The organism is Pseudobdellovibrionaceae bacterium (assembly GCA_019637875.1).
Classification (GTDB): Bacteria; Bdellovibrionota; Bdellovibrionia; order Bdellovibrionales; family Bdellovibrionaceae; genus JAHBUW01.
Genome location: JAHBUW010000017.1, coordinates 1 through 56557, shown reverse-complemented (window position 1 = coordinate 56557; position 56557 = coordinate 1). Strand labels below are relative to the sequence as shown.

Here is a 56557-nt window from a genome sequence, read left to right as displayed (position 1 = left end):
GGTCCTTGGGCAGCTCGATGCGGGTGACATTTTCAGTTTTAAGATCGACGCGGACGTGGGTCGCTTGTGCCAGATCCGTCGTGCGCAGTTCGAATTTGTGCGTGCGCTCGCCGAGGTCGTTTTTGATCGGCACCAAAACGCCCACGGATTTCACCGGGATCGCGAGGACGGGCAGAAGTTTTTGACCTTTATCGACCTGGATCAGGTCTTTCTCAAGAGCGGTGAGTTCGTCGTTCGCTTGAACGAGGCGATGAACGAACAGGGTCTTCGGCTCGATCTGAAAACGGACGTTCAGCGTCGCGCCGGGTTTGCCTTGAACGATTTGTCCCTGCAAGAGGGGATTCAGCTTCGAAGGCAACTTCGATCCGGCGATGGCCAGGGCACGGATGCCCGAACCTTCTCCTCTGGCTTTTTCTTCGGCCGTGGCCGAAGCGAGTTGCATTTGGAAACCCTCGCCTTGCAGTTCGCTGATCGCCATCAACTCGTGATCGAGTTCTTCGTCGGCGATCTGGTTGTCGCGGGGTTTCGTGCACGCCGATGTTATTGCCATGGTCAGGATCAGCGCGCTGAGGGCGATCTTCTGGATGAGGCTGTTTGTTTTCATGGCGTGCTCCTAAAAAATGAGGGTGCTTTGTAAGTAAACGATCGAGTCCTGATCGCTGTTCATTCTTAAATTCAAGTCTTGTCCGTTGGCGGTCCGGATCGAGGAACCGAGCTGGTGTCCCAGACTCAATCCCCATTTGGCCGTGACCTGCGCGTAAACTTCCTCGGCGTGGGTGAGCGATTCGCTCCAGTTCCCTTGCATCGAGCGGCGCAGGCCGTGGCTCCCGAACAGAACCAGATACACGCGGTCGCTGAGCGCCCAGGTGAACTCCAGTCCTTGCGACACCCGCCAGGGTTGGTTGATCGCGCCGCTGGTCGCGGTCTCGTACTCGTAGATCGCGTGCGAGACCGAAGCCAGGTAGGCCACCGAGGCCCGCGTCCAACCCATCTTCTCCGAGTTGACGTCGAAGCGGTTCGAGAAGCCCAGAACCCCGCGCATCGAAGCCGCATGGTTCACGCGCGAGGCGGGCAGCTGTCCCGAAATCGACGGCGTCCACAGCAGAGACTCGTTCAGAATCGGGATCTGCGACTGCGACAAACTCAGCGCCGCCTGCGTGAAATCCGACTCTTCATATTTATTGTCGTAACTCGCGGCCACGCTCGCGCTGAGCAAAGTCTTCGGTGCCAGGCGAAAGCGCAGGCTGCCCGAAAAATCGGTCGCCGCCTGCTCGCGGCCGGAGTTCGTGATGTACAAGTTCTGACTCTGTCCCAGGCCCGCGATCACCGACCAGCGCTTCGCCACCGGAACTTGATCCTCGGGCTTCACGGACTGCGCACGGGCGAGATCGGCGATCATCAGGACAACGGCAAGAGCCAAGGCCGCTGCGGCCGGGCTCAACACACCCGGTTTTTTTTCAGCTTGGCTAACGGCCTTGGCTCCCACACATTCCCCCTTCAACCCCATGTCCGCACCCCTGATCAGGGCCGGACGAGTTCCGGTTAAAGCGAAAAGGGGGCCAACTTTCGTCACGCCTTGCCGGTGTCGTTGCGCGACCGGAAAGCAGGACGGAGGGCGGTTTTGGGCCGTGGGTGCGGGTCGCGCTTATGGGTGACTCACGAGAGTTCTTTGCTTGGGGCGAGGTATAAGCGGGACTGCGGGGTCAATGTGACCACGCAAGGCCGGTTAGAAAATCCGGGCGCCCCAGATGACGCCCAGGCTCCAGATGCGCGCGTCGCCGTTCAAAAGACGCGTGCGCATCACCACGGGGATCTGGTTGTCGTCGGCGATGCTTTTTTCGCGGCGAAGAGTTTGGACGCTCAAAGAGGCTTCGATGAAAGAGGTCTCCGCCAGCGCACCGGGGGACCAGCCGACCGAGGCGCCCAGCACTTCCCCGTCGAAAACGAGGCGATCCACGTCCGTGCCGAGGGAGGTCGTCATTTTCGCGCGGTCGCGGACTTCGAGCACTGAGGGGGCGACGCCCGCGAAGACGCGCACGAAAGGTCCCGCGTGATCGTCCGCGAAGTGATGGCGCAGGCCCGCGGTCAGCAGCGTATCCCACAGGATCAGCTCTTGGACGGCATTGAATTTCAGCGATGAGCCCAGGTCGAAGGCCCAGCGCTCACCGAACTCGAAGCCGAGGTCGGTTTTCAGATTGAAGCCCGTGCCGATCTCTCCGCCCAAGAACCGTGACGAGTAGCTACTGAAGTTCACCCCGCCACCCGCGAGCAGATGCAGACCATCGGTCCATGTCGGCCCGTCGGTCTGAGTCGCGCCGTCAGCGGCGGGGGCCGGGGTTTCGATGATTTCAATCGCGCGTTGGGCGTGGGCGACCATCGGTCCCAAGGCGAGGCTCAGAAAGAGTGCGAAGAGGGAGGCCATCTTAGTACTCCGCCCGCAAGGTGAGTCCCGTCACGCTGTCGCTGACCTTCGCGCTTTCGCCGAAGGAGATGACCGGGATCACGCTCACGCGGTAGGCGCTGCCGCCCGGCCACGCCGCGAAGGGGTTGAAGACGTAGCCCAGAAAACGCAGAAAACCCGAATCGGTGCGCAGAAGCTCCCGCGAGAGATGCTCGCTGCCCAGGCCCAGGATCGTACCCAGCACGGGGGTGTGGTACATGTCCTGAAAGCTGGGGCGTTCGGTCAAAGTTTCGATGGCGAATTCAAAGGCCATGGACGAGGCGAAGCTCCACAGAAAGGCCGCCTTCACGTCGTGACCTCGCGACCGATAGTACAAAAAGTAGTAGTTCCCGGTCACCGCGTGGCGGAAGACGTTGTAGTCGTAAGTGTCATTGTCGAGGTGGGGACGAAAAGGGTAGGTCCCCATGTTTTCGAAGCGTCCGGTCCGGCGGATGATGTCCGCCTGGGTGACGAGATAGCCCACCCACTGAAAGCCGTACATCAAAGCGAAGTCGTTGATGAGCTCGTCGCGGGTGAACTCGGACCGCGGCTCGTGAAAAACCGATGGTCCGCCAATGCCCGCGACCGATGGTCGACGTCCCACTTCCGCGACCGAAGGTCGCGAGCACCCCAAAAGCGCGAGGATGAGGGCCGTCAGGACGGCCGACCCCGGGCGTGGCATCAGTTTTTGAGTTTGTAGCCCGTGCGGAAGATGACCCAGATCGCGACCAGGCAGATCAGCATGAACAGCGCGACCATGGAGAGGGACAAGCCCACGCCGACGTCCGAGACGCCGTAGAAACTCCAGCGGAATCCGCTGACCAGGTACACGATGGGGTTCAGAAGCGCGATGTCCTTCCAGATTCCGGGGAGCATATGAATCGAATAGAAGCTTCCGCCCAGGAAGGTCAGCGGCATGATGATCATCATGGGGATGATCTGCAACTTTTCGAAACCGTCCGCCCACAGACCGATGATGAAGCCGAAGAGCGAAAACGTGACCGAGGTCAAAAGCAGAAAGCCCAGCATCCACAGCGGGTGCTGAATTTCGTAGGCCACGAAGAACCGCGCGGTGATCAGGATGATCGCGCCGATGATCATCGACTTCGTCGCCGCCGCGCCCACGAAACCCAGGATGATCTCGAAGGCCGAAATCGGCGCGGAGAGCAGTTCGTAAATCGTGCCCGAGAACTTCGGCATGTAGATCCCGAACGACGAATTCGACACGCTTTCGGTCAGGATCGTCATCAAGGCCAGACCCGGCACGATGAACGCGCCGTAGGACAGACCGTCGATGTCCTGCATGCGGTTCCCGATCGCGGAACCGAAGACGATAAAGTAAAGCGAAGTCGAAATCACCGGCGAGGCGATGCTTTGACCGATGGTGCGGAAGAACCGCGCGAGCTCGTAACGGTAGATGGCTTTCACCGCTTGGAAATTCATCGCCGTCCCCCTTTGACGAGTTCCACGAAGATGTCTTCGAGCGAACTCTGGCTGGTTTTCAGATCGTTGAAGTCCACGCCGTGGTCGCCCAGGCGCTTCAAGAGCGGCGCGATGCCGGTTTCTCTGGCGTGGCTATCGAAGGTGTAGATCAATTGATGGCCGTCGCCTCCCAGCGACAAGGCATATTCGCCGAAACCCGCCGGGATTTCGCCGAGGGGTTTGGTCAGCTCCAGCGTGAGCTGCTTTTTGCCCAGCTTTTTCATCAGGACTTTTTTGTCCTCGACGAGGGAGATTTCGCCCTTGTTGATGATGCCGATCCGGTCGGCCATCTCTTCGGCCTCTTGGATGTAGTGCGTGGTCAGAATGATCGTGACGCCGCTTTCGCGCAGGACCTTCACCATGTCCCACATCTCGCGACGAAGCGAAACGTCGACGCCCGCCGTGGGCTCGTCCAGGAACAGCACCTCGGGCTCGTGCGACAGGGCCTTTGCGATCATCACCCGGCGCTTCATGCCGCCCGAAAGCGTCATGATCTTGTTCTGGCGTTTGTCCAAGAGCGCCAGGTCCTTCAGGACTTTTTCGAGATAGGCGTCGTTGCGGGTTTTGCCGAAAAGACCGCGGCTGTAAGAAACCGTGTTCCACACCTTTTCGAACATATCCGTCACGATCTCTTGCGGCACGAGGCCGATCTTCGTGCGCGCCTGGCGCGCCTCGCGAAGGATGTCGTGGCCGTCGGCTTCCACGCGACCCGATGTCGGATTGACGATCCCGCAGATGATGTTGATGAGCGTGGTTTTACCCGCGCCGTTGGGACCGAGCAGGGCGAAGATTTCGCCGCGCCGGATATTCAGGTTCACGTTTTTCAGGGCCTCGAACGGCTGACCGGAACCCTTGGCCGAGTACGTTTTATTGAGGTTTTCGACTTTGATGATATCCACGCCGCCATTCTAACGCCGTGGGGAAGGGCGGGGTCAAAGCGAATTATTCAGTCCCGATGAATCCGCCCGTCCCGGAATTGGGACGGGCGGGGGATGGATCAAAGCGAGCGGAACTCGTCGCTCGAGCGGATGCTCTGCCGGATCGACTCGATGCTGGCCCCTTCCTCGATCTTCTCCAAATAGTAAAGCAGGCCCATGAGGTCGGGTTCGCGCAGGAGCAGTTCCCGATAGAGGCCCCGCAGCCGGGCCTCGACGGAGTTTTGGATACTCGAATCGATTTGCGCGCGCGACATTCCGCCCTCGGCGAGCTTCAGGTAGTACTCAAGTCCCGCCAGGTCCGCCGCCCGGTTCAGATGGAGTGCGTAGGAGGCTCCGATGATCTCTTGACGTTCACGGCGCAACTCCAATTCGACTTCGGCGCGGCTCATGCCGAGCAGGATGCGATTCGTGACCGCGTTACGATCCGCCGTGAGGTCACCGCCGAAATGGCGCGCGAGAATGGCTTTCATCTGAGCTTGGCCGTCGATCGTCGAGAGCAAACGTGTGCGCAAGGTCGATGCGGACAATCCCGTGTATTGCGTGACTTCGCTGACGGTGGGAAAACGCCCGGTCACGCCGAGGAATTCGTCGCGCACGATATTTTGCGCCGCCACCACCGAGGCCGAAGCCGGTGCCTGACCGCGCGCTTCGGCTGAAGCCTGGATGCTGGAGCGAATATCGCTGAGGCTGACGCCCGCCGCCCGGCGATCCAACCAGTAGCGAAAGCCACCCGCGTCGGGTTCGCGTCGCAAAATTTGCAGATAGAACCCACGCAGCTGGGCTTCGTCCGATTGGCTCATCGAGCGTCCGATGTCCGAAAGCGTGCGACCGTTGCGACCTTGATTCAGGTAGTAGCTCAGACCTTCGAAGTCCGCGCGACGTCCCAGATGTTGGCGGTAAAGCGCTTCGATGGCTTTCACCATTTCGACCTCGACCTGTTGATGAAGTTTCACGAGGCTCGCACCATTCGCGAGGCGGCTCGCGAAGTCTTCCGTCAGGCTTTGCTGGTTGCAGGAGTTGAAGAAGCGGCAGCTCAGTGCGCGGTAGTTGCGCAGCGCCTCGGTCGAAGTCGTCAATTCGACATGCAAGGCTTCCGCCGAGCCGAGCTGATCCCGGCGTGTGCGCAGATATTCAAGTTCGCCGCGCGTGGGGAAGCGCGAAAGCACGGACAGCATCGCGGCGCGAATGTCGTCGTCGTTTTGAACGGCGTTGTTTATGCCGTTGGAAGAGTCGTTTTCTTCGCCGCTTTGATCGGTGAGCAGCGCAGATGCTCGATCTTCCTCGATTTGAAGACCGTCGGCGCGTATTGCCATACGACCCGCGGCCACATCCGAAACCACGAGGCCCGGGCCGCAGCCGGCCAAAAAGAGTGAGCTCAAAACGAGAACTTTTGAAAGACCTTTCACCGAGACCCCCTGAGTTAAGGAGTCACAGCTTCCCCCGGTCCGATGCACGATCTCATTTGCAAACACGAAACCAGCGCGGGCGCGCGTTCTATTTCTTTTCACGGTTTCGCGACTGTCGAAGCGTCAAGTTTCAAGACGATTTCCATCGTCTCAAAACGATCAAATTTTACGCGCGAGGATCAGGTAGTGCCGGCACCACAAAGCGCGCAGCGGGTAAAGTCGACGGATGAAGTCCGAACTGAAGCGCGGGTTTTTCCCGCCGGCCGCCGCCGCGACCGCCAGACCCTGCAAGGTCCAAAGAACGATCGCGAAAGGCACCCACAGATAGTCTTCGAAACGCGCCGAGGTGTAACGCACGTCTTCGACTTTGAAGCCGGCCTTTTCGAGCGCGTCGACGGTCGTCATGATGGTGGTCGCTTGGGTGTTCCCCTCGGACGGTCGGTAAACGAGCGGGAAACGTTTGTAGGTGCCGAAAAGCAGAAAGTGCATACGGTCACGGAGCGTCCAGTGGTTGTCGTTCGTGACCAGAAATTTTCCGCCGGGTTTGAGCGCGCGGTGCGCTTCGCGGAAAAACCGCAAATGGTTGCCGAAGCAGACGATGCCGCTGATGCTGGTGACGAGATCGAGTTCTTTCCACGGCAGATCTTCGCGGGTCACGTCGAGCGACAAGAATTCGAAGTCGAAATTCGGAAGATCCGCGCGCAAGTCCGCGCCGATGTACTTCGAACGGGGGTGCGCGGATTTCAAGAAGCCGAGCCACTCGCCCTCGCCGCAAGGCAGATCCAAAACGCGCTGACCCTCGCCGAGCGAAGGCCGGAGCATTTCGTAAGCGGTCTCATTGACCTGCAATGCAGTGTTTCCTTTGGGAATTTCGACTGTCGTCATGCAAAGGACTTCCCCTATCCCGTGCGCTAAGGCAAGAATTCCCGTGCATGGATTTGACGAACCTTCTACGTGATCACATTTTGATCTATACGGACGGCGCCTGCTCGGGAAACCCCGGTCCCGGGGGCTGGGGCGCCATCGTGGCCACGCCCGAGGGGCACGTCCGCGAGTTGGGGGACCAAGGCTTCGATACGACGAACAACCGCATGGAGCTGGCGGGCGTCATTCATGCCTTGAAATTCATCAAAGACGATCCCCGCCCGGTCTTGTTGTACACGGATAGCACTTACGTCATCCGGGGGATCACCCAGTGGATTTTCGGTTGGCGCCGTCGTGGTTGGAAAAACGCCGAGGGGCAGGCCGTGTTGAATCGCGAACACTGGGAAGAGCTGGATCTGCTGGTGCGCGGGCGCGCGAAAGACTCGATCAATTGGCAGTACTGTCGCGGTCACCGCGGGACGCCCGGCAACGAACGTTGCGACGTCATCGCGGTGAAGATGTCGGCCCGCCAGCGCGTGGATTTGTACGATGGTCCGCTGACCCGCTATCCGCACGCGATCCACGATCTGCCGCCCTACGAGGCGCTTCCGGAAATGCGCCCAAATGAGCCGAAAAAAGCCGCGCATTCATATTTGAGTTTGTTGGATGGCAAAGTCTTGCGTCACCGTGATTGGTCCTCTTGCGAGCGTCGCGTGAAGGGGCGTGCGGGCGCGAAGTTCAAAAAGGCGATGGCCGCGGACGACGAAACGGAAATCTTGAAAGGATGGGGGCTCTCCGCGACGACCTCCATTCACGAAGACTAGCCAAAGGCTAGCCCAAGAAATCAGAGACGGAGTATAAAGATGGAAATCCGCGAACGTAATTTTTGGGTCACGGGCGGCAGCCGCGGGATCGGCAAGGCCCTCTGCGAGATGCTCGCGGACAACGGAGCGCACCTCACGCTGATCAACCGCAGCTTCGAACCCGAGCTGATGGATGAGCTGAAAAAACGCGGCGCGGGCTCGGTCCGCACGATCGCGACCGATCTCGGAAAACGCGAGGACATCGAAAAGCTGCTCGCCGAAACGGACGGCGAGGTCGTCGATTGCCTCATCAACAACGCCGGTCAGCTGACCGGGGGGCAGCTCGAAACCCAAAGCGTCGACGAGATCTACCAGGTCGTGGCGGTGAATTTGACCGCGATGATGCATCTGACCCGGGCGATTTTGCCGCGAATGTTGCGTCAGGAAAACGGCGGCAAGATCGTGAACAACGCGAGCGTTTCGGCGTTCATGAACTTTCCGTGCGCGAGCACCTACTCCGCGACCAAGGCGGGGGTTGTGGGCTTCACGCGTTCGTTGCATGCCGAACTCAAAGACACGAAAGTGACGACGCTCACGCTTTTCACCCCCGGGGTCGAAACGAAGATGTTCGACGACATCAGCAAAAAGTACGGCAAAAATTTCGACCTGAGTTTCCTGCGCGGCATGCCGCCGGCGAAGTACGCGAAGATCGTCCGCGAGGCGATCCTTGAAGACCTGAAAGAGCTGCGTCCACAGGGGTTCGAGGGGCTGGGGCTCAATCTCGCACAACACTTGCCCTCGACCTTCGAAAAGCTCATCTCGTTCCGCTTCAAGCGGGAAGGCGCCTCGAAGTAGGTCGTCGCCGTCTCACTCTCGTACGCCCCGGGCGCGGCGCGCCCGCACGGGCGTATTTCTTTCTTTTAACCGTCTTAGAAATGACCAAGTGTCCACGCGTTTTTCGACGTGGCGGCCCCTTCGCGATATCCTGAAAGTCATTGGAATCGTTCGGCAAACGGATTTGCATCGCTGAAGGAACATCATGAATCGGACGAAGCTTCTTTTCCAAATTCCGAGCCTCGGCCTTTTGGTCGTGACCGTGCTGTTCTTCCAGAACTGCTCGGGCCGCATGTTCGCGGACGGACAACTCAACTCGGGCGAGTTCGCCAGCGTCGATCCGCAAAAACTTTTCGAAGGCCAGAAACTTTACGCGCAAAACTGCGCGCTTTGCCACGGCGACGTGAATACGTCGGAGAAGCGGGGACGTTCGGCTTCGCAAATCAAAACCGCGATGGGTTCGGTTGCCAATATGCTGAGTCTGCGTCTGACCGACGACGAGGTCAGCTCCATCGCGCTCGCGCTGCGCTCGAACTTTTCGGGACCGGCGATGTGCGCGAACCCCACGGACGTCGGCCGCGTGGTCGCGCACCGTCTGAACAAACGTGAATTGAGCAATTCGTTGCGGGACCTTTTCGGTTTCCCCTTCGCGACCGAATTCGCGAAGGACATGCCGGACGACAATTCGGGTGAAACTTTCGACAACGACGCGATGTCTTTGTTTTCGGACGTCTCGTATGCCGACAAACTCCTGCAGACGGCCTATTACGTCGTCGATCAAGCGCTCAGCACGCGTCGTTCTTCGGTCGTGAGCGCCTGCACCGCCACGACCGACAACTGCGCGCGCCAGATTCTGCGCGGCTACTCTTACCGCGCTTACCGTCGGCCCGTGACGGCCGCGGACGACAACCGAGTTTTCAACATTTATAAACAAGCCCGCGACGAAGGCGACAGCTACGATGAAGGTCTTCGGCAAGGGTTGGTCGCGATCATCGTTTCGCCGCAGTTCATGTTCCGCGTGGTCGAACATCCGAATCACCGCGATCCGGGTTTGACCGTGGCTTTGAACGGTCATGACATGGCGTCGCGTTTGGCCTACTTCATCTGGGGTTCATTGCCGGACGGCGCGCTCTTGACGGCGGCGCAGGGCGATCAGCTTCGCAGCGGCGAACAGATCGCGGCGCAGGTGAAGCGGATGATGGCGGACGAACGCGCGGTTCACGTCGTACAGGCTTTGGCCGATCAATGGCTCGAGATGAAAAAGCTGAAGACGAAAAGTATTTCCTACGCCGGGTTTTCCGAGGCGTTGCGCACGGACATGGGGAACGAAACCCGTATGGCCGTGCAGAAAATTTTCGCGCAGGACCTTCCGCTCAGCACCTTGCTGACCGCGAATACGAGCTTCGTGAACGCGCGTCTGGCGGCCCACTACGGCGTGTCCGGTTTCTCGGGAACTAATTCCACCTTCCGCGAGACGAACCTGGGGCCGCTGCGCCAAGGGATTCTGAGTCACGCCTCGGTCCTGACGTTGACCTCGCATTCGACCGAGACTTCGATCGTGGGACGCGGAAAGTACGTCCTGAAAAACATCCTGTGCGATATGCCGCCGCCGCCGCCCGCCGGGGTCATCAATCCCCCGGGTTCCGAGCAGGATCGGTCCAATTTGCGCATGACGAACCCGACCTGCGTGGCCTGCCATTCGCGCATCGATCCGATCGGTATCGGACTGCAGAACTACGACGCCATCGGCGGTTACCGCACGACGGACGAGTACGGCGCTTCGATCAACGCGTCCGGCACGCTGCCGGGCGGGCAGACGTTCAGCGGCGCGATTCAGCTGGCCGGGATGATCGCGAACGACGATCGGGCCAAGGTCTGCGCGACCCGCAAAATCATGAATTTGGCGCTCGGCCGTTCGCTGCAAAGCGCGGACGACTGCGTGGTCAACCGCATCGCGATCAAAGAGGACGCCTTCGGGCAACCGGTTTCGAAACTGATCGAGGCGATCGCGCTCAGCGACGAGTTCCGCCATCAAAGAGGGGAGGCGCCATGAGTGGACGCCATATGTCTCGGCGCACGGTGATCCGCGGTCTGGGGACCGCGCTGTCCCTGCCGCTGCTGGATGCGATGATTCCGCTTTCGAGCGCCCTGGCGCAAGGGGTGGTCGCGTCGCCGCGGCTCGTGTTTTTGTATAAACCGAACGGCGAAGCGCGCGGCACCTGGAATTATTCAGGATCGGGCAGCTTGCCCAGCGTCCTGAGTCCGTTGCAAAATTTGAAATCCGATTTCACGCTCATCCACGGTCTGCGCAACCGCGCCTCCGAGATCTACGCCGACGGGCACGCGCCGCGCCTGAGCTGCTGGCTTTCGGGCGGTCCCTTGCCGGCGACCGATCGTTGGGAAACCACGATCAACGTCGGCCGCACGCTCGATCACCGCGTGGCGGATCATCTGGGCGGGCAGGTCATGTATCTCGTCGGCCCGAACGATCACCCCACGGACAACAAATTCAACGGTGCTTATTTCAGTAACCTTTCGTGGACGGGGCCGTCACCGGCGCCGCGGATTCGCGGTCCGCGCGCGTTGTTCAACGAAATCTACGGCAGCGGCTCGGCGCCCGAAAGCGCGCAGCTCGCGGCCCGGCAGAAAAAGTACAAGAACAGCATTCTGGATTACGCGCAGGATTCCACGTCGGCTTTGATGAGTAAGCTCGGCAAAAGCGATCAGGCGAAGCTGAACGAGTATCTGGAATCCGTCCGCGAAGCCGAAAAGCGCGTGAACAGTGAACCCGTCGTCGCTTGTACGACCGGGGCCGGTCAGCCTTCGAATCCCACGGATTTCTACGCCTACACCGATCTGATGTTGGAGCTTTTGGCGCAGGCCATGATCTGCGGGAAGAACCAGGTCACCAGCTATCTGCTCGACTGCGAAGTCTCGTTCGGCGCCGAGGGGCACCACGGCTATTCGCATCAGGAGTCAGCGGCGGACAAGGCGAAGTTCCTCGACATCAATCAGAAGTACGTGACGCGTCTGCAGAAGTTCCTCGCGCGGTTGAAGGCGCAGAACGAAGGCGGCGCTTCGGTCCTTTCGAAGTCGATCGTGGTTTACGGCTGCGGCATCGGCGACGGTCGGGATCACTCCACCGACAATTTGCCGATGATCGTGGCGGGCGGGGGCGCGGGAAAACTGCGTCCGGGCCGCGTGATCACGGCCCAAGACTCGTCACTGAACAATTTGATGTACACGATCGCCCGCAAGATGGGCCTGACGATCTCCAAGTTCGGGACCGACGGCAATCAAACCATCGATATTTAAAACGAAGGCTCGGCTTTAGGGTTCGCCTTCGCTGGGCGCGGGATCGCTGCCGATGGGGCCGGGCTCGGTCACGGGCAACGCGGGCGCGGGCATTCCCGAAGGTTTGAACTCCATATTGACGGTCCCGATGGGGCCGGTCAGCGTCAGCTTCGATACGGTGTTTTCGACTTCGCGGGTGGGCACGGGGAACGTCACTTTATAAGGAGTGCCCCAACGCGTGTGGTGTGCGTAGAAGCTCTTCACTTCGACGAGCTGCGATTTCCAGAGCTTCGCTTTGCCCTCGTAGCGGCGTCCGTTCGCGTCCAGAAAGATCTTCCACTTCGATTGCGATTTGGCCAGGTCGTCCCATTTGCGTTCGGGCACGAAGAAACTCAAGAACACTTCGGTTTCGGTCGCGCGCTGGGATTCGGCCTTGGACTTTTCGTTCGCGTAGGCGCTTGGGTCCCATTGGTAGATGCGCGCGCCTTGATCCAGAAGGGCGCGACCCACCGCTTCGGTGGTGAGGGTCGCGCTGACGTCCAGATTGTTCATGAAGCCGTCGTAGAGCTTACGATTCTGCGTCTGGCTTTCGACGGCGTCGATGATCTGGCTTTCGCTCATCGTTTGAAAGTGCGGGTTCTCGGGAGTCGAAGCGCATGCGCTTGCAAACGCCGCGAAAGTCGCGAGCAAGATAAGACGAAGGTCGAGCTGCCATTGCGGGATGTTTTCACGGCGCATGGGCCCAGTGTGTGCCGGGCCGTGGCAGCTGTCAAATAGGCGCTAGGCAGAGGCGAATTTCAACCCGAAATGCCGGAGCCCTGGGCGGACGACCTCTTCGACCACTTCACGCATGATGCCGAGCGCCTCGGTGCGGGGCAAGATCCCCCACTCGCTCAGGTCCGGTGTATAGCCACGGTCCACGACGAGGGGATCGATCTCTTCATTGAGCGCGACCTGGATCATTTTTGTGACGTGCGGGGCAAGCCACTGAATATCGTCTTCACCGGCGGCGCGTGCGAGCTGCGCCCAGCCGATCCGGCTGTGATTCACTTCGTCGACCGCGATTTCGTGGACGGTGTCGTGGATCACGCCGCGGGCCGCGCGTTTTTTCATCTCGATCAACAGCGCGGTCGAGAGGCTTTCGGTCACGCAGCCCATCGCGACGGCATTGTACAGCGCTTGGCGGACGAGGAGTTTGCGCTCAGGCCCCAGACGTAATTCCGCGAGGGCATCGCCTTGAAACTCGTGGTCGGGATCGTGACTCAAGATCCGGCGGCACAGATCGGCGTGGCGAATTTCGTCCGCGGCGGCTTCAAGGGAAAGCTGCGCGACGGGATCGTTTTCGCCGTACAGACTTTGCAGATCCCGCGCGAGGGCGCGAAACGCGGCGGCCGCGTCGAATTCGATCTTCAGGCGGTGGCGCCAGACGCGAAAGACCGCGTCCGGCGCCGTAAGCAGACTTTCTTGCCGCTCAACCACAGCTCGTGCCCCAGCAGCACTCGATGCCGGCTTGCGGACGGGCTTCGCCGTTTTCGTCGACCTCGCAAGAGCGTTCGTCGTCGCGGCTGCAGAAAGCGAGTTGATCCTCGGGCAGGGCGAGCATCGCCTCCACTGCGGAGGTGGGGTTTTTCGCTTCGCTGCGGACTTCGGATTGCGCCCGCGCGGGGCCCGCGATCAGCGCGCCGCCCAGGACCAGAACTCGGAACAGGTTTTCGGTTTTCGACATAAATCCTCCTGGCTCGCGAAGCTAGCCGAGAGGGATTGATTCGTAAAATCAAGGTGATCCATCTTCGTGATAAACGAAATTTATGGCTTGAGAACGGTGTCTTTCGCGACGCTTTCAGAGGAAGCCCACGGATAGTCCAGACTGTAGTGGATGCCGCGGGACTCGCGACGCTCGAGCGCGCATTTGATCGTGAGATCCGCGACGATGGCGATGTTGCGAAGTTCCAGCAGATCGCCGTGTACGCGCGACTCCGAGTAATACTCTTTCACTTCGGCCAGGATGTTTTCCAGCCGGTGCGAAGCGCGCATCAAACGTTTGTTCGAGCGCACGATCCCCACATAGTTCCACATCAAACGGCGGATCTCTTCCCACATATGGGTCACGACGATCATCTCATCGGCGTCGGTGGGCGGGGGATAGGTCCAGTCGCGGGCCGAAGTCGCGGCGGGCGGCGCGATTTCGCGTGCCGTGGTTTCCGCGCAGTTATGGGCCATGGCCAGGCACTCGAGTAAGGAATTGGAGGCCAGTCGGTTCGCGCCGTGCAGTCCCGTGCAGGCGGTTTCGCCCAAAGCGAAAAGGCCCGGCAGCTCCGTGCGTCCGTCGACATCTGTCACGACGCCGCCGCACAGATAGTGCGCGGCCGGAACGACGGGGATGGGTTGGGTCGCGATGTCGATACCCAGGCGTTCGCAGTTTTTATAGATGACGGGGAAACGCGCGGCCAAAAATTCGCGCGGTTTCGCGGTCATGTCCAAGTACACGCAAGGCGCGCCCGTGCGTTTCATCTCGGCATCGATCGAGCGCGCGACGATGTCCCGGGGCGCGAGCGAGCCGCGCTCGTCGTACTTTTTCATGAAGGCTTCGCCCGCCGAGTTGATGAGCTCGCCGCCTTCGCCGCGCAGGGCTTCGCTGATTAGGAAGTTGCGCGTGTCTTGGTGGTAAAGCGCGGTGGGGTGGAACTGCATGAACTCCATGTTCGCGACCTTCGCGCCCGCACGCCAAGCCATGGCGATGCCGTCGCCCGAGGCGCCGCTCCAGTTCGATGTGTACAAATACACTTTGCCCGCGCCGCCGGTGGAAAGAATCGTGCAGCCCGCGGTCAGGCTTTTCACTTCGCCGCTGTCGCGGTCGAGCACGTAGGCGCCGTAAACGCGGCCGTCATCGGGGACCGAGGTCTCCATATGTCGCGCTTGCAAAAGGTCCACCGCGAAGTGATTTTCCAGAACCGTGATGTTCGGATGGGCCAGCACTTGCGCGAGCAGCGCGCGGTGAATCTCTGAACCCGTATGATCTTCGAAGTGCAGAATGCGGCGGTGACTGTGGCCACCCTCGAGCGTGAGGTCGACTTCGTCATTTCCCAGGCGATCGAATTTCACGCCCCAATTCATCAAATCCCGAATGCGATCAGGGGCTTGTTCCACAATGTTTCGCACGGCGTCGACGCGGCAGAGGCCCGCTCCTGCTCGCAGAGTGTCATGAATATGGGATTCGAAACTGTCGTCCTTCGAGATGACCGCGGCGATTCCACCTTGCGCCCACGGCGTGTTCGCGCCGGTGACTTTGTCTTTGCTGAGGATCGTGACAGTCCCTCTGTGAGCGACTTTCAGGGCGAACGCCAGACCCGCAAGTCCCGAACCGATCACCAAAAAATCGCAGCGCGTGGAATTCATGGCCTAGGGTTTGTCGCATTTTTCAGAAAACGTAAAGGAGTCTCGCTTGATTCTTAGACGCGCGTAAAACTACAATATTATCCAGCAGGTAACGCAGGATGCGCGCACAAGCGATTGCCATATTTTTGACCGTCGTTGTCGCCTTGGTGGGGGTTTCCTATTACCAAGTCGGCGCCGGTGTCTCGAGCGACGCCAAAGCTCTCGGCGAGGCCGCCGCACGTTCGCAGATCGCGGCCCTGATTCCCGCGTTTTTGTCCGAGTTCAAAATCATCAACGAGCAGTTCGACATCGTCGCGCCCCGCGTGCTCGGTCAACCCACGGATTTCAACGACAGCATCTCCAATCGTTTCGAAATGGTCGCGCGACTGCAGCTGGGCGCGAACGGCGTCTGGAGTATCCAGCAGCGGGCCTTCCACGACAAAACGCGCGTGAAGTCCTGGGCCGAAAACTATACGCAGATCGCGCTGAAGGGACTGAAGCCCCGGGACATTCCTTTGGGCGGCACCGCGCTGACCGCGCTGCTGGATCCGCAACGTCGTCCGTTCTTTTTGTGGATCATGCGCGGGAACGCGAACGGCGACTGGTCGGCGGTCATCACGAAGACCGACGTCTTCCAAGCCATTATCGACCGTCAGCGTGGACAAAATGTTTCGGTGATCTTGGTGAACAAACAAGGTCAGGCCCTCGGTCACACGACCGCGGACTACGTCGGCACCACGCTGAAGGACGATCCCATCGTCACCGAAATCACCCGCGCCGGAAAAGCTCAGGGCGTTGGCACCTTCCGCACGAACGCGGGCGTCGAGCTGCAAGGTCTTTACGAGCAAGTTCCCGGTTCGAACTCCTACGTTGTGCTCGCACGTCCCCTGACCGCTTTGAACGAACGTGTCTCGAGCCTGCGCCTGCAAATTCTTTTGTTCGGTGGCGGCTTCGCCCTTTTGGGTGTGGCGGTCATGATGTTGGCGCTCAAGAGCGTGCCCCCGCGTGCGGGTGCGGCCACGGGGCTCTCGACCGGTGGCGGCTATTCGCCGACCGCGCCCGCGTCGCCGATGTCGCCCTCTTCGCCCGCGATGCCGGCTCCGGCCGCGGCGGTCGCGACACCGGCCGCGGATCTCGCGCGCGAGAAAATGAAAGCCTATACGACGAGCGCGTCGGCGCTCGCGCGGGAAATGCACGGTCCTTTGACCCGGATCCTGTCGCAGGCTCAGCTGCTGAAAGCGAAGTCCGTGAACGAAGAGGAAGTGACGCGCATCGAAGAGCTCGCGCGCGAAGGTCGCGGCATCGTCTTGAAACTTCTTTCGTTCGCGGGTGAAGAAGAGTTCCGCGCCGAGCCGACCTCGGTGAATGAAGTTTTGAACCGCGCCTTGGGCGCCTTCGAAAGCAAACTGCAGATCAAAGGCATCAAGCTTGAAAAAAATCTGAAGCGGATGCCCGAAGTCAGCGCGCATCCGCTCGCGCTGATGAAGATCGTCGAGGCTTTGTTCAATAACGCGATCGAAGCCATGGAACGTATGCCGAAAAAAGAACTGACGGTCAGCCTTGAGAGTGAAGGCACCGATGTTCTTTTGCGTATTAAGGATACCGGCGAAGGCATCGCGCCCGATCGCGCGGGGCAAGTCTTCGATCCCTTCTTCACGACGAAAAATGCTTCGCAGCATTCGGGCTTGGGATTGTCCACCGCGTTTGGTCTGGCGCGGGAGTTCGGCGGGGATCTGCTGTTCTCGAGTGTCGCGGGTCAAGGGACGACCGTGACCTTGAAGTTCCCCGTGGGCGTCGCGGCGAGCGCACCGATCGCCACCGCGCCGTCACCGGTCGCGCCGAGCTCTGCGGCACCGAGTGGATTGGGCGCGCCGTCCGCGGGATTGGGTCGCAGTCTGCCGAATCTCGACGATCTGCCGCCCGCGCCATCGAAGCCGGCCGCGCCTCCGCCGATGGCACCGCCCGCGCCCTCCGCTCTCAGCTCCTTCATGAAGCCTGAGTCGACGCCTCAGCCGGCCGCGCCTCCACCCGCGCGTGAAACTTCGTCGCCGACTTTGGGTGAGTTGCCGGAGCTCGATTTGAATTTCGAATTGGGTCTTTCGCCAAGCAAAGCCGAAGCGCCCTCCGCTCCGCCGCCCGTCGCGCCGAAAAAAGCGGTCGAGCACGCGGCTCCGCTATCGGGAATCGGCGCGAACTTGCCGCCGAATCCCACGGGCCGGGCTCCCGCCGCTCCCGCGACCTCGGCGCCGCTGCGTTCCGTGCCGATGCCCGCGGGCCCGGGAGGGCAGCCTCCGCCGGCGGGGACCGCGGTCGCGCAAAAGCCGCCGACGGCGGCGCCGCTTCCGCCGCGGCAAACGGGCGCGACGCCGCAGGCTCCGCTGACGGTGACGCCTTCGGTTCCGCTCGGCGTGGGCCTCGAGCTTTCCGGAGAGCTCGCCGGAACTCCGCCGGAAGAGGCGGGCTCGTCGTCCGTCATTCAAGAGCGGGCGATCAACGAAACGCTGGCGCTGATCGATCAAGTCGAGAATGGACCGCTGACGCCCATCGGGGGCGCTCCGGGCGACAGCCCCGCCCCTTCGGCGGAGGTGCCGTCGGTGAGTCCCGAAAACACGGGCTTCGGCAAAATCGACAAACCCACTTTCGCCGCGAAAAAGCCGACCGCGAAAGTCGCCGGGGCGAGCGTCGCCATCCGTAAGCCCGGGGAGCGCAAGTGATCCTGACGAACGAAGTGCGCGCACAGTTCACGATCTTCTGCTTCTTCCACGACATCGAGGTGGGAAGTCAGATGCGCACGGCGCTCGCCATGGAGGGCTACGAGTCCTTCGCGTTCATGGACTACGACACCTGCATCGAGCGCATCCGCCAAAGTTCACCCCATATGGTCGTCTTCAATTTGGAAGCGATCATGGGGAACCTCAGCGGCTTCGTTGAAACGGTTCTGGAAATCAATCCCGAGGTCATGTTCGTGCCGGTCGTCGATGCGGCTCAGGCCAAGGCGCTCGAGCCCTACCGCGAGTACAATTTCGTCGACTTGATTCCGTCCGGACCGGAGCTTGAAACGCGTCTGAAGTGGACCGTGGATCAGGTCGCGTCCGAGCTTTTTCTGACCTACCAGAACGAACAGTTCGCGGCGGCAGAGACCTTGAAAGACGAAGAGATTTCGGCCGCAAACCAACGCGCGGACGAACTGCAGGCGAATCTCAACGAAGTTCAAGAACGCTGGGATTCGCAAAAATCCGTGCAGACCTTCTTCGTGCGCGAGGCGCAGCAGTCCTACATCGGGATGAGCTCGAAAGAAGACATCGTCGGTACGTTCTTCCAGCGTTTGGGGCGCGCGTTCCCGGAAGGCGATCTGCACGCGCTTTATCTGAAGTATCTGCCGACCGTGCACAATCTGGTCGCGACCCAGGCGATGGGTCTGGAGATCGAAAAACTCAAAGGCGTCGGGGCGAAACTGACGACCGACGAAATCCAGAATCTGCATCTGAGCCTGGCGCGCAACGAAGCGCCGCAAAGCGTGCAGGAGCTGATGCGCCAAGGTTTCCACGTGCAGGATTACCTGGCCCGCGGGCTGCTCGTGCACCGCGGATGCGATGGACTCTTCCTGTTCTGGAGCAAATCGGGTTTCGATCCGGATCTGCTCGACAACGAGTTTTTGGTTTTCGCGCAGGCCTACGCGCAGTTCGACATCGCGAAAAAATTCGACGCGATCAACTTCGACGATCCCACGACGGAAGTGCCGAACCGCGAATTCTATTTCATGAAGCTCGAAGAAGAGGTCGCGCGTTCGCGCCGTCTGCAAAAGGCCGTGTCGGTCGTGAAGGTCGCCTTCGACGACTGGGAGCGGATCCTGCGGGAGGGCAGCGTGGTGCGCGATACGGCGCTCCGGACGCTCGCGATTTTGATCAAAAAATCGTCACGGGTAAATGATGTCGTTTGCCGCACTTTGGATAACGAATTCGCACTCATTTTGCCCCATTCCGCCCGCAAAGGGGCGGCGATCCGGGCCGAACGCCTGCGCCGGATGATCGAAACCCACGTTTTTCAGTACGCGGAACGCCCATTAAGCATTAGCTGCGGAATCAGCGAGTATCCGACCTTCTGCGCGAGCGCGGCCGAGCTGGATCACTCGGCGGGGCAAGCCCTCAGCTATATTCGCACTCGCGGCGGCAACAAAGTTTGCTTGTTCCGCCCGACGCAAAGCTTTAAACCCGACTTCGACGTTCCGCCGATCTGAGTCTTTTGCGAGAGGTTTCCCGTGCGCATCCGGCCCACCGTCGCAGAGATCAACTTGAATCATCTGCGCAACAATTTTCGTAAACTGAAGGGACTGCTTCCCGGCGGCGTGCCTTGGTATCCGATGATCAAAGCGGATGCTTACGGTCACGGCGCGGTCGAGTGCGCGCGCGTGCTGCGTGAAGAAGGCGCGACGGCCTTGGGCGTCAGCCTCGTGGAAGAGGCGATCGAATTGCGCGAGGCCGGCGACGAAGGGCAGGTCCTGGTTTTCGGCATGTTCGAAACCCACGGCGAGAAACTCGTGGCGCATAAACTCACGCCCGTGCTCAGTACGCTCAAGCAGGTCGAAGCCCTGCATCCCCATCTGCAAAACGACTTCCGCGCGCATCTGAAAATCAATACCGGCATGAACCGACTGGGCTTCATGAAGGAAGAATTCGAAGAGCTCAAGAAACTGCTGCGCTTAACGCCGCAGCTGAAGATCGACGCGGTCCTGACCCACTTGCACAGCGGCGAGGACGCGGACACCGGCAACTCCCACACGCAGGCGCAGTTTCTGGAGTTCCAGAAGCGGGCCGAAGAGTTCCAACCCGACAGCGCGCGCTGGCACATCTGGAGCACGAGCGCGCTTTTGAAGCGCACGGGCATGAAAAACCGGATGGGCGCGGCCTGGCCCGCGGCTTGGGAAAAGATGGGCGCGCGTCCCGGGCTTTGCCTCTACGGGGCGACCCCTTTCGAAACGGATTTTGAGCTCGATCCCGTGATGACTGTCAAATCGCAGATCGCGAAGATCAACCACCTGAAACCCGGCGAGACCGCGGGTTACGGCGCGGCCTTCACGGCGCGCGGGGAGTGCGTTCTGGGCGTCGTGCCCGTCGGCTACGCCGACGGCTATCACCGCGCGCTTTCGAACGCGGGCATCGTGCTCGTGAACGGCGAGCGTTGCCACGTCGTCGGTCGCGTCAGCATGGATTTTCTTCTCGTGGAATTGACCCATCTTTACGTTAACGCCCCCGCGCCGGTCGAGATCGGCGCCGAGGTCGTCCTGTTCGGCGAGTCGAGCTTCGGCCCGCGTCTGGACGTCCGCGAAGTCGGCGATCTCGCGAACATCATCCCGTGGGAGATGTTGACCAGCGTGTCCCGGCGCGTGCCCCGGGAGTACCTCGGATGAGTCAAACCACTCAAACCTACGTGCCGAAAGGGAAGCCCTCGCTGCGCGACCGGATCAACACCTGGCCCGATCGCGCGCAGGCGTCGCTCGTGAGTTTCGTTTCCGAAACCGGCGGCATCATGAAGTTCATGCTGAGCTCGCTGCGGCTTAGCCTGCAGCCGCCGTTCCGGTATCTGGAAATCGTGCGCCATATGGAGTTCGTCGGGAACCAATCGCTGATCATCATCTCGTTGACCGGGGTGTTCACGGGTTTGGCGCTGTCGATGCAGATCTATCTCGGCTTCAAAATGTTCAACGCGACCAACATGGTCGGCCCCGTGGTCGCGCTCGGGATCGCGCGTGAGCTCGGCCCCGTCTTGACGGGTTTGATCGTCGCCGCGCGGGCGGGCGGCGCCATGGCCGCGCGTTTGGGAACGATGCGGGTCAATGAACAGATCGACGCGCTCGACGTGATGGGCGTGAATGCGAAACAGTATTTGATCGCCCCCCGGATCATCGCGGCGGTGATCTGCATGCCGCTTCTGACGGCGGTTTTTGACTTTGTCGCCATGCTCGGCAGCTGGATCCTTTGCGTGCATTTGGTCGGTCTTGACGAGGCCGTCTTCTGGGACAAAATTCGCGGGATGCTCGAGGTCCGTCACATCAACGAGGGCCTTTTCAAAGCCGCGCTGTTCGGACTCGTGTTTTCGACGATCTGCACCTATCGCGGTTATCATACCAAAGGCGGCGCGAAGGGCGTGGGCGATGCCACGAACCAAGGCGTCGTGCAGAGCATGGTCATGATCATCATCCTGGATTACTTCGCGACCAACATCATCCGGATCTTCTACGCGCTCACGGGGGTCGGTAAATTATGACGACGACGACCGACCCGCAGACGAACCCAAAACCCGAGACGGCGATCCGTCTGGTCGACGTCCGCAAGACCTTCGACGGGAAAGAGTTCGTCGTGAACGGGATGAACCTCGAGATCCCGAAGGGCTCGCTGACCGCGGTCATCGGCTTTTCGGGGACGGGGAAGTCCGTCATTCTGAAACATATTCTTGGATTGTTCCGTCCGACGTCGGGGTCCATCGAAGTTTTGGGTCGCGATCTGAATTCGATGAGCGACGATCAGCTGATCGAGTTTCGCCGCAACTTCGGCGTGCTTTTTCAAGGCTCGGCGCTTTTCGACGATATGACGGTCATCGAAAACGTCTGTTTCCCTTTGGTCGAGCACCGACGCGATCTTTCCATCGAAAAAGTGTTACAGATCGCGAGCGAAAAGTTGCGTCAGGTGGGCCTCGACCCGAAGCATTTTGAGAAATTGCCCTCGCAAATTTCGGGCGGAATGCAGAAAAGAACGGGGCTGGCGCGGGCCATAGCCCTAGATCCAGAAATTTTATTTTATGATGAGCCAACTACTGGATTGGACCCAATTTTAACCGAAATGGTAGATAATCTAATTCTCGACACCCATCGTGCGCATCCCGGAAGGACGTCCGTGATGGTGTCCCATGACTTGGCCGCGGCTTTCCGTATCGCCGACTACGTCGCGATGTTGAACGCGGGCCAGGTGTTGCTCTTCGGAAAACCGGAAGTGTTTTTCGAAACCGACATCGAGCTTGTGCGCAAGTTCGTGTCGAAAGGAATGCGTAAGGAATGAATCTGCTGCGAGCGGGTGAATTCAAAGTCGGAATCTTGGTGCTCGGCGTGTCCGCGTTGATCGCCTATATGTCCATGCAAGTGAGTGAAGACCCCACTTTCTTCGGCCGTAACAACGAAGCCTGGTTTCTGATTCCCGACGCCGGCGGGCTCGTGAAGGGGTCGGCGATCAAGACCGCGGGCATCCCCATCGGCACGATCAAGGACATCCGTCTGCAGGACGGGATGGCGCGGGTGGATCTGGGCTTGAAGCCCGACGTGCAACTGTACCAAAGCGCTTCGGTGGAAATCCGCACGCAAGGGATCCTGGGCGACAAGTACATCAACGTTCTGTCCGGTTCGCCGACCGATCCGCCGTTGCCGAAGGGCGCGCAGATTTTGAACATCAAAGACCGTGGCTCGTTGGAAGGGGTGGTCACGCAGATCACCGACATCGGGGCTTCGCTGAAGGACACCGCGCGCATCCTGCAAGAGTCCATCGCGGCGGACGGCAGCCGTCAGCACGTGCTTGGCCGCATCGTCTTGAACATCGAAAAGCTGACCGCCGACGTGGCGGATATGACGACCGCGAACCGCGAAAAGGTGAACGACATCGTCGACAACGTCCGCAACGTGACCCAGACGCTGGACGAACTTTTGAACGACGAATCGGCCGAGGGCTTCAAGGCGAAGTTCAAGGATTCGATGGCGCGTTTGGACAACTCGCTCAAAAACATCGACGAGATCACCGGCAAGATCAATCGCGGGGAAGGCACCATCGGGAAACTCGTCAACGACGACGAGACCGCCGAAGAGCTCAACACCGCGATCCAGGGCGTGAACAACATGCTCGATACCGCCGGTAAACTTCAGACGGGCATCGAATTTCAGTCCTACTACCTGGGCGAGGCCGCCGCGGCCCGCACGAGCGTGAACGTGAAGGTCCAACCCGGGTTGGATCGGTACTACCTGATTGGCGTCGTCGACGACCCGTTCGGCGTGGTCGAGGGGATCGACACCACCACGACGACCAACGGAACCACGACCGAAGTTTCCGAGCGCAAGACCCGCCGGAACGAGTTCAAATTCAACGCGCAATTTGCTAAGAATTTCTACAATTTTACGGTGCGCGGCGGGATCATCGAGAACGCGGGCGGCGTGGGCTTCGACTATATGCTCTTCCGCAATCGCGCGAAGCTCAGTCTCGAGGCCTTCCAGTTCAGCCAGCTGAACATTCGCGCCCAGCTGCAGTACAATCTGTATAAAGGCATCTACCTCGTTGGCGGCGGCAATGATATGCTCGGCAACGCGGGCAAACGTTCGGGATACTTGGGGGCGGGACTGTTCCTGACCAACGACGACCTGAAGTTGCTCGCCGGAAGCCTACTTTGAGCTGAATCTGCGAGTTGAGGACCACCATGTTCAAAAACGCCCTCGTCAGTGTCTCGGATAAAACGGGCCTGGTCGAATTCCTGAAGCCTTTGGCCGAACAAGGTCTGCGCATCGTTTCGACGGGCGGGACCGCCCAGCACCTGAAACAAGCGGGACTGAAGGTCGTCGACGTCTCCGAACAAACGGGTTTCCCCGAGGTCATGAACGGTCGCGTGAAGACGCTCCATCCGAAAGTCCACATGGGGCTCTTGGCCCGCGACATTCCGGAAGACCTGGCGGTGCTGAAGCAAAACGGCATCGACGCCTTCGACCTCGTGATCGTGAATCTGTATCCGTTCGAAAAGACCCTCATCGAAAAATGGAAGGGCGCGAATTTGTCCGACGCCGACATGATCGAAAAGATCGACGTCGGCGGCCCTTCGATGATCCGCGCCGCCGCGAAGAGCTTTCAGCGCATCTCGGTCGTCAGTGATCCCCGCGATTACCAGTGGCTTGCGGCGAAAGAAAAAGTGACTGACGAAGATCGTCGTATCCTTGCGGCCAAGGCTTTCGCCCACTGCGCGCGCTACGACTCGTTGATTTCCCATTATATGGGGGCGTTCTGGGGTGACGAAACCTCGTTCGGCGGAACGAAGGTTCAGGATCTACGTTACGGTGAAAATCCGCAACAGCGCGCGACTTGGTATCAGTTCTCGGGCGATATCGAAGGCCTGCACACCGCCGAAATCCTGCAAGGCAAGACCCTTTCGTATAACAACATCCTCGATCTGGACGCCGCGAGCTTCCTGCTCCAGAACTTGGACGAGAAATCCGCCGTCGTCGTGAAACACAACAATCCCTGCGGCGCGGGGACCGGCGACACTTTGACCGAGGGGTTGAAGCGCGCGCTCGACGCCGATCCCGTCAGCGCCTTTGGCGGCATCGTCGCTTTGGGCGGTCAGGTGACCGCGCTCGAAGCGGATCTGCTGAAAAACCTGTTCCTGGAGTGCATCGTCGCGCCGTCGTTCGCGCCCGAAGCGCTCGAGATCTTCAAAACCAAAAAGAACCTGCGTCTGCTGTCGTGGCCCCAGATCTTCAAGGCGAAACGTTTCTTCGAGCTGAAGTCGGTGGCGGGCGGTTTTCTGGTGCAGAGCGCGGACAACTTGCAGATGGGCACCGACGGTTGGCAGTTCCTGGGCGAGCAGCCCTCGCCCGAGATTTTGCGGGATCTGATCTTCGCCGAAAAGGTCTGCGCGTCTTTGAAGTCGAACGCGATCGCGATCGTCTCGCAAGGGCAGACGCTGGGCCTCGGCATGGGACAAGTGAACCGGGTGGACGCCGTCGCGCAAGCGATCGAGCGCATGCGGACGCATCACGCGGGCAAAGGAACGCCGGTGCTGGCGAGCGACGCGTTCTTCCCGTTTCCGGACTCGATTGAAAAACTGGCCCAGGCGGGAATCCGCTGGGTGATTCAACCCGGGGGCTCCGTGAAAGACCAGGACGTCTTTCAAGCGGCCCGCGACTTAAAAGTGAATTTGGTGATCACGGGACGGCGGCATTTCCGTCACTGACGGGGATGACGTACGCGCTGATCGGACAGGGATGTTATGTCAGAAGCGAAGTGGATCGTAAAAAGTTCGGGCCGGATCATCGGCCCCATGACGATCGAAAATATCGTGGAGGCGATGCGCGCGAAGACCTTTTCGGTCCTCGATGAGGTTCGTGAGCCGCAAACGCGGTGGACCTTCCTGCGCGAACATCCCCTTTTGATGCCGGTGGTCCGCCAGATCCGCGACGAACAGTCCAGCGGGATGGAAAACACCCAGTCGACCTTCGTCACCAGCGGCCGTACCGTGACCTCTTCCGTCACCGAACGCATCATGGAAGAGGCCGAACTGACGCCGAATCCGACCGCGACCGCCCAGCCCCAGATGAAGTCCATCGCGGCGGTCGAGAAAAACGTCACGCCTTCGGCCAGCGGCGCGAAGTCCTTCGGCGTCCTCAGCGATCAAAAAGTTCAGCAGCAACTGCAAAAGCAAACCAGCCAGTGGCGCAACGTCCTTTATGGCCTGGGGGCGTTGGCCCTCGTCGGTGCCGGCGTCTATTACAAGATGCAAGCGGGCAGCGGAATGTCGAACGTGGTCGCGGCCGAAAAGGTGAAGTTCGCGACCGACCGGGCGAAACGCGGCGATTTCGCGCTCGCGATCCGTACCGTGCAAGAGATCGAGGTCGCCAAGGGTTTATCTCCCGAAGAGAAACTCCTGAAAGCGAAGCTTCTGCTGTCGCAAGAGCCCGGCAATCCCATCGAGCTGAAGAAAACCGTGGATGAGCTCGCGCAAGAAGGCGTCGGCGGCGCCGACGTCTCGGTCGAGATGCTGCAAGGTTTGGTGCAAACCAAACTGGACAACTTCCCCGAAGCCGTTCGTCATTTCGAGGCGGTCGTCGCGAAAAACCCCCACGACGAGAAGGGCCTTTTGAACTTGGCCGCGGCGGCATGGAAGGGACGGATGCTGGCGAAAGCGTCCAAACTGATGTCGGATCATGACTCGGAAAAGTCGAAACCCAACGATGTTTCCAACCGCGAGCGCAGCTCGGGACTGATTCAGCAAAATATCGCTTACTTCCAACTGCTGCGCGGCCTGGTCGCATTGGGTTTCGGCGCGGAAAAGGGCGGCGAGCTTGTCCAGCAAAGCGCGTACACCGAGCTGGAAAACTTCACGCGCGGGATGCAACCCCTGTCGCGCTCGCTTCGCAGCAATAAGACGCTCGACGAATACGCGCGGGATGCCGGAAGCGGCGACACCGGGATTTCGCGGGGCGCGGACAGCTCGTGTTTGAAGTCCTTGAATGGCGAAGCGAACGTCGACTGCGGTCGCGAGCTGCGTTTTGAACGCATGCTCGTGCGTTCCCTGCTGGCGCGCCGTTTGGGAAAAACCGACGAGTACATGAATCACTTGAAAGAGCTCGTGCAAACCAGCCCCTTCGAGTCGGCACGCTACATGAAAAACCCGCTGCTCTTCTGGGGCGCCTTCGAGTGGCGCACGGCGATTCGTCCTTTGTGCAATCAGCTGGGGAACCGCTCGGATTCGCTGGTGCAGGCGGCTTACGCGCTTTGCATCGCGCCGACCGACGGCGTGGGCGCGTTGACCGAAATCAACGCGGCCATGGCGAAATCTCCGGGCGTGAACCTCGTGACCGGCGCGCGTTTCATGATCTACCTCGAAAACAAACGTCTGAACGAAGTCGGCGACGCCGCTTTGAAATACACCTTCCAGGACGAACTTTCGATCCTGTGGGTGAAGGCGATGGTGCAAGAGCAGCGGAACGATTGGCCCGGCGCCGAGCGGACGTGGCAGGACTACATCGCGATCGACCGCGGCGAGCCCCGCGCCTATTACGGGCTCGCGTTGGCGGCGAACGGCCTTTCGAAACTCGCGCTGCAAGAGAAGGCGGTCAATCAAGGCTACCGTTTCGCTTCGAACTACGCGCCGCTGATGGAATTCCGGGAGATGGATGAGAAGTACTAAACTCATCGTCGGCATTTTGAGTTTCGCGTGCCTCGCTTGGGCCTCGGACCCCGCGGCGGCGCCTCACGCCGAAACGCCCGCGACCACTGCGGCACCGGCGGGACCGGCGGCGAAAGTCGTCGTCGTCAAAGAGGTCCCTTCGGATTTTCAACTGCCGCCCTCGCTATGGGATCAGCTTTTAAGCCATAGCCAAATCAAAGAAGTGAAGGCCAGTGTCGAAGGGCAAGAAGACGAAGTGCAAGGCTCTTCGGTTTTGTTCCATGAGCTGACCGTGCGCCTTTCCGAAAAAAATCCCGGCGTTTTGAAACAACCCGTCATCGAATACCAATTCCCCAAAGGCGGGGGCCAGATCGACTTGAGCGAAGTGACGACCGGAAATCCCGGCACCTTCTTCGTGAAGTTCGAAACGGGAGGGACGGACAATCCCACTTTCGAAGGATTTCATTTGTCCAAGGCGCGTAAACGCAAAGTCGATGATCGCATCTTCGGCGGGGGCTGCAAAAGCTTCACCAAAATCACGAAGCTGGTGAAGTCGGGTGGACAGGGCACGGGCCTGCCTTTTAATACGACCCGTGACCTGCACGTCAGCGCGCTCGGCGGTCACTTTCTGTTCAGCTGGAGCGACGGAGATGCGACCACGGTGACCCAAGTGAAGTTCTTCGATTCGACCAAACCCCAGTACTCTTGCCAGTCCGCGAGCGGGGCCACCGAATGAGTTTTTTCGCCAACATCCGCGAGCTCGTGCGCGCCTACCGTAGCTACGATCCGGCGGCGAAGTCGGACTTCGAGATTTTGCTTCTGTATCCCGGGCCGAAAGCCATCTTCTTTCACCGGATCGCCAATTTTTTCTACCGCCATCATTGGTACTTTCCCGCGCGTTTTTTCGGTGAGCTCAGCCGCTGGTTGACGGGCATCGAAATCCATCCGGGCGCGAAGCTCGGTCGCCGCGTCGTGATCGACCACGGTATGGGACTCGTCATCGGCGAAACCGCCGAGGTCGGCGACGACTGCATCCTTTTTCACGGAGTCACTTTGGGGGGGCTCAAGTTCGATCCCGTGAAACGCCACCCGACGGTCGGTCACCGCGTCTTGATCGGCGCGGGGGCGAAGGTCTTGGGCCCGGTAGTCCTCGGCGACGATTGCCGCGTGGGCGCGAACGCGGTCGTCACCAAAGACGTCCCGCCCGGCAAAACCGCCGTCGGCAATCCTATGCATATTCTGTAGGGGAGCTCTTCCCTGACGGGATATGAGTTCCGACTTCTCGATCCCCGGTTCCTCCGGGGTCAGTGATTCTGAAGTGGCCGCGCGAACACATGCCGGTTGTGGGGACCACAAAGCACGCGCAGATTTTCCGGCGCGCGGGTCCCACCGTCACTGACGGGGTGAGTGTGATCGATCTGTATATAGCGACGTGACCCACAGATTTTCCCGGTTCGGGGATCGCGGAAGCAGCATCCCGCAGCTTGGAGAAGTGTTTTGCGAGTTCGAGGCAGGATTTGCCGCGGGTTCCGTTTTGAGTTTCGTGAGAGTCTCACCCCGAATCTTCGTGCGACGAGCGATCTCCTTTTTCGCGAGGTAAGCCGCGAGCTCCGAAGCCTTGCCTCCGGATGTGATATGCGATGTGAGTTCCGCGACCCGCAACCAGTCCGCATACTGCTCGCGGGACAGCGTCATCGTGATCGTCACCGAGCCGTCGCCGTGATGCTGGGGGCGGTCAGAAAAGGGAATGTCCACCTTGAGCTCTTGGCTTAGGATCCGTTGAGTTTCGGAGAAATTTTTGCTTTCCAACTTTTCGAGAAGCTCAAGTTTCGCTTCGCCCTCCATCTTCGCCGCGAACCGCTTTTCGGCTGCTTTGATGGTCTGTGCGGCGAGCGCGATCTGGGACAGATTGATCCGTCCCTCTTCGATCTTCAAAGCGACTTCAGGGATTTCCCCCAGAAGCCGCGCGGCCGAGATCCGTCGCTGGGCCGATCCCGCCGAATAGCCGTGGGCTTGGGTGAGGTACTCAAAAAGATTCGGGTAGGCTTGGTCGAGATAGAGCTTGCGACGGTCGATCTCGAGAATGCATTCAAGCACTAAGTGCGTGATCTTGCGTTCGGTGCGCACGAGTTTTACGAAACGAGCCAGAAGATTGACGTCGGTGAGATTCGCGAGATTCATAAACAGATCCTTTCTGCGACAAGACAGGATCTGTGTATCACGGGTTTTTAAAACACGATTTCGAGGCTTTTTGCGAAACGTCTCTGTGACCGAACAAGGTGAAAAGTCCCCCGTGAAGCTCCCATCACGGCTCCGTGTGCGCTCGATTTTGCGAAGGTGTGTCCGGCCTTGTATCCGGAAATCTCTCATCCCATGCGCTCTCGAAAGAGGCGCGAAACCCCGTCAAGGAAAACGATTTCGTCATGTCGCAGCTTTGAAACCTCTCCTTCTCGGGGTGAGGTTTCCCCTCACTTCCGATCCGGAAGAGGGACCTCGGTCCGGCAGAAATTTGAATGAAGCAAAATCACTTCTTGCCGGACGCTTGGTCCATCATCCAGAAGGCCATGGCGAAGGTCTTCATCTGTTTGATCATGGAGTTCAGACCGTTCGCCCGCGAGGGGCTGAGGTTGGATTCAAAACCGAGCTCTTTCAAAAACTCCGGCGGATTTTTAAGAATCACTTCCGGCGCAAGTCCCGAATAAAGACCCAGCAGCAAAGCGACCAGGCCCTTCACCAGAAAAGCGTCGCTATCGCCCTGGAATTCGACGCCGCCATCGGCTGCGCGTCGGGCGTGAAGCCACACCTGGCTCTGGCAGCCCTTCACCTTGGCCTCTTCGGTTTTCATATTTTCGGGAAGATCGGGCCACGCCTTTCCTAAGGCGATGATCTTTTTGTAGCGGCTCTCCCAGTCCGGGAGAGCCTTGAAGTCTTCGATCAGCTTCAATTTGCGGGTTTCGAAATCCGTGATCATGATTTGAACGTTACAGCGTCGCGTGAACGCGGTGAGTGTCGTCGTGGTCGTCGATTTCCGACAACAGATCCGCGACCTCTTCCATTTGTTCGGGGGTCAGTGTCGTTTTGTTCTTCGCTTTGAACGAGAGCTCGGCGGTTTCCACTTTCCATCCGCGCGCGGTCAATGCCTGCTTGATCGCGTCCATGTTTTCCATGTCGCCGTAGAAGGAATAACCTTCGTCGGTTTTTTCGACCTCGTTCGCGCCGGCCTCGATGGCCTCCTCTTCGGGATCGAAGCTGCCTTCTTTGGTGCCTTCGATCAAAGAGACGCGTTCGAACATCCACGCGACCGAGTTCATCTCACCCAGTGCGCCGCCGCCTTTTTTGAAGAGCGAGCGCATATCGGGCGCGGTGCGGTTGCGGTTGTCGGTTTGGGTTTCCACCAAGATGCCGACGCCGTGGGGGCCGTAGCCTTCGTAGACGATCTCTTCGATGACTTGGCCCTCAAGTTGTCCCGAGCCTTTTTTGATCGCGCGTTCAATGGTGTCGTTGGGGCAAGAGGCTTTGCGGGCGGCGTCGATGGCCATCCGCAGGCGGGCGTTCATGGATGGGTCAGGACCGCCGGCTTTTGCGGAGACTTGGATCTCCCGCGCAAGTTTGGTGAAGATGGCTCCCTTTTTAGCCGCATTCGCGGTTTTACCGGCGTTTTTCCAGGACTTACCCATAGACTCTCCTGCTGATTTTGAGGGAGTCAGTTTAGACCCGTGTGCGCACCTCTGGCAACGCCCGGCTCCCGGAGTTTGCCACAGAGGGCAAAGGGGGTTAAGTTTCACCCCGTATGCTTCATCTTGCGGCAGCCCGCGACAAACTCGCCTTCGTGCGAGGCTTAAAACAAATCCCGGAAGGGGGCGCCGTTCCAGAGCTTCCCGCGCGGGACGTCCGCATCGTTAACGCCAAAGAGATGCCGGAGCGGGCGGGCCTTTCGACGAATGCCGGGCAGCGCCGGATGCTGCATGATCTCGCCAATATCGAACTTCAGGCCATGGAGCTCTGCTACCGCAGCCTCATCGAATATCCCGACGCGGACAAAGCCTTTCGCGATGAGCTGATGGGGCTTCTGGAAAGCGAAAGCCAACATTTCGAGATGTGTCTTAATTCCCTCCAAGAGCTGGGCGGCGAATGGGGCGAGTATCCGGTGCACATCGGACTGTGGGCGGCGGTGCGCGCGGAGGATTCGATTTTGGATCGGATCTTGATCGTGCACCGGTATCTGGAGGGGAACGGGCTGGATGCGGGTGAAACCTTGATCCGACGGATGTCGGCGGTGCCGCGCTCCTCCGCGCACGCGACGCTCGAGCGCATCGCGCGCGAAGAGCTCGATCACGTCGCTTTCGGTAGCCGCTGGTACCAGCGCTTCTGCGTGGAGCGGAAGCTGGATCCGACTCACGATTTTAAAACGCGTTTCGCGAAGCTTCTGCCGCAGATGCCTCGCCGGATCGAACATATCCAGCGCGATCTGCGCCGTCAGGCGGGATTCTCGGAAGACGAGATCGATTTTTTGGTGGAGCAGCGGGACTCTTGGGTTCGTTTCAAGCCCGAGAAGTAGGCGCTGGTTAAAACTCTTCGCCGTCGTCCAGAAAACGCCACTGGCCTTCGGGAAGTTTTCCCAAACGGAGTTGGCCGATCCGCACGCGTTTGAGCGCGCGCACCTGAAGTCCGACGAGTTCGCACATGCGGCGCACCTGACGTTTCTTCCCTTCGGTCAGCACGATCTTCAGCTGATCTTCGTTGATCCACTCCGCGCGGGCGCGTTTCAGGCGCTGACCGTCAAGCTCCAGCGAGCCGTTCGTCAGCATGCGAATTTGATCGGGGTGTTTTTCCCCACTCACGCGCACGAGGTATTCCTTCTCGGTGCCGGAGTCTTTTTCGATGAGCTGTTTGGCGATGCGTCCGTCTTGAGTGAAAATCAAAAGGCCCTGCGAGTCGATGTCGAGTCGGCCCGCGACCGCGAGGTTTTTAAGGCCGCGGGGGTTCGGGACGCGGGGGACGCCTTCTCCGCCGTAGTTCTGCACTTCCAGAAGTTCGATGGCGGGACGGTAGTGGCCCTCGGGTTGCGCCGAGACCCAGCCCACGGGTTTATTCAGGATCACCGTGATCAGGCGCTGTTGTTCGCGACGGGCGTGTTCCGAGATCTCGATGCGGGCGTCGGGATCGATGCGCGTGCCCAGTTCCTTGATCTGTTCTCCGTTGACGAAGACCCAACCTTTTTCGATCCAGGCATCGGCTTCGCGGCGCGAGCAAAGGCCGCGTTCCGACATGATTTTCGAGAGGCGCACTTTATCCATACCCTTCCTTGACACCGTGAATGGGTCGGGATGTCAATAGAGAGGCTTCAACGACTTCAGACGAAAGGATTCGATCGATGAAAGCTATGAAAATGACACAAAAGTCCCCCGTCTTGACCGGCCTTTTCACCTCGACCGCGCGGGGCTTGGCGGCCCTCCTTCTGATCGCGCTGCCGCTGGGGGCGTGGGCTCAGCCGGCCCTGAATTATGGTGCCGAGGTCTTCGACCTCGACAAAAAGGCGAAGCTGGCGGACTTCAAAGTGGAAGGCACCGATACGGACGGGCAAAATCAATACGTCGCGCGCTTCACCGAGGCGGGCACGGGCAAAGTTCTGGTGGAAGAGCGCGCGACGCTGAAATCCGAGAACGGCCAAGTCGTGAAAGTCGAGATCGACCAAAACCAAACGGGCGGTAAAGGCGTCATCACCTTCGACGGTAAAAAGGCGACCTTCTCGAAAACCGAAGATGGCAAAACCAAGACCTCGGATGAAAACGTGAAGGGCGATTTCGTCGTCTCGGGGAATTTTCAGCGTTACGTTCATTCGAAGTGGGCGGATTTGCAGGCCGGTAAAACCGTCTCCTTCCGTTACGGCGTCTGGGAACGGATGGAAACCGTCGGTTTTCAGGTCAGCAAAATGAAAGACGAGGACAAGGACGGGGCGAAGACGACGCTCTTGAAAATGAAACCGTCGAGTTTCATCATCGCGGCGCTCGTGAATCCGATCGAATTCCGTTTCAACGAGGACGGTTCGCGCCTGCTTGAAATGAAAGGTCGCATCCAAGTGAAAGCGAAGGACGGGTCGAAGTTCAAAGATCAAGACGGCGTCGTCGTCTATAAGTACTAAAGGGCAAGAGGTCTAAAGACCGTCGCCGAAACGCGCGAGGGAAACTCCGCTCCACTGCGCGTTCCACAGCAGAAATTCGGCGCGCCCTTTCAGTTGGGCGCGTTTCACGAAACCCCAATCGCGGCTATCCGAAGAGTTGTCGCGATGATCGCCCATCATGAAGTACTCCCCCTCGGGAACGATCCAATCTCCATCCAGACGGGGATCCCAACTGGGAAGCGGGGAGCGGACTTCGGGCAGCTCTTGGCCGTTGATGCGAACTTGTCCGCGGCGCACCTGAATGACGTCTCCGGGAAGTCCCACAAGGCGTTTCACGTAGGTCTGTGAGGGATCTTGCGGGAAGGCGAAGACCACGACATCGCCGCGAGTGGGCGCGTTCATTGCGAGCAGCGGCGTGTCCAGCAGGGGGAGTTTCAGATCGTAAGCGAGTTTATTCACGAAAAGATGGTCGCCGATTTGGATGGTGGGTTCCATGGACCCCGAGGGCACGCGGTAATGGTCGGCGAAACTCATCCGCGTGACGAACAGAAGCACCAGTCCAAGTAGAAAGCCCTTGTTCTCGAGAATCCACGTTTTCATCGATGTCCTCGCTTTATATTGAAACATAAGTATTGTCGTTCCCTCTAGACATTTTGTAAAGTATAGAAGACATTCAGTCAAGAGAAACGGACATCGAGGGGATATGACGAATCGATTGAAAGGCTACCGCGTGATGAATGGGGATCTGACCCAGCAGGATCTTGCGGACAAGGTCGGGTGCTCCCGGCAGACGATTCATTCGATCGAAGCGGGGAAGTTCGTGCCGAGCGTGGAGCTTGCGCTGAAGCTCGCCCGCGCGCTCGGCGTGCGTGTCGATGACCTCTTTCAACTTGAAGACGTGCCGCTGAGTTTTCCGCGCAAAGGACAGGGCCATGCTTGAATCCGTACTGCAGTCTCCGCTCGCGTCGGTCGTTCTGTTGATCGTTCTTCTGTATTTCGCTTTCGGTTTTTTCGATTCGAAGCGCGTGCAGGATGAGCGCGAAGAGATGATCCAGCTGCGGGCACAGACGCTCGTGCACAAATTGACGTTGGCCGCGCTCACGCTGGCGGCGTTTGGTGTCTTTTATTTTCCGGCGGTGCCGGCGGTCTATCCTCTTTTGATGACCGTGGTCGCGCACATGCTGGGAGAAATCGGGGCAAAACTCTACTACCGGCGTCGTTACTAGCCTCGACCAAAGTGGACTTTCGCGGTCGAGTTGGGGAATCAATTTCATGCTCGGGTCGGGGACCGCTAGACTGGATCCACTATGAAAAAACAGCTGCTCTTCGCTCTGGTTTGCCTTTTGGTTTCGGGTTGCGCGTCGACTCAACTCGACTCGCAACAACGGTCGGGTCGCCGGGTGCGCAAGGCGCCGCAACTGCTGGTCCAGCCTGCCGCCACCGTCGAAAGCGACAATCTGGCGTTCAACGCCGAAGCGCTCAGTCACGCCGCGGCCGAAAACGTCGCCGAAGAATCGACGCCCATCGAAAACATCGGCGGCCACGAAGGCGGCGAATCCAAAGAGCAGGTCCGCTCCTCCATCATGAGCATCAAGCCTGAAAACAACGAGCTCGTGCAGAAGTGGATTCAATACTTCGCCGTTCGCGACAAAGAGCGCTTCCAGCGGTTCATGGATCGCGGCGAGAAGTACCGCGAACTCATCGAGTCGACCCTGGAAGACAACGAACTTCCCGCCGAGCTGTACTACCTGGCGATGATCGAAAGCGGTTTCAATACCCACGCGAACTCGACCGCGAAGGCCAAAGGCGTGTGGCAGTTCATGCCCGCGACCGGCAAACGTTACGGGCTGGAGGTCGGCGTGCAAGTCGACGAGCGCCGCGATCCGATTCGCGCAACCGAGGCGGCCGCGCGCTATCTGAAGGATCTGCACAACGTCTTCGGCTCGTGGCACTTGGCGATGGCCGCGTACAACGCCGGTGAAACCCGCATCATGAACGCCGTCTTCCGCGGGAAAAGCCGCGATTTCTGGGAGCTCGGTAAAAAGCGCGTGCTGCCCACCGAGACCGCCAACTACGTTCCCAAAATGCTCGCCGCGATGATCATCGCCCGCGACTACAAACGTTACGGCTTCCGCACGCCCCAGGGCGAAACCATGCCGGACCTCGATGCGGCGGAAGTCTCCTCGCCGGTGCGTCTGGCTTCGATCGCGCAAGAGACGGGGCTTAGCCTGGATCTTCTGCAAGCGGCGAATCCGCACTTGCTGAAGGGTCACACGCCGATCAATCACCGCTCCTACGAAGTGTGGGTCCCCACGAATCAAGTCGCGCTGGTGCAGTCGCGTCGCGCGAATATCGCGCGCCACGTTTTCCGCGCGAACGTGCGCGTGGCGATGGCGGCGACCGAAGATGCGTCACCTTCGATTCACGTCGTGAAACGCGGCGAGAACTTGAGCCTCATCGCCCGCAAGTACAATATGTCGGTCGCGCAGTTGATCAAGTCCAATGGCCTTCCGCGCTCAGGCAAGATCCATAAAGGTCAGCGCCTGCGCGTGACCGGCGATGCGGTCGCTCGCGGCCCCGTGCGCGAAGAGGGCTCGGATGTCGGCCGCGCCCGCGAGATCCTCGCGCGCTCCAAAAACATCCCCGGCACCGTCGCGAACCGCAAACTCGCGTCTCCCGCCGGCCGCTCGGTCACCCACCGCGTAAAACGCGGCGAAAACCTCAACCTCATCTCCCGCAAATACGGCGTCTCCATCGCCGACATCAAAACCAAAAACCGCCTCCGCCGCGACGTCCTCCACGTCGGCCAACTCCTCCGCGTCCAGTAGGAAGTAGCATCTACCTTCCGGAAGGTACCTGCTACTTTCCGAGAGGTAGATGGTACCCTCCGAAAGGTACCATCTACCGCACGCGGTACGTGGTACCTTACGGTGTCCGGAGTTCGGAGTAGAGGTCCGGGCGTTCGTAGAGGCGGAGCCAGGTGAGTTGGGTTTGGGGCGCGCGGGTTTTTAATTCATCGAAAAGGAACTGGCTTAGGTTTTCTGTCGTCGGGACGACCTTTGCGCTTTGGAAGCGTGGGAGGTGGTGATTGAGATGGCGATGATCGACCAGCTCGTGGATTTGCCAGAGGGCTTCTTGAAGCGCGTGGATGCTGGCGCGATCTCCCGCGTCCCGCAGTTCGACCTCTGCAACTAACCGGTAGTCGTGACCGTGGCCATCGGGATTGTAGCAAGGACCGAAGGTCAGCGCGTTCTCTTCATCGCTGAAGCGGGCTTGCTCGTAGCGGTGGGCGGCGGTGAAACGAATCTCTTCGCGATGGAAAAAACGCGGCATGGCCCCAGCCTAGGAGATGAGCTCCGCTTCGTCCAGCCCGACGTTCGGCCCTGATGCCCCAACGAAAAAAAGCCGACATGGAACCCATGACGGCTTTTTACGTGCGTTCATTTTTGATCGGTCTCGCGTTCGGCCTCGTTCTCGGAGGCGTCATCTAGCGAGGGAGGGCCGCGTTCACGGTCCTCCGATCCCGGGCGACCGCTTACGCGGTCTTCTTCGCCTGCAGGAAGCCGTGGTACTTCTTGTCGAAGTCGCGGGCTTTTTGACCTTCCATCGTGATCAGACCCCACTTGAACCAAGCGAAGTGCTCTTGGCAGAATCCAGCAACTTCAGGCTTTTTCTTGCAGTCTTCGCAGCGACACTGATGTTCGTTACCGGGACCGCCGGCATTGGGATTTTGAGTCTTAGACATGTGAGAGACCTCCAAAAGAGTTGTCTTCTTATCGGAGACTCGACTTCGGTCTGAAATGTTTCGGGAAACGTCGAGGTCTTGGTCAAACGGCGTTTCACTTCGAAACGTGCAGGTCCTTTAAATCCAATTGATTGAGCTCGTTCAGGTCCCAACCCGTGAATTCGGGGCGCGCCAGAATCGAAAAGAAAATCGGGCCCGTGGGGATCATGACGTAATCCGCGCGAAGTTTTTCGAGGATCTCCCGGCAAAGCTTCGCCTTTTTTGTTTCGGACTTCTCTTGCAGAAGACGATCGACGCCTTCGATCAGGTATTTCGCATCGAGGTCGAGGTAGTTCTCGGCGGCGCCGGGAAGGAAGTTCTCGAGCACGGCCGCGCAGGTCGGGCGGTCCGGAGCGACGCCACGGCGGAAAAAACTCGCGTCGCGCGCGTCCAGGCGGTCCAGGAAAACCTTCGTTTCGCGACCGTCCAAGCGAATCTTCAACCCCGCGCGCTTTTCCAGTTGAAGCTGCAGCCACTCCAGCGCGCGGCGATGATCGTCCACGGATTGCGAAAAGAGCGCCGGGATGGGGGCGACCTTGCGATCCCGCAAAAGCTCGCGGGCGCGCGCGGGATTTTCGTCGAAACACACCGGTCCCGCGGTCAAAACCGAGGGCAGGCCGAAGCAACCCGGGCGGGGCTTGGCGTTGTAAAGCGCGCGCATTTCCTCGTACGGAAAAGCGAGCGCCATCGCCTCTTGCAAAACGCGGTTCTCGCTTTTCTCGCGGAAACTTTTGGTGAAGCCGAAGTAGTCGAAGCGGATTTGGTCGATTTCAAAGTAGTCGGGCTTGCCGCGGGCCTGCTCGATGAAGGCCGTCGGCAGCCGCCGCAGAAATTGCAGTTCGCCGCTTTGGTACATCTTGAGCGCGACGCTGTCCTCGGCGACGAACAAGATCTCCAAAGAGGGGCGCTCAGCATGACCTTCGAAACTGAAGGGGTTCTTCTCGAGCTCGAACTTCACGCCGGGGCGCCAGGCCTTCAAACGATAAGCGCCGGTCCCGACGAACTGCGCGTGCGGCGACTTACCGGTTTCGGTGGAGCGAAACGGCACGAGGTTCGGCGACGTCAGCCGGTACAGGAATTCACGGTTGGGGCGTTTGAGTTCGAAAATGATCTCGTCTTTGCCGGCGCGCACGCCAAGGGGAACGTTTTCGCCGCGAAAACGCTCCTCCGCGCCTTTCACGTCGAAAAGATCCGCGGCCCAGCGCACTTTCGTCCTCGAGTCGAAGATCTTCTCGAAGTGCGCGCGCCAATCGGCCGGCGTCACCGCGGAGCCGTCGCTGAACTTCAGCTCACGGCGCAGTCCGCAGCGAACCTCGGTGCTTTTCGTGAATCGGCAGCCGGTCGAGGTCCCGGGTTGCAGCGCGCCCTTCTGCCAACGCAGGAGCGGGGCCTGAAGCTGCGCGTGCAGGTAACCCGCATTGGAGTTCCGCTGCTCGAACGGAGAAATGGAATCGGGTTCTTTAAAGAGATGGAAGCGAAAAACCGTGGGGGCGGGGGGCGGCGTCTGGGCGTGAGCCGCGACGGCGCCCCAGAGAGCGCCGCCGATCAGTAAAAGCGCGAGCCGCGTCCGTCGACTCAACGATCGAGTTCCATCTTGGCGATGGTGTTGAGCTGCATGTTGGTCGTGCCTTCGTAGATCTGACCGATCTTCGCGTCACGCCAGAATTTTTCGACCGGGTATTCGCGGGTGAAACCGTTGCCACCGAACAGGTCGATCGCGGTCGAGGTGATCTTTTCGGCCGCGCGCGAGGCGTAGAGTTTCGCCATGGCCGCGGGCTCGATGAAATCCTCGCCCGCATCTTTCAAACGGGCAGCGTTGTAAACCAGAAGGCGCGCCGCTTCGAGCGAGACGCGCATTTCGGCGAGTTGGAATTGCACGGCTTGGAATTGCGCGATCGGTTTACCGAACTGCTCGCGGGTCTTCACGTAGCCGAGCGCCGCTTCGTACGCGCCCTGCGCGATGCCGAGCATTTGCGCGCCGATGCCGATGCGGCCTTCGTTCAGGGTTTCGATGGCGATCTTGTAGCCTTTGCCGACTTCGCCGAGGACGTTCGCCGCGGGGACTTCGCAGTTCTCGAACAGAAGTTCGCAGGTCGACGACGCGCGGATGCCGAGTTTGTCCTCTTTTTTGCCGACCTTGAAGCCGGGGAAGCCTTTCTCGACGACGAAAGCCGTGATGCCTTTGTAACCTTTCGAAGGATCGATATTCGCGAACACGATGAAGAGCGAAGCTTCATTGCCGTTCGTGATCCAGAGCTTCGAGCCGTTCAAAACGTATTTGTCGCCTTTTTGCTCCGCGCGCAGCTTCAGCGCGAAAGCGTCCGAGCCCGACGAAGACTCCGACAGCGCGTAGGCGCCGACCCAGTCTTTCGCGAGTTTGGGCAGGTACTTGTCTTTGATCGCTTCGTTTCCCCACTTCAGAAACGCGTTCGTGCAGAGCGTGTTTTGCACGTCCATCATCACGCTGACCGAGCCATCGACGCGCGCGAGTTCCTCGACGGCGACGCAAGCCATGGTGAAACTCGATCCGGTGCCGCCGTATTTTTCAGGGTTCTCGACGCCCATCAGGCCCATCTCGAAGAGTTTGCCGATGAGATTTTTGTCCATCTGCTGTTCTTCGTCCATTTTCAGGACCAGGGGTTTGATTTCGCTTTCCGCGAAATCACGAACGGCTTCACGGAAGGCCTGTTCGTCCGAGGAAAAAGTGGTCAAAGCGGGGCGAGCATTTTCAGTCATGGTTACCTCTGATTTTTGAAGAGGCCTGAACGTGCCACAATTGTTCGCGACCCGCAATTGACAAGACGCAGCTATTGAAACGAGCGCCCACGCCCGGCTTTGACGGGGGAAGCTCCATTCTTTACTCTCGGAGTATGTCCATCGATTTGCTCGAACTTGCCCGGAACCTGATCAGCTTTTTCGTCATCCTGCTGTTCAGTTTGTGCTTTCATGAATTCGCGCACGCTTTCGTCGCGAAGCTCCGGGGCGACAACACGGCCGAGATGATGGGGCGGCTGACCCTGAGTCCTTTTCCGCACATGGACATGGTCGGAACCGTCGCGCTGCCGCTGATGATCGTGGTGCTCAATACGATGGGTTACAACATGCCGTTCTTCGGCTGGGCGAAGCCGGTCCCGGTGAATCCCCGGAACCTGAAAAGCCCGCGCGCCGACATGTTTTGGATCGCGCTGGCGGGACCGATGTCGAACGTGCTGCTGGCCCTCGTCGGCACGGCCGTGCTGGTTTTCGCGGCGATGAGTCTGGTCACGACGCCTTATTTTCCGGCGGCGCGCACCCTGCTACAGCAGTTCATTCTGACGAATCTGTTTCTGGCGATCTTCAACGCGCTTCCGCTTCATCCTTTGGATGGAGGAAAAATCCTGGCGCGCTTCCTGCCGGCCTCGTGGAACAGCACGCTGGAGCAGTACGAGCAGGTGACGGGAATGCTGCTTCTCGCTCTCATCATCATGGGCGCGTTGAAATATCTGGCGATCCCGGTGTTCGGGGCCTTCAACCTGCTGATGCAGATCGCACAGAGTCTCCTTTAAGTTTTCGGTCCCGTGAGGGTCAGCGCTTCCACGAAAAGGCGGAGCTGTTGGCGCATCCGCTCGGCGCTGGTTTGCAAAGCGGGCTGGCCGAGGGTCTGCCCCTGCTGGGCGACGAGATGGATCTCGGCGCTGAGATCCTTGATGATCTGGGCCAGCTCCCGGCGGTTTTATCCAGGGCCTGTGCCGGGATGATCGTCGAAGACGACGGAAGCGACCAGAAGTTCGCGTCGCGAACCGAGACGGGGCGGGGGTTACGCAGGGGCTTTATTCCCCGGGCTCGGTTGTTCCCGCGTGGGGACGCGTGAGGATGGCGGTCGACCACGTCAGATACTCCTGCAGAAGCTGGATCCGCTCTTGCGAGTCGCGCTCCGCATCTTGGTGTCGGGGCGTCTCTGCCCAGTCGCGCAGAAGGACGAGATAGTTTTCCTCTCCCTGGCGAAGACGGTCGAGATCTTCCGGTGAATGGCCGGAGCGCCGAAGGAGGCTCTCGTGTTCCGCGTCTTCCCGTTCGAGCCAATCGCGCTCTTGCGCGAAGTGCTCTTCGGGTGTGGTTGCGTCGGCAGGGGGTGTGTTCGCGTGCTCGAGGCTCTTTACGGAGTCGACGTGCCGCGCGCGCGTTGTTTCGGGGCGCGGAGGCGATGACGTCACGGTAGTTGTTGGAAGCACGCTCACCGGTGTCTTCGGCGAAGGTGTGACGGCCAAAGGCGCGTGTTCGCTCCGCAGGAAAAGGCCGATCAAGATGAGAGCGAGGAGCGCGCCGAAAGCGGATCGCATACTTTTAGTTTTTCGCCTTCTTCAGGCAAGCTTCGTAAAGGGCGAGCTGGGTTTTCAGCGCGTTGAGACGCAAGGTTCCCGCGAGGGATGCGCCAAGGATTTTGACGAGGCCCGGGTGGCTCTGCTCGATGTCTTTTTTCGCTTGATTGTAAGCCGCTTGGCAGGAGGCTCTCGTCGGCACGGCCGTCAGGCGTTTGAGGTCCGCGCACATCGCGATCGCCACGGTCGGTCCCAGATTGAAAGGAAGGCGTTTGAGCTCCGTGATCTGTTGAGCGGTGAGGGTGCAAGGCGCCGTGAATTGTCCCGCAGAGGTCTTGATCACGCTGCCTTTAGGTTGCACGACGATCGGTGTCTTAACCACGGGCGTGGTGATCGGTTTGGTGATCTTACTGGCGGCGAAGGCTTGGGTTGTCGGATTGAAGGCAAGGAAGCTCAGAGTGAGAAGTGCGGCAATGGTGCTTTTCATAACTGCATCACATTGCAGAAGGCGTGCCCGCGTGAGGACGCGTTTTCTTCGCGCAGGCGGGGCTCGGAGTCTAAAATATGGTGATCCAGGTTGAGACCGCGAGCGCGAAAATGTCGAAAATAGAAGAGCTTAGCCCCGCCCGGGGCCGTGGAACCCGGGTGTTGAAAAGATCGCGAGGCAAAAAGAAACGTTCGTTCTGAATCAGGGGAGTCCGACGCGCTCGTAAACCATCTTAAGGGTCTTCGCGGCGCGGGCCCGTGCCTGGTCCGCGCCCTTTTTCATGAGGGCTTCGAGGTGATCGCGGTTGTTCATGAGGTCGCGGTGCTTTTCTTGGACGGGCTTGAGTTTCTCGATGACGACTTCCGCGACCCGCATCTTCAGGTGTCCGTACATCTTGCCTTCGAACTCTTTCTCGATGGCTTCGTAGGAGTTTCCGGAAAGGACCGAGTAGATCGTCATCAAGTTCGCGATGCCGGGGTTTTCGGTCGCGTACTTCACGACGGTTCCCGAGTCCGTGACGGCGCGTTTGAATTTCTTCTCGAGCACCTTCGGATCATCGAGGATCGAGATGGTCGCGTGCGCATCCGTGTCCGACTTCGACATCTTTTTAGTCGGGTCCTGCAGCGACATGATCTTCGCGCCGACCTTCGGGATCATCGGCTCGGGGTGCGTGAAGGTCGGGCCGAACTTGTTGTTGAAGTAGTCGACGAGATCACGGCACAGTTCGATGTGCTGCTTTTGGTCCTGACCGACCGGAACGTACTTCGGTTGATAAAGCAGAATGTCCGCGGCCATCAGGACCGGGTACATCAGAAGGCCCGCGCGGATTTCTTTTTGGTTGGCGGACTTGTCTTTAAACTGCGTCATGCGCTCAAGCTGACCGAGCGGCGTCTGGCAGGTCAAAACCCAAGTCAGCTCCGCGTGCTCGGGCACTTGCGACTGTAGAAAGATCGTCGCGCGATTCGGATCCAAGCCTAGCGCCAAATACTGCGCGAAGAAACTCACCGTGCGTTCTTTGAGTTCTTTGGGATCTTGAAACGAGGTGAGTGAGTGCAGATTCGCGACCATGAAGTAGGATTCGTAGTCATTCATCAGCTCGGTCCACGGACCCAGGGCGCCAATGTAATTGCCTAACGTCAGAACACCGGATGTCGTCGAACCGCTTAAAACTACAGGTTTGGTCATCCCGCCAACATAACCGTCCGCGTCGCTCCGCGCAAGTCGGCAGCCCGAGTGAATTTCCTAAAAAATCGAGTTGAAATCACGATGTCCCCTTGCTTCAATCGAGGGTCTAGTCGATTTGAAGGCGCAGGATGTCGCATCCCGGGAGAACAAAATAAACCCGGTGAAATCAAAGAGCTATTGGAACACCCCGAGGGTGAACTTTAATTCCTTTTTGCGATAGGCCGGAATGAACACTTCGACGCTGAGCCTCACAATTCAACTGCCTAAATTCGAGGGGCCGCTCGCGCTCCTTCTGTATCTCATCCGCAAGGAAGAGATGGATATCTTCGACATCGAGATTCACCGCATTACGGCTCAGTACCTCGAGTTCATCCGCCTGATGAAAGAGCTCGATCTTGAGGTCGCCGGCGAGTTCATCGCGATGGCGTCGACGTTGATCCAGATCAAATCGCGCATGCTCCTTCCGCAGTACAACGAGCAGGGCGAGATCGTCGAATCCGAAGATCCCCGCAAAGAACTCGTGCAGCGCCTGCTCGAGTATCAAAAATATCAAGAAGCCGGAAAAATGCTCTACGACCGTCCGATCCTGGGGCGGGACGTCTGGGCGCGCGGCTCGCGCGAGAAATTCGAAGAACGTATTCTGGAAGAGATCGAACTCGAAGAGAACGCGCTCTACTCTTTGATCACGTCCTACCGTCGGATGTACCGTGCCGCCCAGAAGCGCGTGCACAAAGTCGCGGCGAAAGCGCAATCGATCGCGAGCCGGATTCTCGAGATCAAAGATCGCCTGATCGTGGGCCTGCGGGTGGCGATGTCGACGCTCGTCGACCCGAACGCGAAACCCGGCGAAGAAAAACGTCGCGCGGTTCTGATCACGTTCCTGTCGGCGCTGGAGCTCGCGAAGATGGGCTTCGTTCGACTGTTCCAGAGCGACACCTATCAAGAGATCCACATTCAAGCGACGAAAGAAATCGAAGCCGCCGCGGTTTCGAGCGTCGAAGAGTACGAAAGTCTACACAACGAAGAAGGCAATGCGGCCGCGAGCCTTGAGCCTTTGCGGGTCGACATGGTGCCGGAAGAGGCTTCGGGTCCGGAGCAGCTCGCGTTTGATACGAACGCTGGCACGAACGCCGACACGAATGTGCCGACTGAAGGCGACGGCGACTTCGTCCTGCGCGAAGAGGGCGACGAAGAGAACCTGGAAGCGGAACTCGCACCGGACGAGATCGCCAGCGACGACGAGATCCTCGCCGCAGAGCTTGCGCTTGACGGCGTGGTCTTGGATGAGGCGCCGCCGGCGGTTCCTGTGGGCGAGATGATCAATCCGAATCTCGACGCGATCGAGCTGCCCGCGGTCCCGGTGATGGTCGCGGAAGAATCGGCAGCTGAGGTCATGAACCTCGCGTCGAGCGAGATGACCGCGAGCGAAGAGCTTTCGGGCGACGTTGCGGATGACGTTGCGGATGACCTTGCGCTTGAAGTTGTGGAAGAGCTTGCGCCGATCGAAATCGAAGAGCCCGTCGCGCTCGAAATGAGCGCGACGGAATCAACGCAATCAAATGAAGAGACCGCGCTTGAAGCGGTCGAGGCCATTCCGGAAATGATCCAGGCCGAGGTCGAAGTTGAAGCGCCATCCGAAACGGCGCCCGCAGGGGCGGCCGTTCACGAGGCGTCGCGTTTCGCCGGCGCCAGCGTCTTCGATTCGGAGCTGACGGCATCGACGGAAGCCGCGCCGGTGGTCGAGGGTGAAACCACGCCCGACACTTTGAATGAAAAAGAAAATGAGGGGAACCGCGATGTCGAAGTCTAAGAAAGCCAAGAAACCGAAAAAGTCGGCCAAAGCTCAAGAAGCCGAACTCATCGCCGAAACCGAAGTCGCGGTCGAGGATGTTGAAGTGACGGCGGAGGCTGAAATGACCGCGGACGCCGAAGAGCTCGCGGCCGAAGCCCCCGAGAGCGAAGAACTGAGCGCCGAAGAAGAAGCGGCGAATGAGCTCGAAGCGGCCGATGCCGTCGAAGACGACGGTGGCGAAACCGCCGCGCTCGACGACAAGAACGTCTTCGAGGAAATGATCGAAGCGGCGGGTACCGCCGAAGAAAACGAAGAAGAACTTGCCGCCCATGCGGAAGAACTCGAGGGCTCAGAACTTGAGGGCTTCGAGTCGGCGGCAATCGATGAACTGGAATTCATCGAGGACGAACGTTTGGAGTCGATCATCGAAGCGATGCTGTTCGCTTCGGATCGTCCTATCTCGTTTGCGACGTTCAAAATGACCTTCAAGGGCACGAACATCAAAAGCGAGATGATCCGTCGCACGCTCGAGAACTTGTCGATCGAATATGCCGGAGGTCGCCGCGGTATCAGTCTGGATGAAGTGCCGGGTGGGTATCAGCTGCGCACGAAGCTCGACAATATGAAGTTCCTGACCCGGAACCTTAAAGTTCGTCCCTTCAAGGTGTCGGGACCGGCGCTGGAAGTGCTGTCGATCGTGGCCTACAAACAACCCGTCATCAAATCCGAGATCGACGACATTCGGGGCGTCGAAAGCGGGCACTTGCTGCGCGCGCTCATGGAAAAAGGCCTCGTGCAGTTCGAGGGCAAATCCGATTTCCCGGGGCGCCCTATGCTTTACGGAACAAGCAAAAAGTTCCTGGAGATTTTCGGGCTGCGCAATCTGAAGGAACTCCCGACGCTTTCGCAGATCGACGAGCTGCTGCCGGAAGGCATTGGTGAAGATGAAGGCGAAAATAAACCGAAGCTTGCCGACGTGACGGACGAAATGTCCCAGGCGTTGGTCGGAACGTATTCGGACGGCGAAGAAGAGCTGATGAAAATTTCGGCGACGCTCGAAGACATCGACGTGTCCTCGGAATTTTTCGAAAAAGAAAAACTCAAGCAGCGTGAATCGCGCGACGCCGAAAAGGCGACGAACCTGCGCGAAGCGGTGATGTTGGGTGAAGAGATCCCGACCCGCGATAAAAACTGGCTGCAGCGTTACGACGAAGCGCTCGCTTCGGGCACCACACTCGCCGCGATCGCGACGCAAAAAGAAAAAGCGCGTCTCGCGAACGTGAAGAATAAAAAAACGGCGGGGACCATGGGTGAGGCCGAGTCCGACGCGCAGGCGGACGCCATCGCCGACGGTGCGGTCGCGGTGGAACTCAGCGCCGATGCCGAGGCTTCGGTCGCGCTCGAGGTGCAAGACGCGGAAGAAATTCTGGAAGAAGACGCCGAGGCCCGTTCGATCGCGGGCGAGCTGAGTGCCCTTTCCATCGATTCCGAAGAGGACGAGGACGCGCCGGTTCGCTTTGACGAAGAGGAGGATATCTCCCTCGATCAGGACCTGAATGTCCCGTACCATGACGACGAAGAAGCTGACGGCGAGCCCGAAGCCCAGGCCTAATTCGCCTCTAATCGCATTCAAAGCTTTACGGACGGGGACCTTCGGGTCCCCGTCTCATTTCAAGACGGGTCGGGGTGCGGATGCGACCGGAATCTAGCGAAAACCGCCGAAATCCGGCACAATGGATTCATGTCTTTTGGGGATTCTGGGGGAATCGGAATGCGTCCAATCATTCGATTCATAATGACGGCCTTCGTTCTGGGTTTGATCGCGACCCAGTTCCAAAACTGTTCGGAATACTCGAACGGCTCATCCCTTTACGGCAATAACTGCGAAGAGAACTCGACCTGCGCGCAAACGCTTTCGGTGGAGTCTTCCACGGGCTACATGACCCCGCAGACCACGCGTCCCGTGATGGAGTGTACGAACGACCATATCCAAATCGGCGGGATCTGTGAGCCGGGCGACTCCAGCGACAACTATATCGAGTACTACATCACCGATGCGGCCGGGAACGACGTCTTCTTCCAGGGGATGACGAAGCGTGAATTGACCGAGTCGCGCTGTGAGAACGGCCGCTTTACGATCATCATTCCGCGGCCGCCGATTTCGATCAAAGACGGAAGTATCTCCACCGAGGGCGTCGTGAGTTCGCCGTCTTGTACTTCAGCCTCGTGCTTCGGTGAGTTCCGTTTGAACGCGCGGCTGTTCGCGCTTCGTAAGAACACCTCCCAGTTCGAGGTCGCCGCGGTCGCGCCGATCTTCCCGATGACGTTCCAATTCGTCGTCAAAACGGGAAGCGGTAACTTCTGCCCCTGATTCGGGGCGGAATCACTCCCAGATCAAATCGGAAAGAGGGATCGCGCGCAGGCGCGGGTATTCGCTTTGCGGGTCCTGCAGCAGATCCAGGCGCACGGGATAGTAGCTTGAGTCTTTGGACATCAAAGACTGGGCGTTGCGGCTGAGCAACCAGCGCACGAGCTCGGGATGATCTTCGCTTTTCGGGGTCCAGGCGAGCGCGAGCTTCACGAGTTTCTGCCGACGCTCGTCGACCTTCACAAGCTTCCACAGAAGCGGGATGGTTTGATCCCCTTGAATCAAGAAGTCCGGATCCACCCATTCTAGAGGAAGGTTCTCGGGGCGGGGTTTGAGCTGTGTTTCATAAGGTTTGAGGGTCGTTAGGGGGGCCAGAATCAAATCCGAATCCGCCAGACGACTTTCAATTTCCGTCTCGGAAATCAAAAGCACGATGATCGAATGACCCCAGCGGTCTTCGAGCCAATTCTGCACTTCACGATTGAGGATGCGGTCTTCGGTGGTCGCGATGACCAGAGACTTCGAGCTGACGAGCTCGCGCAGGGATTCGGGGTGGCGACCGAAATAGTAGCCACCCCCGTAAGCGAACATCAGGGCCAGGGCCAGCAGGGTGAAATCACGCCAAATGCGCATACACCCTCTGCCTTCTTAGAAGCTTTCGTCGAACGAAACGGCGCCCGAGACACCCATCTGGTAAGCGGACACGCGACGCTCGAAGAAATTCGCGAGCTCTTGCATGTCTTGCAGTTCCATGAAGGGGAACGGATTCTTCGAGTGGAAACGGGGAGCGATATTCAGCGCTTCCAGGCGTTGATCGGCCACGAACTCCAGGTACTGACGCATGTCTTTGATCGACAGGCCCGCGATCCCGTGTTCGAGGATGTCCGCCGCGAAACCCATTTCGCAATCGATGGCGTCTTCCATCATCTGGACGACCATATCCGACATCTGCGCATTGAAAAGCGTGGGCTCTTCGCGGCGGGCGGTCTGGATGACTTCGTTCGCGAAGGCGATGTGCATGCTTTCGTCGCGGAAGACCCAGTTCGTTCCGCTCGCGAGCCCCTGCAGAAGGCCTTTCGAACGCAGGAAGTAAACGTAGGCGAACGCCGCGAAGAAGAACATTCCTTCGATACACGAAGCGAAGCAGGTCATGTTCATGATGAACTTACGACGGTCTTCGGGACTCCGGAGAGTCTCCAGATCGTTGATCGAATCCATCCACTTGAAGCAGAACTGCGCTTTTTTCTGGATCGACGGAATATTGTCCACCGCCGCGAAGGCTTTCGCGCGCTCGTCGGGGTGGGGAATATAGTTGTCGAGAAGCGTCAGGTAGAACTGAACGTGAAGCGCTTCCTCGTAGAGTTGGCGCGACAGGTACAGACGGGCCTCGGGCGAGTTCACGTGCTTGTAAAGGTTCAGGACCAAGTTGTTGCCCACGATCGAGTCGCCGGTCGCGAAGAACGCGACCAAGCGGTTGATCAGGTGTTTTTCCGAGGGTTTCATCTTTCCCTGCAGATCGGCCAGATCCGTCGAGAAATCGATTTCGTCCACGGTCCAGGTGTTCTTGATGCCGTTTTTGTACATCTCGTAGAAAACCGGATATTTCATCGGGCGTAGGGTCAGGTTAAAGCCAGGATCTAAAATCATATTTTCCTCAAATCTTTTAAAAGAGTCCCGGGTTTACTGACACGCTTCGCAGGCTTCGGGATTGTCCAGCGAGCAGGCGATGACTTCCGACTCCGAGTAGGTTTTCTTCTCGGTCGAAGCGGCCATCGCGGGAATTTCCGATTCACCGCCGTTGACGTTGCCGGTCGCGGCTTTCGCCTCTGCTTTTGCCGCGACCGCCGCCGCGAGCTCTTCGCGGGTGCCGGGGGCGGTTGATGCGGAAGCCGCATCCATCGCGGGCGCCGCGGTGTTGGCCGCCACTCCCGTCGAGGATTTCTTCGTCGTGGTCTTCGCGATGGAGGTCGCGGGACGCGAGCGGAGGTAATAAGTCGTCTTCAGGCCTTTTTCCCAAGCGTACATATACATCGACGACAATTTTCCGATGGTCGGCGATTCAATGAACAAGTTCAGGCTTTGGCTCTGATCGATGTACGCGCCGCGCTCGGCGCCCATGTCGATCAACGAACGCATGGGGACTTCCCACACCGTGCGGTAGATCTCTTTGAGCTCCTGCGGGATCGAATCGATGTTCTGGATCGAACCTTCGGCGAGTTTGATCTCGTTGCGGAGGTCTTCGTTCCAGAGGCCCAGGGCCTTCAATTCCGAAACCAGGTAACGGTTGATCTGCAGGAATTCACCCGACAGGGTCTCGCGTTTGAAGAGGTTCGAGATCTGCGGCTCGGTCGCTTCGTAGCAGCCCACGATGGACGCGATGGTCGCGGTGGGCGCGATCGCGATCAAAAGCGAGTTGCGGACGCCCGATTTCTTGATGCGCTCACGGAGGGTATTCCAACGCTCGGGCTGCGAAGGCGTCACGCCCCACAGGTCGAACTGAAGCATGCCTTGCGCCGCGCGCGTGTCTTCGAACGACTTGTGCGGGCCGTGCTTTTCGGCGAGCTCGCAGCTGGTCAGAAGCGCGTTGTAATAGATCTCTTCCTGGACGCGGGCCGAAAGCTCGCGCGCTTCCGCGGAGTCGAACGGCAGACGCAGTTGGAAGAAAGCATCTTGCAGACCCATGAGTCCCAGACCCACCGGGCGCCAGCGCGAGTTCGAATCTTCCGCGGTGCCGATCGGGTAGAAGTTGATGTCGACCACGCGGTCGAGATACTTCACCGCGGTCCGGACGGTGCGCGCGAGTTTTTCGAAATCGAAACGGTTGCCGTTCACGTGACGGCCCAAGTTCACCGAACCCAGGTTGCAAACCGCGGTCTCTTTGTTCGAGGTCACTTCCAGGATCTCGGTGCAAAGATTCGACAAGTGGATCACGTTTTCGGGCTTGCCGGTTTGGTTCGCCTTCATGTTCGACGGATCTTTGAAGGTCATCCAGCCGTTTCCGGTCTGGGCGAGGGTCTTCATCATCCGCGAGTAGAGGTCGCGGGCTTTGATCTGTTTCACGAAAAGGTTTTGTTTTTCCGCTTCAACGAAGGCCTCTTCGAAGGCGGGGCCGTAAAGATCCACGAAGTGCGGAACGACACGGGGGTCGAACAAAGACCACATCTCGTCGCCCTTCACGCGCTTCATGAAAAGATCCGGAGTCCAGTTCGCCAGGTTCAGGTTGTGCGTGCGTTTCGCCTCGTCACCGGTGTTGTCGCGAAGCTCAAGGAACTCCTCGATGTCGGCGTGCCAAGTTTCAAGGTAAATACAAGCGGCGCCCTTGCGCTTTCCGCCTTGGTTCACGGCCGCGACCGACGAATCCAAAGTTTTCAGCCAAGGCACGATCCCGTTCGAGTGACCGTTGGTGCCTTTGATGAGCGAGCCGCGCGCACGAACGCGCGAGTAAGCGACGCCGATCCCGCCCGCGAACTTCGAAAGCATCGCGATGTCGGTGTATTTGTCGTAGATCGATTTCAAATCGTCTTCGGGCGAATCCAAGAGATAGCACGACGACATCTGGGGACGCAGGGTTCCCGAGTTGAAAAGGGTCGGGGTCGACGCGAGGTAGTCGTGGCTCGAGATCAAACGGTAGAACTCGATCGCCTCTTCGACGTTTTCGGCCAGGCCGCAAGCGACGCGCATGAAGAAGTATTGGGGCGTCTCGAAGACCTGACGGCTCTTCGGGTTTTTCAGAAGATAACGATCATAGATCGTGCGCAGACCGAAGTACTCGAAACGATCCGTACGGAAAGGCTCGATCGCCGCGGAGAGGGCCGCTTTGTTTTTCTCGACGAATTTATAAGTCGCTTCCGCGATGAGCTGGTTGTTGAATCCGTATAGCATCGAGTCGGCGAACGACTTGATCTTCTGCGAGCGGACTTCTTCGTCGATGTACATGGTCAAAAGGCGCGAAGCCAGGCGCGAGTACTCGGGTTCTTCACCGATCAAAAGCGATGCGGTTTGGATGCAAAGGTTGTCGAGTTCCTTGGTGGTGGCGCCGTCGTACAGGCCGCTGATGGCCTTGGTGGCCACGCGAAGCGGGTCGACATGGGCCAAGCCCTGGCAGCAGCTGGTGACGCGTTCGACGATCTTGGTGACGTCGACGGGTTCGAGGCTGCCGTCACGCTTGCGGACGCGCATGACGTGCGGCTGATGAGCGCCGCCTTCGAATTCGTTCGAGAGATATCCTTGGGTGTAGCCATTTCCGTTGGCTTCCGTGGTCGTCTTCATGAGTTCCCCCTCATTGTCCAGACCGGTGATGTCTCCGGCGCTGGTTTAAGCTCTTCAAAGCACGTTTGAAGCGAAAGGAGCCCCTTAAGGCCTGGGATTTGGTCCCAAGTCTTTTCCCCTCTCACGTTCAGACGGTTTCAAAAATCCGTTCAGTTCGTGGTCTATAATGTCTCTTCTGTATTGGCCTAAGACTCGCGAGTCCGCAGACAAAGAGTTGGCCTCTGCCAGAACGAAGGAGGTGACTAGACCTCCGGCGAGCCGGTTTGTCGAGTCCCCTAATTTGTTTGGCCGAGGGTGGCACTTCGTGCGTCTCGTGTTGGGCTCCGTCCTGGAATCCTGAAGAGCCCCTAGATCCGTGGGCTTTACCCTAGATCTAGTGGTTGTCCTCAGTGGCCTCATCAATAAGGCCGATCGGTCAACAAGTTAACGGTGTCTGAATTCCACCGCTGAGTCAAAAAACTTTTCGCAAAATATTTTGAGAGGTCCAGTGTCAATGCTGAGGTCTGAAGCACGCCCGATAAAGGTCTTGACAGGAAACGGCGACGAACCGAAAGGCCGCGCTTTCAAGGTTTTCCGAGGGAAAAAACAAAGTCAATGCGTGAACGCGAGCATTCAAAAGCGGAAATCGCAAGCGCACAGCAAATGATCAAAGGGAAAGTGACAAAGTCTGTAACGGAGCCGTGAGGCCCGAAGTTCCGCTGCCGGTTTTCATCGCGAGGTCCCGCTGAAGGGCTTGATCGAGAGGGCTTTCAGCTTGGAAGCGCTGCGATTGATAGGAGCCGCGCGACCTTAAATATTGAACGATGGCTTGGTGGGATTTCATTTTGTGAGCAACCCACTCGGGGGCCACGAGCTCCTCCCGACGTGAGGCGTAAGCCGCCAATCGGTGGACAAAAATGCGCGGCGACAAATGCTGCAGAAGGACTTCCACGCGACGTGAGTACTCTTCGAGCTCGACCGGCTCGAAGAGTCCATCACGGTACCAGGTCTCGAGCTTTGTTTGTTTCAGCACGTGCAGGTTGTGCAGCTTCACGTTCGTGATCGGAAGCGAATTGCAGATCTCGGCCATGCGGATGATTTCGGAGTCCGGTTCGCGCGGGCAGCCCAAGATCAAATGGATGCCGAGGTCGACGTCGGTTTCGCGCGCGATCCGTTCGATGGCTTTCAACGACTGCTCGGCCGTGTGTCCGCGGCGCATGAACTCCAAGTGAAACGCGTTGAAGCTTTGCACGCCGACTTCCACCGCGACGAATTTGCGTTCGTGGAACTCTTGCCACAGATCGATCACGGATTTCGACAGGCAGTCGGGGCGGGTGCCGATGACAAAACCCACGACGTCGTCATCGTTCACCGCGAGCTCGAAAGCCTCACGCAGCTCTTGGATTTTCGTGAACGTCGTCGTGTAGGCCTGAAAGTAGATCAAAAACTTCGCCGCCTTGAATTTACGGCGGATGTTTTCGCGGTAGAGCTTGATCTGATCCGCGAGCTTCATCGAAAGTGACTCCGAGTGCGCGGCCGAACCCCAAACGTCGCAGAACGAGCAGGTCTCCATGCCCCGCAGGCCCTTGCGGTTCGGGCAGTCGTCGGCGACCGAGACCGGCACCTTGTAGACGCGGGCGCCGAACCTCATCTGGTAGGCTTGCGAGATCGGGCGGTAGGGAAGGTCGGAAGGCGTCAGGATCATGAGCCCCCGTCGTCCCACGGGGGCCGGGCGGGCGTCAATCCGTCAGCGCGAAAGAAGGCCCCGGGCTCCCGGCCTTGGCGACAATAGAGGCCGGCGGACTGCAGTTTTGAAAGAAGATCAGAAGTCCGGACATCATCAGTATCACCGAGATCCCGGAACGCAATTTACGGCTCACGAATCCTCCTTGAAAAAGCCTGAACCAAGATCCGTTCCTGGTCGTGGACATCTCAAAGAGATCTCATCGGACGATGGTCTTGATGACTCGAGCGCAAAAAGGGGATAGTCGTCTCAGGAAAGGATGGCCTCCGCATGAGCCTCGATTTATCGCGACTGCCTTCGCACTTTCACGAAATCACCACCGGTGACGGCAGTCCCACATTGAGCTTCCAGGGCCCCGAGGGTCCCGAAGCGATGCACCACGCGGGGGGCGCCCTCGCCGAGACGAACTACGTTTACGCGCCGGTCCTGGCCGCCAACTTCGCGCGGCCTCAAGGATCGGTTCTCGTGTCGCTGGGGACGGGCTTGGCCTACAACGAAATCTTGGCGGCGACTTTCGCGCGGGACAATCCCGGGCACCATTTCGCGCTTCACACTTTCGAGGCCGACGAGTTCTTGCGCGCATCCTTCGCGCTTTGGCTACAAGGGCGCGACGATCTGGCGCTCGCGCCGCTTTACGCGAAAATCTGCGTGGGCTTCGGGATTCGTCCGGCCGAGGTGCGCGAGATCTATACGGGGGCGGGCTCCCGCGCGAATCTGATTTTCGAGGCGCGACTTTCGCGGCCCGAAGAGCTGCCGCAAGGGGTGACGGGCTTTTTGTGGGATGCCTTCAGTCGGAAGACCTCGCCGGAGCTTTGGGACGAGGATTTCCTGGTCGCATGTTTCGGTCGCGCGGACCTTGAGTTCTGCGAGCTTGCGACCTACGCGCGCAACGGCAATCTGAAGCGGGCGCTGGCGCGCGCGGGCTTCACGGTCGTCGATCAAAAGGGCTTCGCGAACAAAAGAAGTTCGACGCGAGCTTACCGGGGAAGCGGCGCTAGCGGTCCCCGGTCGTGATGCCCGTGTTGGTGTGACCGGCGGTACCGGTCCCGGCATTCGTGAATTTCTTCACGTACTCGATGATGGCGCTGCGGGATTCGCTGGGAAGTCCCGTGAATTTCATCCCGACGTAGCCGTCATGGCCCGCGAAGACCACTTCGATCGTCGCGTGCAGCGGGGCGAACAGGTTCGGGCTTTTCAAGATCACTTTGTACTGATCGCCGATATGGGTTTGCGGGGCTTCGGTGGCCCCCAGTCCGCCCTCCGAGATCGAAAGAGCGCGCGCGGAAAAGCGGCCTTTGGTCCCTTCGGCCTCGATCGAGCCCATGATCGGCACGCGGGGGTGCCGGCGTCGGCTGACGCCGAGGTCATCCATGATCTTGTGGATTTGGTAAATCTCTTTCCACTCGTTGTAACCGTCGGTCCAAATCAAAAACTGCGAAAGATCGGCTTGGTTTTTCAGGTAGTCGATCATCTGCGAATAGAACATGGGACGCAGCTCTTGATCGCCTAAACGGATGCGCCATTCGCGCTCGTTCTGCAGGCGCTGACGGTTCACGGTGGACTCCAGATCGATCAGCATTTTCTCGAACTGCTCAGGCGTCAGCCACTCGTTTTGACCACGACCCCAGATGAGCGGATTCGTGACCTGGGCGACCGCGGTATCCAACCCCTCCCGGTCATAGGGACCACGCACCTGCTCATTCGCCAGGATGAACCACTTCCGTCCGTTCATGCTGTCTCCCTCCCGAAGGGACCTTCTTCTCTGTTTTGTTGAAGGGGCCTTCCTCCCCATGGTGTCGCATCTGCGTCATTCGCGCGAGCAATAACGTCATGACGCGTTTGCGAAACCCTACGGAAGAAGGTACCTTCGGGCGATGAAATACATCATTGCGGGGACCGATCGGCCCGGCTCCAAAACGCTTCAAGTGGCTAAGTACGTGCAGGCTCTTTACGCCCGTAAAGGCGAAACCGTCGAGATCATCGATCTGGCGCAGCTGAAGAAAGCGGACCTCGATGGATTTCAGTATGGCGGCAAAATCACCGGGGCGTGGGGCGAGGCCATCGATAAGGTCGACCAGTCCACCGGGCTGATCATCGTTATCCCCGAGTATAACGGTTCGTACCCCGGCATTCTGAAAGTGTTCGTCGATTACTGGAAATACCCCGAAACTTTCGAGCACCGGCCCATTTGTTATATCGGGCTCGGCGGACTCTTCGGCGGAATGCGTTCGGTCGAGCATTTGCAAACCAGCCTCGGCTACCGAAACACCTTTAACTTTCCGCAGCGGGTGTTCCTGCAGAACATCTGGCGCGTCTTCGACGGCACGACCTTCTCGCAACCCGTGCTCGCCGATCTTCTGGATCAGCAGGCGACCGGCTTTCAGAAATTCGTGCGCGCGTTGGAAAGCGAGCAGCTGGATACGCTCTCGGTCTTGAAAAACCGGACTCCGCCCATGCCGGTGCAAAGCTAATGGAGCGCTTCAAGTCCCAGTTTCATCGCTCGGCGGACCTTTTACACTTCAACCATGCGGGACAGAGTCTGTTGTCCCGTCCGGCGCTTGAGAAGCTGCGTCTTTGCGAAGAGGCGTATTTCACTGACGCCGCTTTTTCCTGGCTCAAGCTTCATCCTGAACTCGAAGCCGCAAAGAAAGAGCTCGCGGGTTTTCTGGGCGCGAAAACGACGGAGATCGCCTACTTCCAAACGACCGCCGCGGCCCTTTCGCAAGTGGCGTTGGGTTACCGGTTAAAGGCGGGCGACGAGATCATCGTTTGGGATCAGGAGTATCCTTCGAATCACTATCCGTGGGCGCTCGCCGCGAAAAGAGCGGGGGCGAAACTTGTCGTCGTGTCTTCCGGCAAGGATCTCTCCACCCCGGTCGAGTCGATCGAACGGGCGATCACCCCGCGCACCAAAATCATCGCGACCAGCTGGGTTCAGTACCGCAGCGGCGCGCGGATCGACCTGCAACAACTCACGACGCTCGCCCGGTCGCGGGGTATCTTCACCTGCGCGGATATTATCCAAGGGGCCGGCGTCATCCCGTTCGACTTTCAGGCTTCGGGTCTTGATGCCGCGGCGGGCGGCGGGCACAAGTGGATGATGTCCGGACATGGCGTGGGCTATCTGCTTTTGCGCGAAGATCGGCTCGAGGATTTGGAGCCGCTCATGGTCGGCGCGATGACCTAC

Annotated in this window: 55 protein-coding genes and 1 pseudogene (1 of these 56 cut by a window edge); 26 read left to right on the top strand and 30 right to left on the bottom strand. The window is 59.1% G+C overall.

Annotated elements, in window-relative coordinates:
• The 8 genes from KF767_17440 to KF767_17405 form a co-directional block, all read right to left on the bottom strand.
• A protein-coding gene (locus KF767_17440; protein MBX3019676.1) for a zinc-dependent metalloprotease crosses the window boundary here: on the bottom strand, nucleotides 1-604 show its beginning. It extends 4139 nt beyond the left edge of the window; the window shows 604 of its 4743 coding nt (coding positions 1-604); it begins with the start codon at nucleotides 602-604; its stop codon lies beyond the left edge, outside the window.
• Between the two features lie 9 nt (nucleotides 605-613).
• Complete coding sequence (locus KF767_17435) at nucleotides 614-1441, bottom strand: hypothetical protein (GenBank protein ID MBX3019675.1); 828 nt, start codon at nucleotides 1439-1441, stop codon at nucleotides 614-616.
• A gap of 285 nt (nucleotides 1442-1726) precedes the next feature.
• Nucleotides 1727-2422: a hypothetical protein gene (locus KF767_17430; GenBank protein ID MBX3019674.1), complete on the bottom strand. Its 696-nt coding sequence runs from the start codon at nucleotides 2420-2422 to the stop codon at nucleotides 1727-1729.
• A 1-nt stretch (nucleotide 2423) separates the two neighbouring features.
• Nucleotides 2424-3122, bottom strand: coding sequence for a DUF3943 domain-containing protein (locus tag KF767_17425; GenBank protein ID MBX3019673.1), 699 nt, complete (start codon nucleotides 3120-3122; stop codon nucleotides 2424-2426).
• Nucleotides 3122-3883: an ABC transporter permease gene (locus KF767_17420; GenBank protein ID MBX3019672.1), complete on the bottom strand. Its 762-nt coding sequence runs from the start codon at nucleotides 3881-3883 to the stop codon at nucleotides 3122-3124. The genes KF767_17425 and KF767_17420 overlap by 1 nt, the downstream gene beginning before the upstream one ends.
• On the bottom strand, nucleotides 3880-4821 hold the full coding sequence (locus KF767_17415) for an ABC transporter ATP-binding protein (GenBank protein ID MBX3019671.1): 942 nt from the start codon (nucleotides 4819-4821) through the stop codon (nucleotides 3880-3882). Before KF767_17415 ends, KF767_17420 begins: the two co-directional genes overlap by 4 nt.
• 98 nt (nucleotides 4822-4919) lie before the next feature.
• Entirely contained in the window at nucleotides 4920-6266 is a 1347-nt protein-coding gene (locus KF767_17410; GenBank protein ID MBX3019670.1) for a DUF4214 domain-containing protein, read from the bottom strand.
• 159 nt (nucleotides 6267-6425) lie between these two features.
• Entirely contained in the window at nucleotides 6426-7151 is a 726-nt protein-coding gene (locus KF767_17405) for a class I SAM-dependent methyltransferase (protein ID MBX3019669.1), read from the bottom strand.
• A gap of 80 nt (nucleotides 7152-7231) precedes the next feature.
• Between KF767_17405 and KF767_17400 the strand changes: the two genes are divergently transcribed.
• From KF767_17400 to KF767_17385, 4 genes are all read left to right on the top strand, one after another.
• Nucleotides 7232-7954, top strand: coding sequence for a ribonuclease HI (locus KF767_17400; GenBank protein MBX3019668.1), 723 nt, complete (start codon nucleotides 7232-7234; stop codon nucleotides 7952-7954).
• A 39-nt stretch (nucleotides 7955-7993) separates the two neighbouring features.
• Entirely contained in the window at nucleotides 7994-8788 is a 795-nt protein-coding gene (locus KF767_17395; protein ID MBX3019667.1) for an SDR family oxidoreductase, read from the top strand.
• A gap of 184 nt (nucleotides 8789-8972) precedes the next feature.
• Nucleotides 8973-10820: a DUF1592 domain-containing protein gene (locus KF767_17390; GenBank protein ID MBX3019666.1), complete on the top strand. Its 1848-nt coding sequence runs from the start codon at nucleotides 8973-8975 to the stop codon at nucleotides 10818-10820.
• Nucleotides 10817-12082 carry a DUF1552 domain-containing protein gene (locus KF767_17385; protein ID MBX3019665.1) on the top strand — a complete coding sequence of 422 codons (1266 nt, stop codon included), beginning with the start codon at nucleotides 10817-10819 and terminating at the stop codon, nucleotides 12080-12082. The genes KF767_17390 and KF767_17385 overlap by 4 nt, the downstream gene beginning before the upstream one ends.
• 15 nt (nucleotides 12083-12097) lie before the next feature.
• On the opposite strand, the gene KF767_17380 is transcribed toward KF767_17385, so the two are convergent.
• From KF767_17380 to nadB, 4 genes are all read right to left on the bottom strand, one after another.
• On the bottom strand, nucleotides 12098-12799 hold the full coding sequence (locus tag KF767_17380; protein MBX3019664.1) for a hypothetical protein: 702 nt from the start codon (nucleotides 12797-12799) through the stop codon (nucleotides 12098-12100).
• A 42-nt stretch (nucleotides 12800-12841) separates the two neighbouring features.
• Nucleotides 12842-13540 (bottom strand): hypothetical protein, encoded by a 699-nt coding sequence (locus KF767_17375; protein MBX3019663.1) that lies wholly within the window; start codon nucleotides 13538-13540, stop codon nucleotides 12842-12844.
• A complete protein-coding gene (locus KF767_17370; GenBank protein ID MBX3019662.1) occupies nucleotides 13533-13787 on the bottom strand; it encodes a hypothetical protein in 255 nt (84 codons plus the stop codon). Before KF767_17370 ends, KF767_17375 begins: the two co-directional genes overlap by 8 nt.
• Nucleotides 13788-13867: 80 nt before the next feature.
• Nucleotides 13868-15457, bottom strand: coding sequence for an L-aspartate oxidase (gene nadB / locus KF767_17365; GenBank protein MBX3019661.1), 1590 nt, complete (start codon nucleotides 15455-15457; stop codon nucleotides 13868-13870).
• A gap of 98 nt (nucleotides 15458-15555) precedes the next feature.
• Here nadB and KF767_17360 point away from each other — a divergent pair, with 98 nt between their 5' ends.
• The 10 genes from KF767_17360 to KF767_17315 are packed head-to-tail and all read left to right on the top strand — an operon-like array spanning nucleotide 15556 to nucleotide 28588.
• Nucleotides 15556-18150, top strand: coding sequence for a sensor histidine kinase (locus tag KF767_17360; protein MBX3019660.1), 2595 nt, complete (start codon nucleotides 15556-15558; stop codon nucleotides 18148-18150).
• On the top strand, nucleotides 18147-19673 hold the full coding sequence (locus KF767_17355; GenBank protein ID MBX3019659.1) for a GGDEF domain-containing protein: 1527 nt from the start codon (nucleotides 18147-18149) through the stop codon (nucleotides 19671-19673). Before KF767_17360 ends, KF767_17355 begins: the two co-directional genes overlap by 4 nt.
• Before the next feature lie 21 nt (nucleotides 19674-19694).
• A complete protein-coding gene (alr, locus tag KF767_17350; protein ID MBX3019658.1) occupies nucleotides 19695-20843 on the top strand; it encodes an alanine racemase in 1149 nt (382 codons plus the stop codon).
• On the top strand, nucleotides 20840-21700 hold the full coding sequence (locus KF767_17345; GenBank protein MBX3019657.1) for an ABC transporter permease: 861 nt from the start codon (nucleotides 20840-20842) through the stop codon (nucleotides 21698-21700). Before alr ends, KF767_17345 begins: the two co-directional genes overlap by 4 nt.
• Nucleotides 21697-22488, top strand: coding sequence for an ATP-binding cassette domain-containing protein (locus KF767_17340; GenBank protein MBX3019656.1), 792 nt, complete (start codon nucleotides 21697-21699; stop codon nucleotides 22486-22488). Before KF767_17345 ends, KF767_17340 begins: the two co-directional genes overlap by 4 nt.
• The gene (locus KF767_17335) at nucleotides 22485-23858 is read left to right on the top strand and encodes an MCE family protein (protein ID MBX3019655.1); all 1374 of its coding nucleotides are present in this window, start codon (nucleotides 22485-22487) and stop codon (nucleotides 23856-23858) included. Before KF767_17340 ends, KF767_17335 begins: the two co-directional genes overlap by 4 nt.
• A 26-nt stretch (nucleotides 23859-23884) precedes the next feature.
• Nucleotides 23885-25408 carry a bifunctional phosphoribosylaminoimidazolecarboxamide formyltransferase/IMP cyclohydrolase gene (purH, locus tag KF767_17330; GenBank protein ID MBX3019654.1) on the top strand — a complete coding sequence of 508 codons (1524 nt, stop codon included), beginning with the start codon at nucleotides 23885-23887 and terminating at the stop codon, nucleotides 25406-25408.
• A gap of 36 nt (nucleotides 25409-25444) precedes the next feature.
• Complete coding sequence (locus KF767_17325; protein MBX3019653.1) at nucleotides 25445-27364, top strand: hypothetical protein; 1920 nt, start codon at nucleotides 25445-25447, stop codon at nucleotides 27362-27364.
• The gene (locus KF767_17320) at nucleotides 27351-28079 is read left to right on the top strand and encodes a hypothetical protein (protein MBX3019652.1); all 729 of its coding nucleotides are present in this window, start codon (nucleotides 27351-27353) and stop codon (nucleotides 28077-28079) included. Before KF767_17325 ends, KF767_17320 begins: the two co-directional genes overlap by 14 nt.
• Entirely contained in the window at nucleotides 28076-28588 is a 513-nt protein-coding gene (locus tag KF767_17315) for a serine acetyltransferase (GenBank protein MBX3019651.1), read from the top strand. The genes KF767_17320 and KF767_17315 overlap by 4 nt, the downstream gene beginning before the upstream one ends.
• Before the next feature lie 147 nt (nucleotides 28589-28735).
• On the opposite strand, the gene KF767_17310 is transcribed toward KF767_17315, so the two are convergent.
• From KF767_17310 to KF767_17300, 3 genes are all read right to left on the bottom strand, one after another.
• A complete protein-coding gene (locus KF767_17310) occupies nucleotides 28736-29524 on the bottom strand; it encodes a DUF222 domain-containing protein (protein ID MBX3019650.1) in 789 nt (262 codons plus the stop codon).
• A gap of 343 nt (nucleotides 29525-29867) precedes the next feature.
• The gene (locus tag KF767_17305; protein ID MBX3019649.1) at nucleotides 29868-30314 is read right to left on the bottom strand and encodes a SufE family protein; all 447 of its coding nucleotides are present in this window, start codon (nucleotides 30312-30314) and stop codon (nucleotides 29868-29870) included.
• Between the two features lie 10 nt (nucleotides 30315-30324).
• The gene (locus KF767_17300; GenBank protein ID MBX3019648.1) at nucleotides 30325-31020 is read right to left on the bottom strand and encodes a YebC/PmpR family DNA-binding transcriptional regulator; all 696 of its coding nucleotides are present in this window, start codon (nucleotides 31018-31020) and stop codon (nucleotides 30325-30327) included.
• Between the two features lie 113 nt (nucleotides 31021-31133).
• Here KF767_17300 and KF767_17295 point away from each other — a divergent pair, with 113 nt between their 5' ends.
• On the top strand, nucleotides 31134-31901 hold the full coding sequence (locus tag KF767_17295) for a DUF455 family protein (GenBank protein ID MBX3019647.1): 768 nt from the start codon (nucleotides 31134-31136) through the stop codon (nucleotides 31899-31901).
• 7 nt (nucleotides 31902-31908) lie between these two features.
• Here the strand turns inward: KF767_17295 and KF767_17290 are convergent, their stop codons facing one another.
• Entirely contained in the window at nucleotides 31909-32640 is a 732-nt protein-coding gene (locus tag KF767_17290) for an rRNA pseudouridine synthase (protein ID MBX3019646.1), read from the bottom strand.
• Nucleotides 32641-32717: 77 nt separating this feature from the next.
• On the opposite strand from KF767_17290, the gene KF767_17285 reads away from it, so the two are divergent.
• The gene (locus tag KF767_17285) at nucleotides 32718-33485 is read left to right on the top strand and encodes a hypothetical protein (protein ID MBX3019645.1); all 768 of its coding nucleotides are present in this window, start codon (nucleotides 32718-32720) and stop codon (nucleotides 33483-33485) included.
• Nucleotides 33486-33497: 12 nt separating this feature from the next.
• On the opposite strand, the gene lepB is transcribed toward KF767_17285, so the two are convergent.
• The gene (lepB, locus tag KF767_17280) at nucleotides 33498-34064 is read right to left on the bottom strand and encodes a signal peptidase I (GenBank protein MBX3019644.1); all 567 of its coding nucleotides are present in this window, start codon (nucleotides 34062-34064) and stop codon (nucleotides 33498-33500) included.
• A gap of 103 nt (nucleotides 34065-34167) precedes the next feature.
• On the opposite strand from lepB, the gene KF767_17275 reads away from it, so the two are divergent.
• The 3 genes from KF767_17275 (at nucleotide 34168) to KF767_17265 (ending at nucleotide 36292) form a co-directional block, all read left to right on the top strand.
• Nucleotides 34168-34404, top strand: a complete 237-nt coding sequence (locus tag KF767_17275) for a helix-turn-helix transcriptional regulator (GenBank protein MBX3019643.1) — start codon at nucleotides 34168-34170, stop codon at nucleotides 34402-34404.
• A complete protein-coding gene (locus KF767_17270) occupies nucleotides 34397-34690 on the top strand; it encodes a hypothetical protein (protein ID MBX3019642.1) in 294 nt (97 codons plus the stop codon). The genes KF767_17275 and KF767_17270 overlap by 8 nt, the downstream gene beginning before the upstream one ends.
• A gap of 81 nt (nucleotides 34691-34771) precedes the next feature.
• Nucleotides 34772-36292 carry a transglycosylase SLT domain-containing protein gene (locus tag KF767_17265; GenBank protein ID MBX3019641.1) on the top strand — a complete coding sequence of 507 codons (1521 nt, stop codon included), beginning with the start codon at nucleotides 34772-34774 and terminating at the stop codon, nucleotides 36290-36292.
• Nucleotides 36293-36389: 97 nt separating this feature from the next.
• On the opposite strand, the gene KF767_17260 is transcribed toward KF767_17265, so the two are convergent.
• From KF767_17260 to KF767_17245, 4 genes are all read right to left on the bottom strand, one after another.
• Entirely contained in the window at nucleotides 36390-36797 is a 408-nt protein-coding gene (locus KF767_17260) for a 6-carboxytetrahydropterin synthase (GenBank protein ID MBX3019640.1), read from the bottom strand.
• Nucleotides 36798-36999: 202 nt separating this feature from the next.
• Nucleotides 37000-37209, bottom strand: a complete 210-nt coding sequence (locus KF767_17255) for a hypothetical protein (GenBank protein ID MBX3019639.1) — start codon at nucleotides 37207-37209, stop codon at nucleotides 37000-37002.
• 94 nt (nucleotides 37210-37303) lie between these two features.
• The gene (locus KF767_17250; GenBank protein ID MBX3019638.1) at nucleotides 37304-38827 is read right to left on the bottom strand and encodes a hypothetical protein; all 1524 of its coding nucleotides are present in this window, start codon (nucleotides 38825-38827) and stop codon (nucleotides 37304-37306) included.
• A complete protein-coding gene (locus tag KF767_17245; GenBank protein MBX3019637.1) occupies nucleotides 38824-39984 on the bottom strand; it encodes an acyl-CoA dehydrogenase in 1161 nt (386 codons plus the stop codon). The genes KF767_17250 and KF767_17245 overlap by 4 nt, the downstream gene beginning before the upstream one ends.
• Nucleotides 39985-40124: 140 nt before the next feature.
• On the opposite strand from KF767_17245, the gene KF767_17240 reads away from it, so the two are divergent.
• Nucleotides 40125-40793 (top strand): site-2 protease family protein, encoded by a 669-nt coding sequence (locus KF767_17240; protein ID MBX3019636.1) that lies wholly within the window; start codon nucleotides 40125-40127, stop codon nucleotides 40791-40793.
• 264 nt (nucleotides 40794-41057) lie between these two features.
• On the opposite strand, the gene KF767_17235 is transcribed toward KF767_17240, so the two are convergent.
• The 3 genes from KF767_17235 to trpS all read right to left on the bottom strand — a co-directional run bounded on the left by KF767_17235 (nucleotide 41058) and on the right by trpS (nucleotide 43218).
• Entirely contained in the window at nucleotides 41058-41567 is a 510-nt protein-coding gene (locus KF767_17235; GenBank protein ID MBX3019635.1) for a hypothetical protein, read from the bottom strand.
• Nucleotides 41568-41571: 4 nt separating this feature from the next.
• Nucleotides 41572-42033, bottom strand: a complete 462-nt coding sequence (locus KF767_17230) for a hypothetical protein (protein MBX3019634.1) — start codon at nucleotides 42031-42033, stop codon at nucleotides 41572-41574.
• 201 nt (nucleotides 42034-42234) lie between these two features.
• The gene (trpS, locus tag KF767_17225; protein MBX3019633.1) at nucleotides 42235-43218 is read right to left on the bottom strand and encodes a tryptophan--tRNA ligase; all 984 of its coding nucleotides are present in this window, start codon (nucleotides 43216-43218) and stop codon (nucleotides 42235-42237) included.
• Between the two features lie 241 nt (nucleotides 43219-43459).
• Here trpS and KF767_17220 point away from each other — a divergent pair, with 241 nt between their 5' ends.
• From KF767_17220 to KF767_17210, 3 genes are all read left to right on the top strand, one after another.
• The gene (locus KF767_17220; GenBank protein MBX3019632.1) at nucleotides 43460-45028 is read left to right on the top strand and encodes a segregation/condensation protein A; all 1569 of its coding nucleotides are present in this window, start codon (nucleotides 43460-43462) and stop codon (nucleotides 45026-45028) included.
• A 103-nt stretch (nucleotides 45029-45131) separates the two neighbouring features.
• Nucleotides 45132-46622, top strand: coding sequence for an SMC-Scp complex subunit ScpB (gene scpB, locus KF767_17215; protein ID MBX3019631.1), 1491 nt, complete (start codon nucleotides 45132-45134; stop codon nucleotides 46620-46622).
• Between the two features lie 183 nt (nucleotides 46623-46805).
• Complete coding sequence (locus tag KF767_17210) at nucleotides 46806-47381, top strand: hypothetical protein (GenBank protein MBX3019630.1); 576 nt, start codon at nucleotides 46806-46808, stop codon at nucleotides 47379-47381.
• Between the two features lie 12 nt (nucleotides 47382-47393).
• On the opposite strand, the gene KF767_17205 is transcribed toward KF767_17210, so the two are convergent.
• The 5 genes and pseudogenes from KF767_17205 to KF767_17185 form a co-directional block, all read right to left on the bottom strand.
• Nucleotides 47394-48011: a hypothetical protein gene (locus KF767_17205; protein ID MBX3019629.1), complete on the bottom strand. Its 618-nt coding sequence runs from the start codon at nucleotides 48009-48011 to the stop codon at nucleotides 47394-47396.
• Between the two features lie 15 nt (nucleotides 48012-48026).
• Nucleotides 48027-49025 carry a ribonucleotide-diphosphate reductase subunit beta gene (locus KF767_17200; protein ID MBX3019628.1) on the bottom strand — a complete coding sequence of 333 codons (999 nt, stop codon included), beginning with the start codon at nucleotides 49023-49025 and terminating at the stop codon, nucleotides 48027-48029.
• A gap of 285 nt (nucleotides 49026-49310) precedes the next feature.
• A pseudogene (locus tag KF767_17195) lies at nucleotides 49311-51647 on the bottom strand (ribonucleoside-diphosphate reductase subunit alpha).
• A 646-nt stretch (nucleotides 51648-52293) separates the two neighbouring features.
• Nucleotides 52294-53331, bottom strand: a complete 1038-nt coding sequence (locus KF767_17190; protein ID MBX3019627.1) for a TIGR01212 family radical SAM protein — start codon at nucleotides 53329-53331, stop codon at nucleotides 52294-52296.
• Between the two features lie 34 nt (nucleotides 53332-53365).
• Nucleotides 53366-53506 (bottom strand): hypothetical protein, encoded by a 141-nt coding sequence (locus KF767_17185; GenBank protein MBX3019626.1) that lies wholly within the window; start codon nucleotides 53504-53506, stop codon nucleotides 53366-53368.
• A 134-nt stretch (nucleotides 53507-53640) separates the two neighbouring features.
• On the opposite strand from KF767_17185, the gene KF767_17180 reads away from it, so the two are divergent.
• Nucleotides 53641-54384 carry a hypothetical protein gene (locus tag KF767_17180; GenBank protein MBX3019625.1) on the top strand — a complete coding sequence of 248 codons (744 nt, stop codon included), beginning with the start codon at nucleotides 53641-53643 and terminating at the stop codon, nucleotides 54382-54384.
• Here KF767_17180 and KF767_17175 read toward each other — a convergent pair.
• A complete protein-coding gene (locus KF767_17175) occupies nucleotides 54365-55102 on the bottom strand; it encodes a PilZ domain-containing protein (protein ID MBX3019624.1) in 738 nt (245 codons plus the stop codon). The genes KF767_17180 and KF767_17175 overlap by 20 nt on opposite strands.
• A gap of 142 nt (nucleotides 55103-55244) precedes the next feature.
• Here KF767_17175 and KF767_17170 point away from each other — a divergent pair, with 142 nt between their 5' ends.
• Complete coding sequence (locus tag KF767_17170; protein ID MBX3019623.1) at nucleotides 55245-55841, top strand: NAD(P)H-dependent oxidoreductase; 597 nt, start codon at nucleotides 55245-55247, stop codon at nucleotides 55839-55841.
• Nucleotides 55841-56557: aminotransferase class V-fold PLP-dependent enzyme (locus tag KF767_17165; protein ID MBX3019622.1), on the top strand; the 717-nt coding region annotated here is incomplete at its 3' end. The genes KF767_17170 and KF767_17165, both read left to right, overlap by 1 nt.

Excerpts from the sequence above, each read along its gene's own strand:
- KF767_17430 (MBX3019674.1), bottom strand. The coding sequence starts at position 2,422 with ATGGCCTCCCTCTTCGCACTCTTTCTGAGCCTCGCCTTGGGACCGATG.
- KF767_17425 (MBX3019673.1), bottom strand. The coding sequence starts at position 3,122 with ATGCCACGCCCGGGGTCGGCCGTCCTGACGGCCCTCATCCTCGCGCTT.
- KF767_17420 (MBX3019672.1), bottom strand. The coding sequence starts at position 3,883 with ATGAATTTCCAAGCGGTGAAAGCCATCTACCGTTACGAGCTCGCGCGG.
- KF767_17405 (MBX3019669.1), bottom strand. The coding sequence starts at position 7,151 with ATGACGACAGTCGAAATTCCCAAAGGAAACACTGCATTGCAGGTCAAT.
- KF767_17395 (MBX3019667.1), top strand. The coding sequence starts at position 7,994 with ATGGAAATCCGCGAACGTAATTTTTGGGTCACGGGCGGCAGCCGCGGG.
- KF767_17390 (MBX3019666.1), top strand. The coding sequence starts at position 8,973 with ATGAATCGGACGAAGCTTCTTTTCCAAATTCCGAGCCTCGGCCTTTTG.
- KF767_17385 (MBX3019665.1), top strand. The coding sequence starts at position 10,817 with ATGAGTGGACGCCATATGTCTCGGCGCACGGTGATCCGCGGTCTGGGG.
- KF767_17380 (MBX3019664.1), bottom strand. The coding sequence starts at position 12,799 with ATGCGCCGTGAAAACATCCCGCAATGGCAGCTCGACCTTCGTCTTATC.
- KF767_17370 (MBX3019662.1), bottom strand. The coding sequence starts at position 13,787 with ATGTCGAAAACCGAAAACCTGTTCCGAGTTCTGGTCCTGGGCGGCGCG.
- nadB (MBX3019661.1), bottom strand. The coding sequence starts at position 15,457 with ATGAATTCCACGCGCTGCGATTTTTTGGTGATCGGTTCGGGACTTGCG.
- KF767_17360 (MBX3019660.1), top strand. The coding sequence starts at position 15,556 with ATGCGCGCACAAGCGATTGCCATATTTTTGACCGTCGTTGTCGCCTTG.
- KF767_17345 (MBX3019657.1), top strand. The coding sequence starts at position 20,840 with ATGAGTCAAACCACTCAAACCTACGTGCCGAAAGGGAAGCCCTCGCTG.
- KF767_17340 (MBX3019656.1), top strand. The coding sequence starts at position 21,697 with ATGACGACGACGACCGACCCGCAGACGAACCCAAAACCCGAGACGGCG.
- KF767_17335 (MBX3019655.1), top strand. The coding sequence starts at position 22,485 with ATGAATCTGCTGCGAGCGGGTGAATTCAAAGTCGGAATCTTGGTGCTC.
- purH (MBX3019654.1), top strand. The coding sequence starts at position 23,885 with ATGTTCAAAAACGCCCTCGTCAGTGTCTCGGATAAAACGGGCCTGGTC.
- KF767_17325 (MBX3019653.1), top strand. The coding sequence starts at position 25,445 with ATGTCAGAAGCGAAGTGGATCGTAAAAAGTTCGGGCCGGATCATCGGC.
- KF767_17320 (MBX3019652.1), top strand. The coding sequence starts at position 27,351 with ATGAGAAGTACTAAACTCATCGTCGGCATTTTGAGTTTCGCGTGCCTC.
- KF767_17315 (MBX3019651.1), top strand. The coding sequence starts at position 28,076 with ATGAGTTTTTTCGCCAACATCCGCGAGCTCGTGCGCGCCTACCGTAGC.
- KF767_17310 (MBX3019650.1), bottom strand. The coding sequence starts at position 29,524 with ATGAATCTCGCGAATCTCACCGACGTCAATCTTCTGGCTCGTTTCGTA.
- KF767_17305 (MBX3019649.1), bottom strand. The coding sequence starts at position 30,314 with ATGATCACGGATTTCGAAACCCGCAAATTGAAGCTGATCGAAGACTTC.
- KF767_17300 (MBX3019648.1), bottom strand. The coding sequence starts at position 31,020 with ATGGGTAAGTCCTGGAAAAACGCCGGTAAAACCGCGAATGCGGCTAAA.
- KF767_17295 (MBX3019647.1), top strand. The coding sequence starts at position 31,134 with ATGCTTCATCTTGCGGCAGCCCGCGACAAACTCGCCTTCGTGCGAGGC.
- KF767_17290 (MBX3019646.1), bottom strand. The coding sequence starts at position 32,640 with ATGGATAAAGTGCGCCTCTCGAAAATCATGTCGGAACGCGGCCTTTGC.
- KF767_17285 (MBX3019645.1), top strand. The coding sequence starts at position 32,718 with ATGAAAGCTATGAAAATGACACAAAAGTCCCCCGTCTTGACCGGCCTT.
- lepB (MBX3019644.1), bottom strand. The coding sequence starts at position 34,064 with ATGAAAACGTGGATTCTCGAGAACAAGGGCTTTCTACTTGGACTGGTG.
- KF767_17275 (MBX3019643.1), top strand. The coding sequence starts at position 34,168 with ATGACGAATCGATTGAAAGGCTACCGCGTGATGAATGGGGATCTGACC.
- KF767_17270 (MBX3019642.1), top strand. The coding sequence starts at position 34,397 with ATGCTTGAATCCGTACTGCAGTCTCCGCTCGCGTCGGTCGTTCTGTTG.
- KF767_17265 (MBX3019641.1), top strand. The coding sequence starts at position 34,772 with ATGAAAAAACAGCTGCTCTTCGCTCTGGTTTGCCTTTTGGTTTCGGGT.
- KF767_17260 (MBX3019640.1), bottom strand. The coding sequence starts at position 36,797 with ATGCCGCGTTTTTTCCATCGCGAAGAGATTCGTTTCACCGCCGCCCAC.
- KF767_17255 (MBX3019639.1), bottom strand. The coding sequence starts at position 37,209 with ATGTCTAAGACTCAAAATCCCAATGCCGGCGGTCCCGGTAACGAACAT.
- KF767_17245 (MBX3019637.1), bottom strand. The coding sequence starts at position 39,984 with ATGACTGAAAATGCTCGCCCCGCTTTGACCACTTTTTCCTCGGACGAA.
- KF767_17235 (MBX3019635.1), bottom strand. The coding sequence starts at position 41,567 with ATGCGATCCGCTTTCGGCGCGCTCCTCGCTCTCATCTTGATCGGCCTT.
- KF767_17230 (MBX3019634.1), bottom strand. The coding sequence starts at position 42,033 with ATGAAAAGCACCATTGCCGCACTTCTCACTCTGAGCTTCCTTGCCTTC.
- trpS (MBX3019633.1), bottom strand. The coding sequence starts at position 43,218 with ATGACCAAACCTGTAGTTTTAAGCGGTTCGACGACATCCGGTGTTCTG.
- scpB (MBX3019631.1), top strand. The coding sequence starts at position 45,132 with ATGACCGCGGACGCCGAAGAGCTCGCGGCCGAAGCCCCCGAGAGCGAA.
- KF767_17210 (MBX3019630.1), top strand. The coding sequence starts at position 46,806 with ATGACGGCCTTCGTTCTGGGTTTGATCGCGACCCAGTTCCAAAACTGT.
- KF767_17205 (MBX3019629.1), bottom strand. The coding sequence starts at position 48,011 with ATGCGCATTTGGCGTGATTTCACCCTGCTGGCCCTGGCCCTGATGTTC.
- KF767_17200 (MBX3019628.1), bottom strand. The coding sequence starts at position 49,025 with ATGATTTTAGATCCTGGCTTTAACCTGACCCTACGCCCGATGAAATAT.
- KF767_17190 (MBX3019627.1), bottom strand. The coding sequence starts at position 53,331 with ATGATCCTGACGCCTTCCGACCTTCCCTACCGCCCGATCTCGCAAGCC.
- KF767_17180 (MBX3019625.1), top strand. The coding sequence starts at position 53,641 with ATGAGCCTCGATTTATCGCGACTGCCTTCGCACTTTCACGAAATCACC.
- KF767_17175 (MBX3019624.1), bottom strand. The coding sequence starts at position 55,102 with ATGAACGGACGGAAGTGGTTCATCCTGGCGAATGAGCAGGTGCGTGGT.
- KF767_17170 (MBX3019623.1), top strand. The coding sequence starts at position 55,245 with ATGAAATACATCATTGCGGGGACCGATCGGCCCGGCTCCAAAACGCTT.